The 57,428-nt window shown below is 46.9% G+C and carries 64 protein-coding genes (1 of these 64 running past the window's edge); 6 read left to right on the forward strand and 58 right to left on the reverse strand.

The features are described from left to right. A partial coding sequence (locus DXD65_RS21345; RefSeq protein WP_233556158.1) for a hypothetical protein occupies positions 1–267 on the forward strand: 267 nt, incomplete at its 5' end. Positions 268–372: 105 nt separating this feature from the next. Here the strand turns inward: DXD65_RS21345 and DXD65_RS17145 are convergent. From DXD65_RS17145 to DXD65_RS17170, 5 genes are all read right to left on the reverse strand, one after another. Further along, entirely contained in the window at positions 373–981 is a 609-nt protein-coding gene (locus DXD65_RS17145) for an HU family DNA-binding protein (protein WP_005825608.1), read from the reverse strand. A 244-nt stretch (positions 982–1,225) separates the two neighbouring features. Then, the gene (locus tag DXD65_RS17155; protein ID WP_008661817.1) at positions 1,226–1,945 is read right to left on the reverse strand and encodes an SGNH/GDSL hydrolase family protein; all 720 of its coding nucleotides are present in this window, start codon (positions 1,943–1,945) and stop codon (positions 1,226–1,228) included. A gap of 186 nt (positions 1,946–2,131) precedes the next feature. After that, positions 2,132–3,532, reverse strand: a complete 1,401-nt coding sequence (locus DXD65_RS17160) for a TolC family protein (RefSeq protein WP_008661819.1) — start codon at positions 3,530–3,532, stop codon at positions 2,132–2,134. Positions 3,533–3,563: 31 nt separating this feature from the next. Continuing rightward, positions 3,564–6,755, reverse strand: coding sequence for an efflux RND transporter permease subunit (locus DXD65_RS17165; RefSeq protein WP_005825618.1), 3,192 nt, complete (start codon positions 6,753–6,755; stop codon positions 3,564–3,566). 20 nt (positions 6,756–6,775) lie between these two features. Beyond that, a complete protein-coding gene (locus tag DXD65_RS17170; RefSeq protein ID WP_117887830.1) occupies positions 6,776–7,891 on the reverse strand; it encodes an efflux RND transporter periplasmic adaptor subunit in 1,116 nt (371 codons plus the stop codon). Positions 7,892–8,081: 190 nt separating this feature from the next. Here DXD65_RS17170 and DXD65_RS17180 point away from each other — a divergent pair, with 190 nt between their 5' ends. Both DXD65_RS17180 and DXD65_RS17185 read left to right on the forward strand, forming a co-directional pair. Next, positions 8,082–8,918 (forward strand): helix-turn-helix domain-containing protein, encoded by an 837-nt coding sequence (locus tag DXD65_RS17180; RefSeq protein ID WP_009037288.1) that lies wholly within the window; start codon positions 8,082–8,084, stop codon positions 8,916–8,918. Positions 8,919–9,008: 90 nt separating this feature from the next. Continuing rightward, entirely contained in the window at positions 9,009–10,676 is a 1,668-nt protein-coding gene (locus DXD65_RS17185; RefSeq protein WP_005833489.1) for a beta-N-acetylhexosaminidase, read from the forward strand. Here DXD65_RS17185 and DXD65_RS17190 read toward each other — a convergent pair whose 3' ends face one another. The 14 genes from DXD65_RS17190 to DXD65_RS17255 all read right to left on the reverse strand — a co-directional run bounded on the left by DXD65_RS17190 (position 10,677) and on the right by DXD65_RS17255 (position 28,767). Further along, complete coding sequence (locus DXD65_RS17190; RefSeq protein WP_057098260.1) at positions 10,677–12,185, reverse strand: MBOAT family O-acyltransferase; 1,509 nt, start codon at positions 12,183–12,185, stop codon at positions 10,677–10,679. It abuts the gene before it with no gap. After that, positions 12,172–13,128 carry an SGNH/GDSL hydrolase family protein gene (locus tag DXD65_RS17195; protein ID WP_057256345.1) on the reverse strand — a complete coding sequence of 319 codons (957 nt, stop codon included), beginning with the start codon at positions 13,126–13,128 and terminating at the stop codon, positions 12,172–12,174. The genes DXD65_RS17190 and DXD65_RS17195 overlap by 14 nt, the downstream gene beginning before the upstream one ends. Beyond that, a complete protein-coding gene (locus DXD65_RS17200) occupies positions 13,091–14,470 on the reverse strand; it encodes an SGNH/GDSL hydrolase family protein (RefSeq protein ID WP_057256344.1) in 1,380 nt (459 codons plus the stop codon). Before DXD65_RS17200 ends, DXD65_RS17195 begins: the two co-directional genes overlap by 38 nt. 123 nt (positions 14,471–14,593) lie before the next feature. Next, a complete protein-coding gene (locus DXD65_RS17205; protein WP_005825638.1) occupies positions 14,594–14,887 on the reverse strand; it encodes a PG0541 family transporter-associated protein in 294 nt (97 codons plus the stop codon). Between the two features lie 51 nt (positions 14,888–14,938). Then, entirely contained in the window at positions 14,939–18,109 is a 3,171-nt protein-coding gene (locus tag DXD65_RS17210; protein ID WP_057256343.1) for an efflux RND transporter permease subunit, read from the reverse strand. A gap of 94 nt (positions 18,110–18,203) precedes the next feature. Beyond that, complete coding sequence (locus DXD65_RS17215; protein ID WP_016271985.1) at positions 18,204–19,220, reverse strand: efflux RND transporter periplasmic adaptor subunit; 1,017 nt, start codon at positions 19,218–19,220, stop codon at positions 18,204–18,206. A gap of 37 nt (positions 19,221–19,257) precedes the next feature. After that, a complete protein-coding gene (locus DXD65_RS17220) occupies positions 19,258–20,616 on the reverse strand; it encodes a TolC family protein (RefSeq protein WP_005825645.1) in 1,359 nt (452 codons plus the stop codon). A 27-nt stretch (positions 20,617–20,643) separates the two neighbouring features. Beyond that, the gene (locus DXD65_RS17225) at positions 20,644–21,306 is read right to left on the reverse strand and encodes a TetR/AcrR family transcriptional regulator (protein WP_005825647.1); all 663 of its coding nucleotides are present in this window, start codon (positions 21,304–21,306) and stop codon (positions 20,644–20,646) included. 155 nt (positions 21,307–21,461) lie between these two features. Next, positions 21,462–22,958 carry a histidine ammonia-lyase gene (gene hutH / locus DXD65_RS17230; RefSeq protein WP_057256342.1) on the reverse strand — a complete coding sequence of 499 codons (1,497 nt, stop codon included), beginning with the start codon at positions 22,956–22,958 and terminating at the stop codon, positions 21,462–21,464. Next, on the reverse strand, positions 22,955–23,584 hold the full coding sequence (locus DXD65_RS17235) for a cyclodeaminase/cyclohydrolase family protein (protein WP_098032616.1): 630 nt from the start codon (positions 23,582–23,584) through the stop codon (positions 22,955–22,957). Before DXD65_RS17235 ends, hutH begins: the two co-directional genes overlap by 4 nt. Positions 23,585–23,632: 48 nt before the next feature. Beyond that, positions 23,633–24,886, reverse strand: coding sequence for an imidazolonepropionase (gene hutI / locus DXD65_RS17240; RefSeq protein ID WP_117887831.1), 1,254 nt, complete (start codon positions 24,884–24,886; stop codon positions 23,633–23,635). Between the two features lie 63 nt (positions 24,887–24,949). Further along, positions 24,950–25,840 carry a glutamate formimidoyltransferase gene (ftcD, locus tag DXD65_RS17245; RefSeq protein WP_005833514.1) on the reverse strand — a complete coding sequence of 297 codons (891 nt, stop codon included), beginning with the start codon at positions 25,838–25,840 and terminating at the stop codon, positions 24,950–24,952. A gap of 147 nt (positions 25,841–25,987) precedes the next feature. Next, positions 25,988–27,970, reverse strand: coding sequence for a urocanate hydratase (locus DXD65_RS17250; protein ID WP_117887832.1), 1,983 nt, complete (start codon positions 27,968–27,970; stop codon positions 25,988–25,990). 137 nt (positions 27,971–28,107) lie between these two features. Continuing rightward, the gene (locus tag DXD65_RS17255) at positions 28,108–28,767 is read right to left on the reverse strand and encodes a lipocalin family protein (RefSeq protein WP_117887833.1); all 660 of its coding nucleotides are present in this window, start codon (positions 28,765–28,767) and stop codon (positions 28,108–28,110) included. 434 nt (positions 28,768–29,201) lie between these two features. Between DXD65_RS17255 and DXD65_RS17265 the strand changes: the two genes are divergently transcribed. Both DXD65_RS17265 and DXD65_RS17270 read left to right on the forward strand, forming a co-directional pair. After that, the gene (locus DXD65_RS17265; RefSeq protein WP_005825664.1) at positions 29,202–29,480 is read left to right on the forward strand and encodes a LysO family transporter; all 279 of its coding nucleotides are present in this window, start codon (positions 29,202–29,204) and stop codon (positions 29,478–29,480) included. Next, positions 29,477–30,097, forward strand: a complete 621-nt coding sequence (locus DXD65_RS17270; RefSeq protein WP_005825665.1) for a lysine exporter LysO family protein — start codon at positions 29,477–29,479, stop codon at positions 30,095–30,097. Before DXD65_RS17265 ends, DXD65_RS17270 begins: the two co-directional genes overlap by 4 nt. Before the next feature lie 229 nt (positions 30,098–30,326). Here DXD65_RS17270 and DXD65_RS17275 read toward each other — a convergent pair whose 3' ends face one another. Beyond that, entirely contained in the window at positions 30,327–30,779 is a 453-nt protein-coding gene (locus DXD65_RS17275) for a DUF6078 family protein (protein ID WP_117878931.1), read from the reverse strand. Between the two features lie 11 nt (positions 30,780–30,790). Then, positions 30,791–31,435, reverse strand: a complete 645-nt coding sequence (locus DXD65_RS17280; RefSeq protein ID WP_313736639.1) for a DUF6563 family protein — start codon at positions 31,433–31,435, stop codon at positions 30,791–30,793. 126 nt (positions 31,436–31,561) lie between these two features. Between DXD65_RS17280 and DXD65_RS17285 the strand changes: the two genes are divergently transcribed. After that, the gene (locus DXD65_RS17285) at positions 31,562–33,460 is read left to right on the forward strand and encodes a MutS family DNA mismatch repair protein (protein ID WP_117878994.1); all 1,899 of its coding nucleotides are present in this window, start codon (positions 31,562–31,564) and stop codon (positions 33,458–33,460) included. 40 nt (positions 33,461–33,500) lie between these two features. On the opposite strand, the gene DXD65_RS17290 is transcribed toward DXD65_RS17285, so the two are convergent. The 37 genes from DXD65_RS17290 to rpoC all read right to left on the reverse strand — a co-directional run. Next, entirely contained in the window at positions 33,501–34,040 is a 540-nt protein-coding gene (locus DXD65_RS17290; protein WP_005833536.1) for a hypothetical protein, read from the reverse strand. 109 nt (positions 34,041–34,149) lie between these two features. Beyond that, positions 34,150–34,563 carry a hypothetical protein gene (locus DXD65_RS17295; protein ID WP_005825677.1) on the reverse strand — a complete coding sequence of 138 codons (414 nt, stop codon included), beginning with the start codon at positions 34,561–34,563 and terminating at the stop codon, positions 34,150–34,152. Positions 34,564–34,704: 141 nt separating this feature from the next. Next, positions 34,705–35,208 (reverse strand): 50S ribosomal protein L17, encoded by a 504-nt coding sequence (gene rplQ / locus DXD65_RS17300; protein WP_117887834.1) that lies wholly within the window; start codon positions 35,206–35,208, stop codon positions 34,705–34,707. Between the two features lie 3 nt (positions 35,209–35,211). Continuing rightward, complete coding sequence (locus DXD65_RS17305) at positions 35,212–36,204, reverse strand: DNA-directed RNA polymerase subunit alpha (protein WP_005825683.1); 993 nt, start codon at positions 36,202–36,204, stop codon at positions 35,212–35,214. An 11-nt stretch (positions 36,205–36,215) separates the two neighbouring features. Further along, complete coding sequence (gene rpsD / locus DXD65_RS17310) at positions 36,216–36,821, reverse strand: 30S ribosomal protein S4 (protein WP_005825685.1); 606 nt, start codon at positions 36,819–36,821, stop codon at positions 36,216–36,218. Between the two features lie 117 nt (positions 36,822–36,938). Next, positions 36,939–37,328 carry a 30S ribosomal protein S11 gene (gene rpsK / locus DXD65_RS17315; protein ID WP_002558049.1) on the reverse strand — a complete coding sequence of 130 codons (390 nt, stop codon included), beginning with the start codon at positions 37,326–37,328 and terminating at the stop codon, positions 36,939–36,941. Between the two features lie 11 nt (positions 37,329–37,339). Continuing rightward, complete coding sequence (gene rpsM / locus DXD65_RS17320; protein WP_004291218.1) at positions 37,340–37,720, reverse strand: 30S ribosomal protein S13; 381 nt, start codon at positions 37,718–37,720, stop codon at positions 37,340–37,342. Positions 37,721–37,754: 34 nt separating this feature from the next. Continuing rightward, positions 37,755–37,871, reverse strand: coding sequence for a type B 50S ribosomal protein L36 (gene ykgO / locus DXD65_RS17325; protein ID WP_002558051.1), 117 nt, complete (start codon positions 37,869–37,871; stop codon positions 37,755–37,757). 9 nt (positions 37,872–37,880) lie between these two features. Next, entirely contained in the window at positions 37,881–38,099 is a 219-nt protein-coding gene (infA, locus tag DXD65_RS17330) for a translation initiation factor IF-1 (protein ID WP_002558052.1), read from the reverse strand. Positions 38,100–38,108: 9 nt separating this feature from the next. After that, positions 38,109–38,909 carry a type I methionyl aminopeptidase gene (map, locus tag DXD65_RS17335; RefSeq protein ID WP_005825687.1) on the reverse strand — a complete coding sequence of 267 codons (801 nt, stop codon included), beginning with the start codon at positions 38,907–38,909 and terminating at the stop codon, positions 38,109–38,111. Between the two features lie 13 nt (positions 38,910–38,922). Beyond that, a complete protein-coding gene (gene secY, locus DXD65_RS17340) occupies positions 38,923–40,266 on the reverse strand; it encodes a preprotein translocase subunit SecY (protein WP_005825690.1) in 1,344 nt (447 codons plus the stop codon). 4 nt (positions 40,267–40,270) lie between these two features. Further along, the gene (rplO, locus tag DXD65_RS17345) at positions 40,271–40,717 is read right to left on the reverse strand and encodes a 50S ribosomal protein L15 (RefSeq protein ID WP_005825692.1); all 447 of its coding nucleotides are present in this window, start codon (positions 40,715–40,717) and stop codon (positions 40,271–40,273) included. Positions 40,718–40,747: 30 nt separating this feature from the next. Beyond that, a complete protein-coding gene (rpmD, locus tag DXD65_RS17350; protein WP_004291222.1) occupies positions 40,748–40,924 on the reverse strand; it encodes a 50S ribosomal protein L30 in 177 nt (58 codons plus the stop codon). A gap of 11 nt (positions 40,925–40,935) precedes the next feature. Continuing rightward, a complete protein-coding gene (gene rpsE, locus DXD65_RS17355) occupies positions 40,936–41,454 on the reverse strand; it encodes a 30S ribosomal protein S5 (protein WP_005825693.1) in 519 nt (172 codons plus the stop codon). A gap of 5 nt (positions 41,455–41,459) precedes the next feature. Next, entirely contained in the window at positions 41,460–41,804 is a 345-nt protein-coding gene (gene rplR, locus DXD65_RS17360) for a 50S ribosomal protein L18 (RefSeq protein WP_005656518.1), read from the reverse strand. Between the two features lie 20 nt (positions 41,805–41,824). Beyond that, on the reverse strand, positions 41,825–42,394 hold the full coding sequence (rplF, locus tag DXD65_RS17365; RefSeq protein WP_005825696.1) for a 50S ribosomal protein L6: 570 nt from the start codon (positions 42,392–42,394) through the stop codon (positions 41,825–41,827). 15 nt (positions 42,395–42,409) lie between these two features. After that, the gene (gene rpsH, locus DXD65_RS17370; RefSeq protein WP_004291226.1) at positions 42,410–42,805 is read right to left on the reverse strand and encodes a 30S ribosomal protein S8; all 396 of its coding nucleotides are present in this window, start codon (positions 42,803–42,805) and stop codon (positions 42,410–42,412) included. A gap of 55 nt (positions 42,806–42,860) precedes the next feature. Further along, a complete protein-coding gene (rpsN, locus tag DXD65_RS17375) occupies positions 42,861–43,160 on the reverse strand; it encodes a 30S ribosomal protein S14 (protein WP_005825697.1) in 300 nt (99 codons plus the stop codon). Positions 43,161–43,164: 4 nt separating this feature from the next. After that, positions 43,165–43,722 (reverse strand): 50S ribosomal protein L5, encoded by a 558-nt coding sequence (gene rplE, locus DXD65_RS17380; protein ID WP_005825698.1) that lies wholly within the window; start codon positions 43,720–43,722, stop codon positions 43,165–43,167. After that, positions 43,722–44,042 (reverse strand): 50S ribosomal protein L24, encoded by a 321-nt coding sequence (gene rplX / locus DXD65_RS17385; RefSeq protein ID WP_005825699.1) that lies wholly within the window; start codon positions 44,040–44,042, stop codon positions 43,722–43,724. The genes rplE and rplX overlap by 1 nt, the downstream gene beginning before the upstream one ends. 20 nt (positions 44,043–44,062) lie before the next feature. Beyond that, on the reverse strand, positions 44,063–44,428 hold the full coding sequence (gene rplN, locus DXD65_RS17390) for a 50S ribosomal protein L14 (RefSeq protein WP_005825700.1): 366 nt from the start codon (positions 44,426–44,428) through the stop codon (positions 44,063–44,065). Between the two features lie 2 nt (positions 44,429–44,430). Continuing rightward, a complete protein-coding gene (gene rpsQ, locus DXD65_RS17395) occupies positions 44,431–44,700 on the reverse strand; it encodes a 30S ribosomal protein S17 (RefSeq protein ID WP_005825701.1) in 270 nt (89 codons plus the stop codon). Then, positions 44,697–44,894, reverse strand: a complete 198-nt coding sequence (rpmC, locus tag DXD65_RS17400) for a 50S ribosomal protein L29 (protein WP_005825702.1) — start codon at positions 44,892–44,894, stop codon at positions 44,697–44,699. The genes rpsQ and rpmC overlap by 4 nt, the downstream gene beginning before the upstream one ends. Before the next feature lie 5 nt (positions 44,895–44,899). After that, a complete protein-coding gene (gene rplP / locus DXD65_RS17405; protein ID WP_004291234.1) occupies positions 44,900–45,334 on the reverse strand; it encodes a 50S ribosomal protein L16 in 435 nt (144 codons plus the stop codon). Positions 45,335–45,355: 21 nt separating this feature from the next. Continuing rightward, complete coding sequence (gene rpsC, locus DXD65_RS17410; RefSeq protein WP_004291235.1) at positions 45,356–46,087, reverse strand: 30S ribosomal protein S3; 732 nt, start codon at positions 46,085–46,087, stop codon at positions 45,356–45,358. 5 nt (positions 46,088–46,092) lie between these two features. After that, complete coding sequence (gene rplV, locus DXD65_RS17415) at positions 46,093–46,503, reverse strand: 50S ribosomal protein L22 (RefSeq protein WP_004291236.1); 411 nt, start codon at positions 46,501–46,503, stop codon at positions 46,093–46,095. A gap of 36 nt (positions 46,504–46,539) precedes the next feature. Continuing rightward, positions 46,540–46,809: a 30S ribosomal protein S19 gene (gene rpsS, locus DXD65_RS17420; protein WP_002558070.1), complete on the reverse strand. Its 270-nt coding sequence runs from the start codon at positions 46,807–46,809 to the stop codon at positions 46,540–46,542. A gap of 20 nt (positions 46,810–46,829) precedes the next feature. Next, positions 46,830–47,654 carry a 50S ribosomal protein L2 gene (gene rplB / locus DXD65_RS17425; protein ID WP_005825705.1) on the reverse strand — a complete coding sequence of 275 codons (825 nt, stop codon included), beginning with the start codon at positions 47,652–47,654 and terminating at the stop codon, positions 46,830–46,832. A gap of 5 nt (positions 47,655–47,659) precedes the next feature. Then, the gene (gene rplW, locus DXD65_RS17430; protein WP_005825706.1) at positions 47,660–47,953 is read right to left on the reverse strand and encodes a 50S ribosomal protein L23; all 294 of its coding nucleotides are present in this window, start codon (positions 47,951–47,953) and stop codon (positions 47,660–47,662) included. Positions 47,954–47,969: 16 nt separating this feature from the next. Continuing rightward, the gene (gene rplD, locus DXD65_RS17435) at positions 47,970–48,596 is read right to left on the reverse strand and encodes a 50S ribosomal protein L4 (RefSeq protein WP_005825707.1); all 627 of its coding nucleotides are present in this window, start codon (positions 48,594–48,596) and stop codon (positions 47,970–47,972) included. After that, entirely contained in the window at positions 48,596–49,213 is a 618-nt protein-coding gene (rplC, locus tag DXD65_RS17440; protein WP_005825708.1) for a 50S ribosomal protein L3, read from the reverse strand. Before rplC ends, rplD begins: the two co-directional genes overlap by 1 nt. Before the next feature lie 19 nt (positions 49,214–49,232). Beyond that, complete coding sequence (gene rpsJ, locus DXD65_RS17445; protein WP_004291244.1) at positions 49,233–49,538, reverse strand: 30S ribosomal protein S10; 306 nt, start codon at positions 49,536–49,538, stop codon at positions 49,233–49,235. Between the two features lie 88 nt (positions 49,539–49,626). Beyond that, a complete protein-coding gene (fusA, locus tag DXD65_RS17450) occupies positions 49,627–51,744 on the reverse strand; it encodes an elongation factor G (protein ID WP_016271993.1) in 2,118 nt (705 codons plus the stop codon). 58 nt (positions 51,745–51,802) lie between these two features. After that, entirely contained in the window at positions 51,803–52,279 is a 477-nt protein-coding gene (rpsG, locus tag DXD65_RS17455; protein WP_005825710.1) for a 30S ribosomal protein S7, read from the reverse strand. Positions 52,280–52,434: 155 nt separating this feature from the next. Continuing rightward, entirely contained in the window at positions 52,435–52,836 is a 402-nt protein-coding gene (gene rpsL / locus DXD65_RS17460) for a 30S ribosomal protein S12 (RefSeq protein WP_005825712.1), read from the reverse strand. 117 nt (positions 52,837–52,953) lie between these two features. Next, entirely contained in the window at positions 52,954–53,265 is a 312-nt protein-coding gene (locus tag DXD65_RS17465; RefSeq protein ID WP_005825714.1) for a DUF3467 domain-containing protein, read from the reverse strand. A 268-nt stretch (positions 53,266–53,533) separates the two neighbouring features. Continuing rightward, on the reverse strand, positions 53,534–57,428 hold the 3' portion of the coding sequence (rpoC, locus tag DXD65_RS17470) for a DNA-directed RNA polymerase subunit beta' (protein WP_008661873.1). Its footprint extends 401 nt past the window's final position; the window shows 3,895 of its 4,296 coding nt (coding positions 402–4,296); the start codon falls outside the window, past its right edge; it ends in the stop codon at positions 53,534–53,536.

Genomic DNA, 57,428 nt, shown 5'->3' on the forward strand with positions numbered 1-57,428 from the left:
GCGGGTGCAAAGGTAAGGACTTTAAAGCATAACTTCCAAATGTTTCGGAAGTTTTTTTTCATTTTTCTTTTCCAAGGCCGAAGTTCCGAAAGAAACCTATGGCAAAGAAGAGAAAAATGGAAGCTTACCGCTCCGTTTTACTGTCAGAATGTCAAAACATCGCCGCCTTCGTTCCCGAAAGCGGATGCAAAAGTAGGGCTTTTACGGACATCTGCAAAATATATACAAGCTTTTTTTGAGGGTTTACGTGAACTTTTTCATAACTAGCTGATTGATAGATATGTTTTAAAGCATATTTTTTAAAGGGAAAGAAAGGCAGGAAGGAAGGGGACACATTATATATATACGCGCGCGCATCGGAATATACTAAGTTCACCCCTTGACATAGACCACTGAACGGCCGGCACCACGCTTGCGAATCACGCCGGAATCGATAAATGTCTGCAAATCCCTCGAAGCCCGGCGGGCGGTGACATGGACAAGGCGGGAATATTCTGCACGAGTAATACAGACATTAGCTTCCAGAAAGTCCATCATGCTTTTTTCACGGGCAACCATGTCGCCCATTGCTTTCGGTTTATCCGGGAAAAAGCGTTTATCCGCACGTTCCAACTCCATCTTACCTGCCACATAACGTTTGAATTCGATGCCGGGACGGAATTTCACCGTGGACATCTTGACCGACTCCGCACGTACTTCTTTCTTATTCATCACCGGATGGGTACACTTCAGCGTGGTGCTGAAGAAGCCAAGTCCCTCTATCTCCACCGTATAGCCCTTTGCCAGCCAGTCTCCAAGCGTAGTGGTGATGGCTTGCACAATACCCACAACCATGGCGTGGGGCATATGTTCTTCACGAAAAACCCGTTCCATGAACTCTTTACCAGAAATGGTTCCCTTGGAACAGACACGGGCATGCAGCGACTTCGGTTCCTCGCCTTCGGGGACAGGCGTTTCATAAAGGTCATAATAAGCACTCATAAAATAATTTAAATTAATGGTTTATAGAGAATTGAGGGAAACTTGCAGCAAACTTGGGGAAGAAATGTTCTCGAAATCGGCAGAAGCTGGCAGTAAAGGTACTAATTATTTTTCTTGCCACAAGGATTTTACTTTCTTTCCACTGCCGTATTCTTTTCTTTCCACAGCTGTGGAAAGAAAAGAATACGGCAGTGGAAAGATTAGCATTTAGGATAGAAAAGGATAACTCCCAATGAGTCTGTCCTTAGTTCTTGGCAGGCAAAGAAACAGAAGCCTCCAATATCGGGGAGACAGACTCCCAAACCTGAGCATCGATACTCTGCATTCCTTGCACAGAAGGATGCCCCCATTGTTTATCAATGTCGTGCAAACGAATATTCTCGATGCCATAGTGCCGGCAAATTTCATCCATGGAATCAGTTACCTCTTCGGATAATTCAGAATTGGTAATATTATAAATCCTGGCCGCAGGATAGAGCTGCTTGAGAGATGCAAGCAGATAGCAAAAGGCAGGACGGAAGCTATACAAATCGGCTTTCGTCCAGCCATCATATTGGTATACGCCAATGGGAGCACCTGCCCAACTGTCATTGGTACCGCCAAAAACAAGGATTATGTCGGGGGTGCCGAGGTTGTGAATACGGGTGATAAAAGAACGGTCGGAGTAATCGGCTTTCTCGTAACCGGTATGACAGACGGTGGAGCCGGAATAGGAATTGTTGCGTTCCAACTGAAAGCCGTGCTCATGGATGAAACGGTACCACCAGGTTTCCTCCACCTTTGTCACATCATTCTCTTTCTTTTCGCCGGGAACTCCATACCAGCAGAGATTGGCGGCAGGAGAGACATGACCGTAAAAAGTGGAATAGGAATCGCCAAGAATAGAAACTTTCTTTTGAGCAAACACCCCTGATATAAGGGTCAGGGAAAAAACAACCAGAAAAAACAAGGATTTGCAGTTCATAATAGATAGATTTTTATGTCGTATGCCGCAAAGTTATAAAGTTTGTCCCGGTTTGACGGCAAGAAACCGTAGTTTTTTTGCCATAGCCCGCTTATATGAAAGCCCCTCTACCATCGGATTCCCACAAAAAAAGGAAATGCCGGATTGATAGAGGGGCGAGAGAATGAAGATGAGAAAGAGTATATTTTACTCCCGCCCTCCACCGAGGGCTTGATAGAGGTTGATGATACCTTGTATTTCATCAAAGCGGTCGGCTACCTGTGTCAGTTGGGCAGAGAGTAGCCCCTGCTGGGCAGTGAGCACTTCCAAATAGGTGGAAGTGCCGTGTTGCATCAGTAACCGGGTGCTGCGGACGGTAGTTTCCAGTGAAGTTATCTGCCTTGCGCGGAGCTCCGTCTTTCCACGGGCTACCTGCACTTGGGTCAGAGCATTGTTCACTTCGCTACCGGCATTGAGCAAAGCTTGCTGAAAAGCGAGCCTGGCTTCTTCCTGCTGTGCTTTGGCTATCTTGAGCTGTGCCACGTTCAGCCCTTTGTTGAACAAGGGTTGTGTCAGCGAACCGATGGCGGAGAAGAGTAGTTTTCCTGGATTGACAATCATGCTTCCTGCCGAGTTGGTCCAGCCAGCTGTACCGCTCAAGGTGATGGAGGGGTAGAAAGCAGAACGGGCGGCATTGGTGCTGTAGAAAGCGGATGCCAGCGAGAGTTCGGCACTTTTCACATCGGGACGGCGGGAAAGCAATTGCAGAGGTACGCCCACCGCAAGTTCCTGCGGGAACTCCTGCCCCGCCAACCGGCCACGCTCAATGGTGCCCGGAACATCGCCCAACAGAATGGAGAGACTGTTCTCCACTTCCTTTACCTGCTGCCGGAGGTCGAGCAGCGAAGCTTCCACCTGACGACAGTTGGCTTTGGATTGCGAGACACTCGCCTCGTTCGTCATGCCTGCAGCCATCATGGCTCGCATGGTGCGTACACTTTCGCGCCAACTGGCGGCTGTTTCTTCGGAAATGCGGTATTGCTCGTCGAGCATCAGCAAGGTGTAGTACAGATTGGCCACATTAGCTATCAGCGAAGTGCTGACGGCTTGTTCGTACTCCAAGCTTTGAAGGTAGAGCGCTTTGGAACGGCGTTTGGCATTGGTCAACTTACCAAAAATATCGACTTCCCAACTTGCCGAGGCAATGCCGGAATAGGTCCACGAGCCTTTGGAATTGTCGAAACTGCTGACGCCACCCTGCGGAGTGAGCATAAACGAAGGCAGGTACGAAAGTTTGGCCGACATCAGCGTGGCTTCTGCCTCCTTGATACGTTGTTGGGCGGAAAGCAGGTCAGTGTTGCCTTGCAAGGCTTGTTCGATGAGCGACTGTAATTGCGGGTCCGTAAAAAGCTCGCGCCAGGAAAGGGAAGCGATGGAGGTAGTGTCCGATGCCGCAAACAGACTCAGGCTATCCAGACTTTGCCCGTCCAAATCGTGTCCATAAAGTCCATCGGTCGTGATGTCCTCCGGGCGCTGGTATTTGGTATAGATGCCGCAACTGGTCAGTACCAAGCCGGCGACAGCTAATAATATGAATTGTTTCTTCATTATTTTTTTATGTTAGTTACGCGATAATGTACTAATGTGATTCTTCTATCTCCTTCCGGCTTACTTTCATCTCTTCCTCAATCTGCCAGTCGCTCGTCGGGACGGATTGGGCAGGACGAAGCCGCTCCTGCAACCACTGGAAACTGATGAACAAGACAGGAACAATGAACAGCAGCGCCAATGTGCCGATGAACATACCACCGACAACACCCGTACCCAATGAACGGTTACCGTTGGCTCCGACACCCGTGGCAACCACCAAGGGGAAAAGGCCGAAAATCATCGTCAGTACCGTCATCAGGATGGGACGGAAACGCGCCTTTGCCGCACTGACGGCAGAAGCAATCAGCCCCATTCCCGCTTTACGGCGCTCGGCGGCATACTCCGTCAACAGAATAGCGGTCTTTGCCAACAGACCTATCAGCATGATAAGTCCCGTCTGTAAATAGATATTATTCTCCAACCCGGCTATCCTGGCAAAAAGGAACGACCCCATCAGGCCCGCAGGAACGGCCAGGATAACGGCAAACGGAATCAGAAAGCTCTCGTAAAGCGCACTCAGAATCAAGTAAATCATCAAGATACAGATACCGAAGATGATGACTGTAGTACCACTCTGCTGGCTTTCCTCGCGGGTGATGCCACCAAAGTCATAGCCATATCCCTTCGGCAAGGCTATCTCCGCCGTTTCTTGTACGGCACGGATGGCGTCACCGGTACTGTATCCCTCAGCAGGCATGGCATTCACGGCAATGGAGTTGAACATGTTGAAGCGGCTCAAGGACTCGGCACCGTAGGAACGGGTCAGCGTAACGAACTGGCTCAACGGAGCCATCTCACCGTTGGACATGCGCACAAAGGCATTGTTCAGTGAAGCCTCATCCAAACGGAACTTCGGGTCGGCCTGAATCATTACCTTGTAAACTTTGGAGAAACGGTTGAAGTTGGAGACATATTGCCCGCCATAATAGCCCGACAGTGTGGACAACACCTGGTCGGGAGTAATCCCGGCACGTTTGCACTTGGAAGCATCCACCTCGACGGTCCACTGCGGATAGCGTACATCGAACGTGGAGTATGCCATCGAAATTTCCGGACGCTGGTTCAGTGCCGCCAGATACTGCTGGGTGGTCTGGAAGAAGGTGTTCATATCCCCTCCCTGCTTGTCCTGCACATTCAAGTCCAGCGCATTACCCATACCATAGCCCGGAATCATACCCGGAGCAATGGCAAAGACTGTAGCATCCTTAATATCCGCCGTGCGAGCGTATATCTGGTTGACGACTGCCTGCACCTGGTCTTCCTTTGCCGTACGCTCGTCCCAAGGTTTCAGCTTCACGATAATCATACCGAAAGAATTTCCCTGCCCGGACAGCAGACCATAACCGGCAACTTTCTGCAAGTGCAATTTCTGAGGAAGGTCTTCCAGACGCTTCTCCACGCGGTCTATAATGTCATTTGTCGTCTTGAGCGAGCTACCCGGAGCGGTGCTAACGTTGACAAACAACGTTCCTTGGTCCTCGTCGGGCACCAGTCCGGTCTTGGTGGTATTCATCAGGAATACCAGCAGCACTACCGAAAGTGCCAGCAACGACCAACCCAGCCAGCGGCGCTTGATGAACAGCAGCACTATCTTCTTATACTTCTCGACCACCGCCTCGAAAGCCGTGTTGAATGCCTTGCGGAAGCGCGAAGCAAAATTATTCTTCTCCGTTCCGTCCTCATTGATATAAGGCTTCAGCAGCAAGGCACAAAGTGCGGGACTGAGTGTCAACGCATTAATCGCCGAAATGCCAACGGCCACCGCCATCGTCAGCCCAAACTGGGTATAGAACGTACCGGAAGTCCCTCCCATGAACGATACCGGAATAAACACCGCCATAAACACCAGTGAAGAAGTGATAACCGCGTTGCTGATGCCCTTCATCGCATCGATACTTGCCATGTAGGAGGACTTATAGCCCACATCAAACCGTGCCTGCACCGCCTCCACCACGACAATGGCGTCATCCACCACCGTACCAATCACCAATACCAGCGCAAACAGCGTAATCAGATTGATACTGAATCCGGCAACGGACATGAAAGCAAACGTACCAATCAGTGAAACAACGATACCTACCAGCGGAATCAGCGTAGAGCGGATGTCTTGCAAAAAGACATAAACCACCAGGATAACCAGGATAATAGCCTCAATCAGCGTTTTCACCACTTCGTGGATAGAGGCGAAGAGGAAATCGTTGCTGGACATCATCTGGGTAAGCTCCACGCCTTTCGGCAAGTCCTTGCGTGCTTCTTCAAGGAGCCGGTCAATCTGCCGGTTCACTTCCGTGGCATTGGAGCCCGCGGTCTGGAACACCATGCAGGAGATACCGGGATGTCCATCCATGGTACCTTTGTAGGCATAACTGTCCTTACCCAGCTCTATATCGGCGATGTCCTTCAGTTTCAGCACCTCGCCGTCTTCGGTAGAACGGATGACGATGTCGCCGAACTCCTCAGGAGTAATGAGGCGTCCCGTATATTTCATGGTATATTGATACGTCTCATCCGAGTTCTCACCAAACGACCCGGTGGCCGATTCGATATTCTGCTCTGCCAGCACAGCCGTCACATCCGAAGGTATCAGCTTGTACTGCGCCATGACATCCGGTTTCATCCAGATACGCATGCTGTAGTCACCACCCATAATCATCATATCGCCCACACCGGAGATACGGAGAATCTGCGGCTTCAGATTGATACTGATATAGTTGGCAAGAAAGTTCTCGTCATAGCTGTCATCAGGGCTATATAAAGAGAACATCTGTAAGATACTGGTCTGCCGCTTGCTGGTGGTGACACCCACCTGGGTTACTTCGGCAGGAAGCTGCCCCGTAGCTTTGGACACACGGTTCTGCACATTGACCGCCGCCATGTCCGGGTCTGTACCCTGCTTGAAGTAAACAGTAATGGAAACCGACCCTGCATTGCTGGCGGTAGAAGTCATGTAAGTCATGTCCTCCACACCGTTGATGGCCTCTTCCAACGGAGCGATAACACTTTTCTGAAGGGTTTCCGCACTGGCACCATAGTAAGTGGTGCTCACCATGATGGTGGGCGGCGCAATGTCGGGATATTGCTCAACGGGCAAGGTGAACAATCCGATGATGCCCAGAATGACAATCGTAATGGAGATGACTGCCGAAAAAACGGGGCGTTCTATAAAAGTTCTGAGGTTCATATTCTATCGGTTAAAAATTATCATTCATTCGTTTTGGGTTGGACGGAGGTACCTTCACGCAGCAAACCCACGCCTTCGGCCACAATTGTGTCCCCCACTTTCAAGCCACTCTCTACGATATATTCCTGACCTCCATTCACACGGGTCACTTGCACGGGAACTGATTGCGCCTTGCCGTCAACTACCTTATATACATAGACCTTGTCCTGTACTTCGTAAGTGGCACTCTGGGGAACAACGATGCAGTTCTCTTTCCGTACCGGGATGATGACGTTGCCCGAACCGCTACTGGTCAGCAATCCCTCTTTATTGGGGAACACGGCACGCAGGCTGACTGTACCCGTAGAGGTATCAATTACACCACTGATAGTTTCTATCTTACCTTCTTGCGGATAGACAGAACGGTCATTGAGCTGTAATTCGATAGAGTCCATCTCTGCCAGCGCCTTATCCTTGGAGCCGTAGCGGCGGGTGAGGTCAAGCAACTGATTCTCTGTCATGGAGAAATAGACATACATATTAGAATTATCGGATACGGTCGTCAGTGGTTTGGGCAAACTGGCGCTGACCAACGTCCCCACCCTATAAGGGAGCGTACCTACCATTCCATCTGCCGGACTCTTCACTTCTGTATAAGAGAGGTTATTGGCGGCATTCACCTGCTGCGCCTCGGCTTGGGCCAACTGGGCTTTCGCTGTCAGCAGGCTGTTGTAGGAAGTCTTTAAGTCAAACTCGGAAATCACCTTCTGGGCATAAAGCTCCTTCTTGCTGTCATATGTCAGTTGCGAAGTGGCCACGCCGGCACGGGCAGCTTCCACATTGGCTTCTGCTGTGCGCAAGGCTGCCAGATAGGGCACCTGGTCGATAATAAACAAGACTTGCCCCCGACGCACGGTCTGTCCTTCCTCCACACAAAGTTTGGTGAGTGTACCGGACACCTGCGGATAGATGTCAATGTCCTGCCGTCCGCGGATGGCTGCGGAATAAATTGTCTGCAGTTCTTTGTCGGTAGTCGAAATAGTCATCACCTGATATTCCGACTGGGGTTGCACGACAGGCGCGCTGCCGCAGGCTGCCAGTGTTGCACTACAGATGACGGTCATCATCTGTTTCATCATACTCTTTTTTGTTATCATACTTTTTATCTTAAAAAAATAATACGTCGGCTTTCTCTTTCATTTTTTAAGCCGGCAGCAAAGGTATGCCGTTTTTGAACAACCATTTGTTTCATTGAAGGTACACGACTGTTCATTTTCGGAACATGCCATTTAACAATCCAAAAAGAACTCGTACCTTTGTAACCGCAAATCATAAGCAATCTAACATATGAACCCATTACTGACTACCAAACAAGAAACGTTCAGAGCCGGAACAGACAAGCTGGAATTCTTCCGGGAACGTCTTCTGAAAATGAACAATGGAGCACTGATGTTCTGCACCCGTGGAGAAGCAAATATCACAATAGATTTAAGAAAATATCATATTGTACCCAATACGCACATTACGCTGCTTCCAAGTTCCATTATTTCACTGACAAGTGCGAGTAAAGATTTCCTGGTGGACTTCTTTGCCTATTCCGAGACAATGTTCAAGACGGCATGCTTCCGTTTAGAGCCGCCCTTCATACATTTTATAAAGGAGAATGCATGCTATACGCATACCGAAGACGAACCGGTTCGTGCTATCACAGGACTCATCACGGCAAGCAATGCCATCTACCGCGATTCTGAAAATCTGTATCGCGAAGCCATTGCACAAAACCTGCTGCAAATTTTCTTTCTCGACACCTACGACAAGGTTCAACGTTACTTTACGGAAGAGCAAATCAATGGCAGTAACCGGAAAGAAGAATTGTTCAAAAAGTTCATAAATCTGGTACATACGTACTGTACTACCCAGCGGGATGTCGCTTTTTATGCTGACCAACTCTGCATTTCGACCCGCTACCTATCTGCCATCACCAAACAAGTGGCAGAAGATTCTGCCAAAGAAATCATTGACGAAAACCTGATATTGGAACTGAAAATGGCACTGCAATCCACCGGCATGTCACTGAAAGAGATTGCCGACAAATATCATTTTCCCGACCAGTCTTTCTTCGGACGATATTTCAAGAAACACACGGGAATGTCACCCAAGGAGTACAGAGCAAAGAAGAACTGAGGTATGAGCATGCATTTATCCCCTTCTCCTCTGCCTCTTTAGTATTTTTTTAGTATATTTGTCAGACACTAATTTAATCAGTTCAATACCATGAGAAAACTTACACACATGCTCCTTGCAGGCACTCTCATCCTGGCCTGCTCTTCATGCGGAGTAGAAACAACAGCCAACTATCAAGTCATTCCCCTGCCCCAGGAGGTTGCCTTGAGTCAGGAATCCCCCTTCAACCTGAATGACGGTACCATCATCGCCTACCCCGAACACAATGAACTTTTGAAACGCAATGCCGAGTTTTTGGCCGAATACATCAGCCAGTCCACCGGCCACACCCTCCAGACAGAAGCCCTTGCCCCGGGGAGCGAAGCGCCCAAAGGCGCCATCACATTGGGACTGGATCCGGCCATCGGCAACCGGGAAGGCTATGTGCTGACCGTCAAAGCCGACCGGGTGACCCTAAACGGACAGACCGAGAACGGGGTGTTCTACGGTATACAAACCCTGCGTAAATCAATCCCCGCCGAAACCAAAGCCACCTCTATCCTATTGCCTGCCGGCAGCATCCAGGATGAACCCCGCTTCAGCTACCGGGGCATGCACCTCGATGTGGGCCGCCACTTCTTTCCCATTGAGTTCGTAAAAAAATACATAGACTTGCTGGCACTTCACAATATGAATACCTTCCACTGGCACCTCACCGAAGACCAAGGCTGGAGAATAGAAATAAAGAAGTATCCCAAGCTGACGGAAATTGGCGCCTGGCGCGACCGTACCGTTATCGGCCGGAACACCGAAGAGTATGACAACACCCGGTATGGCGGTTTCTATACGCAGGAGCAAGCCAAAGAAATCGTAAAATATGCCGGGGAGCGCTATATCACGGTCATCCCCGAAGTAGACCTGCCCGGACACATGCTTGCCGCACTGGCCGCCTATCCCGAAATGGGATGTACCGGTGGACCGTATGAAGTGTGCCCACGTTGGGGCGTATTCGAGGATGTGCTGTGCATCGGCAACGAAAAGTCCATGCAGTTCCTCGAAGATGTCATGGCCGAAATCATTGACATATTCCCTTCCAAATACATCCACATCGGCGGTGACGAAGCTCCCCGCACCCGTTGGGAAAAGTGTCCCAAATGCCAGGCACGTATCAGAACCGAAAAATTGAAAGCCGACAAGAACCATACTGCCGAAGACCGTCTGCAGAGCTATTGTATGACACGTATCGAAAAGCTCCTCAATAGTAAAGGACGCCAGATTATCGGCTGGGATGAGATTCTGGAAGGCGACGTCGCCCCCAACGCAACTGTTATGTCATGGCGTGGCTCGGCAGGAGGAATCAAGGCGGCCCAACTGGGACACGACGTGATAATGACACCCAATGACTATTGCTACTTTGATTATTACCAAAGTGAGGATACCCGGCACGAACCATTTGCCATCGGAGGCTTTGTCCCATTGGAGAAAGTATACAGTCTGAATCCTACCGCCTCACTGACCGAAGAACAAGCTAAGCACATACTCGGCACACAAGCCAACCTTTGGACAGAATACATCCCGACCAGCGAACAGGTAGAGTATATGGTTCTCCCCCGTATGGCCGCCCTTGCCGAAGTACAATGGACACAACTGGAAAAGAAAGATTATACAAACTTCACTACCCGACTGGCCGGACTCATCGGCCTCTACCGGAGAGACGGGCTCAACTACCGGGAACCCTTCCGACAGCAGGCAGACTCCACAGCGACCGAGAAGAAGTAATCAGAACTGGAAATAGATAAACGGCTGTATCTCCGAACTTTTCATCTGAATGACCAGATAGATTACAGCAAGCATCAGTACCGCCTTTCCCAACAAGGGGAGGCGGATTACTGTTTTTGTGCAAGCACGTTCCCAACTGTCGGGCACAAAATGCAGCAGATAGCCCAATGCCATCAGTGCAAACACTTCCCAATAACCCTCTACCAGCTGCGGGAAGAGTTGCGGACGGAAAGTAGTGAATATCTGCTTCAGCATATCCATTGATGTGGAGAACTCCGCATTACGGAAGAATATCCAGCAGAAACAAACAAAATGGAAAGTGACAAGCACTCCGAAGAAGCGGTGGATGCCATGGCTCTCCGTCCCCTTCTTACGCCCGGTAAGCGTCATCCAGAACTTATGGGCTGCAAGCGCAACGCCATGCATCATTCCCCAAAGTACAAAATTCCACGAAGCGCCATGCCACAAGCCGCCCAGGAACATGGTAATGATGAGATTGGCATATTGGCGGATTTTCCCCTTCCGGTTGCCTCCCAAAGAAATATAAAGGTAATCGCGCAACCAGCTGGAAAGCGAAATATGCCACCGCCTCCAAAATTCCGTAATGGAAGCGGACTTATAAGGGGAATCGAAATTGATATTGAAATGGAAGCCCAGCAACAAGGCAATGCCGATAGCCATATCACTGTAACCGGAGAAGTCGCAATAAATCTGCAAGGCATAGCCATAAACACCCATCAGATTCTCCACCCCCGAATAAAGAGTAGGATTATCAAAAATACGCTCTACAAAGTTAACGCTGATATAGTCCGATATAACCGCTTTCTTGAAGAGCCCACTCACGATGAGGAAGATTCCACGTCCGAACATCTCATTGGAGACAAACAGCGGGCGGCGGATTTGCGGAATGAAATCACGGGCACGTACAATAGGACCCGCCACCAACTGGGGAAAGAAAGAAACATAAAAAGCATAATCCAACAAACTGGTCAGAGGCGTTATCTGGCGACGGTACACATCTATCGTATAGCTCAACGACTGAAAAGTGAAAAAAGAGATGCCCACCGGAAGGAAAATATCCATTGTCGTGAACGTGCCTCCCGTCAGCGAGGCAAAAGTTTCGCCCAGAAAATTGGTGTACTTGAAGTAACACAACAATCCCAAATTGATGAACAGACTCAACACAACCCATGCCTTACGTAGCCAGGGAATAGCCTCGCGTGCCATCAAGCGTGCAATGAAAAAGTCACAGACCGTCACCAGTCCAAGCAGGAAGAAATAAGTGCCACTACTTTTATAATAGAAGTAATAGGAAAACAAGGTGACAAACAGCAAACGCGCCGTCGTCCGGCGTTGCAACAACAGATAAACCAATATAAAAGCGACAAACAGCCAGAGGAAAATACCACTGCTGAATATCATCGGGGCTTGCGGGTCATAAGTGAAGACATCGCGCAAACGGTCCAAGTCTATATTCAATCCGGATAAAAATTCGTCAATATTCCACATAATCGTTATAAGCTTTTAACAAGGCCTGGTAGAACAGCTCGCCTTGCAGGCGGTAACCGTCCGGCAAATAGTGTACATGGTCCGGACGCATCAATCCGGCTTCCTGCCAGTTGAGGCAGGCACGGTGGGTACCGCCAAGTATTTCGTACATGTCCCATACCGCCAATCCGTTTTCATCGGCATAGCGGCGGATGGTCTGCACGGCAACGGCAGTACGCGGATTAATCTTATAGGTCCGACGACGGCGACGCTGCCGGAAACTCTCGTAAGAGCCCGGAGGAGTGGTCATCAACATCGGTACATTCGGCAGTTTCTCGCGAAGCATGCGTACAAGGTCGTCCATCTGGCGATAGTGCAGCATTGTATTGTAACGGCGGTTATGGCTTTCGTTCGTCCCGAAGGAAAGAATAAGCAGGTCGGGATGCAGAGCCGCAATATCAGCAATACGGTCCAGACGGGTGAAAGTAGTACAAAATGCACCGTTGATACCTACATCGGTATAAGAGACTGCCCCGAAAGTGTCCTGCATCAACGCACCGGTGGTACGGGGGAAGATATGGCCGCGTATATGGCTGTCGCCCACATGTACGATGCGAAGCGTATCAGCGGAAGCGCCCAGCCGAGACAGACGCAACTTCTCCCAGAAAGGATTAAGAATACCCAGACTGTCGGTAAGTACATTCTCCTTCATTTGCCGGAATGCGGCGGGAAAAGTTATCAAAGGGACAGACACCGTATCCGTACGTTGGGAATAGAGGCAGAGAGTATCACAATCCGCTCCACCGGCATGACACGAAAGGCTGCCTGGCAGTATGTCCTGTGCATGGAGCGGCCGTATCGCCGCAATCAGCACCAGCACCGCGCAGCAAATCGTACATCGTAAATCGTACAATCGTGAATCCTCCTTATGGCTCCTCTTCATAGTAGGCCCTCCTTCTGTCATACTGTTCCTTGCCATAAATCAAAGACTCATAAAGTAACCCCGCAAGATGCTTTCCACCACGGAAGTTGATGTGCGTATAATCATAATTGGCCAATGACGGCTTGGCATGCACCATGTCTGCCATACTGCCTTCCCCACCCATGGCCTCGAACATGTTCCAAAAAGCGACAGCCTCATCCGCCGCCAGATTCTGCTGATAACGAACCAGGTTCCTGATGCCGGGCATGGTACGCAATTCGCCTTCTTCGGTCTTATAGTCACGGTCGCCCACGCTGACTATGAGGATGGCAGCTTGCGGAAAGGCTTCCTTGAGATGCTGCACCGTTGTCTGCATGCCCGCAATGTACTTGTCGTAATTCCGCCCACGCTCCGTAGCCACATTCAGTCCGTACTGCAGGATTATCAAATCGTAAGGGCGCTGTTCGTTGAACTCACGCATCATCCACACGGGAACAGAACGGAGGGAGAGGCCGGAGCTGCCACGCAATGAGAAGTTGTCGAGCACGATGCCCGAAGTGCCGTCCATGGCAAGACCATAGAACAAGGTGGAATCTGCACTCTCCACCGTCCAACGGACGGAACCGATATTTCCCTCTACCGTCATTTCCTGCAAATCGCCAACCGGCTCAAAAGTCTCGGTAGTCGCTTCGCCGCGATTGACGCGGACAGAAAGGGTGGTCGTGCCGCGGTTATAGAAAAAGATACTGGCACGCCGGCAAGTATCCAGACGGGAAGCATAGTTCTTCTGCCCCCGCAGTTCCACATAAGCACCGGTATTCGGAATAAAGTAATGTCCGGAGACTCCCTGCTTGCTACGGTCGAAGAACACGGAGTCCATGACAGAATGGCTCTGCCATCCGCTGAAGGAGTGACGCACCGTAGGGCGGAAACCGCTGGTCATGGAGGTGATGGTGACAAAACCTACTCCGCAACCGCCATATCTTTTCTGGAGCATCTCACGCAAATCGGCTGTCAGAATATCCGCTTCGATAAAGGAGTCGCCGAAGTAGGCGATACGAACCGGACGGGGTGCTTTGGCAAGCTCGTCGAGCGCCTGATAGAACCGCGTCATGCCACGCATGGTAGAATCGCTGTAATCTTCAATGCACGTCATGCCCGCACGGCAGGTGTCCACAAAGGCGGGCTTCACCTTCGGGGGCGGAGGCAGCAGGCTGTCCGGCTCACTCACCGGCTTGGAAGGACGACGCACGTCCCCCAAGATATCCACACGCCTCAGCACACGGCCACCCATCGTAATACTTGGCAACAGATGCATCAGCAACAATGCACCCCATACGATAAACGCCAACAGACCCGTATATTTCAATGAATTCTTTTCCATACCTAATGTGCCCGCAAAGATATAGATATAGGTTGAAAAAATCTCTCCGGACAAAAAAGAATTATCCCCAAAGAAACAAGATTTTTTCTCCGGGGATAACGGTTATAGACAGAGCAGACCCGATTAAATGGTCTGTTCGATATTCCAAACAAAAGCACGGAGTCCGAGTTGCTCGGTCTCCTTGTCCATCCGGTGGAGCGCTTCGAGCAACGGAGCCACCTTAGCCTCATCTATGATAGTGATGATGGCGGAACACATACTGGGCCAGGCATGGCTGCCATAGTGCGGTTCCCCCGTCTTACTGCCACGCCCCTGTACTTGCTGCCAATAGCTGAAGCCGCGGCAGTTGTGGCGGTCAAGCAATGCCATGATACGTTCAAAGAACGCTTGGTCGAATGTTATAAATACTGATTTCACGCTATATAATGTTTAGTGATTAATGTTTAATGATTAACGGATAATGATTAATCATTGTTTACGTGGTTTCGTCATCTTCTCCTTATGCAACTGGTAATAATCATTCAGCTCACGGTCTTTCTTAATCTTCTTACGCGTGCGGCGGATACCAACACCTGCAAACGAGCAATAGAGTACGGGGACAAGAATCAATGTCAGAATGGTAGATACCGTCAGACCGCCAATTACGGCAACACCCAACGGACGCCACATCTCGGCACCTTCACCCTGCCCTACAGCCATCGGCACCATACCGAGGATAGTGGTCAGCGTAGTCATCAATACCGGACGCAAACGGCTGCGGCCTGCCGTGACTACAGAGTGAAGCACCGCTTGACCACGTTCGCGGCAAAGCGTGATGTAGTCGATGAGTACGATACCGTTCTTCACCACAATACCAATCAACATGATTCCACCCAAAAGCGACATCACATTCAAATTGGTTCCCGTAAAGAATAATGCCATCAACACACCGCTGAATGCAAATGGAATGGAAAACATGATGATGAACGGATAGCTCAAAGACTCAAACTGAGCTGCCATCACAATGAATACGAGAATAACAATCAATACAGCCAGCGTTCCCAAGTCGGAGAATGAATCCTGTTGGTCCTCATACGAACCCGAAATCTGGATAGAAGCACCACTTGGTAAGTCCATCTTATCAATTATAGCATTACCATCGGCCACCACATCGCCCAAAGGTGCTCCCGAAATAACCGCAGATACAGTAACAATACGCTCACGGTCTTTACGTTCGATGGTAGGAGGAGCAGAACGCTCGACTACTTTGCCGAGGTCTTTCACGCGGATACCCTCACCGGAAGGCGTATAAATAAGGATGTTCTCCAAATCTTCAATCTTTGTACGGAATTCGGGAGCGTAACGCACACGGATGTCGTACTCGTCACCATCTTCGCGATAATAAGATGCCAAAGCACCATTTACACGATTACGCAGATAGTTGGAGGCAGTAGAAAGATTCAAGCCATGCAATGCCAGCTTCTCACGGTCAAAGTCCACCTGATATTCGGGCTGATAATCCTGACGGCTGATGTTCACTTCACTCACACCTTTCACCTGCAACAATTTCTCTTTCAGTTCGGCTGACACTTTGTCCGTAGCGGTGAAGTCGTAACCATAAACCTCAAAGTCGGCACTTGCCTGGGCGCTCATGCCGCCTGTGCTACCGCCCAGAATAACCTGCGCCTTGTCCAATTCGGGATACCCCTTCAAGTCCTCACGCATTTCGTCGCAAACGGTTTCCAGTGTCACGTCACGGTCTCCCGGACTCACCAGACTGATATTGAAACTAATGATATGACTACCGTTGTCCTGCATGGAAGCAAACGTATTGTCAGAGTCCGCCTGCCCCACAGTGTAGTTGCAAACTTTCATCATATCTCCGTAGCGCGTCATCCACTTGTTTGTCAGTTCCGAAGCCAATGCTTCCGCACGCTCCACACGGGCCCCGATGGGCAACTGAAGGTTGATACCGATGCGGCTATTGTCTGCTGCCGGGAAGAACTCGGTACCGATGTACTTGGCACAGAACAGACTTGCCACAAAGAATGCGGCACAGCCTGCCATAACCGTCAGACGATGGCGCACAGCCCAGTTCAACCGGTTCTGATACCACACGTCAAGACCGTCCAGCGCACGCTGAATCGGCGTATAGAGCGTAAGGAACATCTTACTCTGCTTTTTCTGCAAACGCAGAAGCTGCGCACACATCATCGGGGTGAATGACAAGGCTGAAACTGTGGAAACCGTCATAATCACACACATCATCCATCCCAACTGACGGAATAACACACCGGACATACCACTTACCATCGTCAATGGGAAGAATACCGCAATCATAGTCAGCGTAGATGCAATTACGGAGATGGCCACCTCGTTCGTGGCATGTATCGCTGCCTGCTTCGGTTCGGAACCCCGTTCAATATGGGTCGTTACATTCTCGAGTACCACAATGGCGTCGTCCACCACGTTACCAATAGCAATAGAGAGACAAGAGAGCGAGATGATATTCAGTGAACCGCCGTCGATGATACCCAGATAGATGAACGAGGCAACCAGTGACATCGGTATGGTGATACAGATGATGACCGTGGCACGCCAACGCCCCAAAAAAACGAACACCACCAAGATAACGAACAGCATAGCGTACATAATGGTTTCCTCCAAGCTGTCTATCGTATTCAAGATGTTATCGGAAGTATTGACAATGATCCCCAGCTTCACATCGCTCGGCAGTGACTTCTGCAACTGTGGCAACATATCAATTACCTTCTGCGAAATGGCTACAGAATTGGCACCCGATTGTTTCTGCACCACAATCATAGCGCCCTGCACACCGTTGCTATACGTCTTCTGTGCACGTTCCTCCACAGAGTCCACAACTTTTGCCACATCGCGCAGATAGACGGAAGCACCGTTGTGCGTACCTACCACGATGTTCTCCATCTCTTTGGGATCCTTGAACTCACCTTCCACACGCAGCGAATAGGTATTGCTACCTACATCAAACGTACCGCCCGGCGTATTCCGGTTTTCGGCACTGATAATAGAGCTGATAGTTTCTACAGAAAGGTTGTAGGCATCCAGTTTATTGGGGTCGCAATATACATTGACCTCACGCTTGGGGGCACCCGAAATGGACACCGTACCGACACCGGGCACACGCGCCAAGGGATTCGCCACGTTGTCATCCAATATTTTGTAAAGAGCCGGCTGGCTCTCCTCCGCCTGCACGGAGAGCAGCAGGATAGGAATCATGTCCGTACTGAACTTGAAGATGATGGGAGTTTCGACCTCATCGGGCAGCATGGAGCTCACCATGTCCAGTTTATCACGCACGTCGTTCGTCAGCACGTCTATGTCATACCCATACTCAAACTCCAGCGTAATCACGGAAATATTCTCCGACGAACGGGAAGTGATATGCTTCAAGTTGCTGACCGAATTCAGCACGTTTTCCAACGGACGGGTCACGTTATTCTCGATGTCCGAGGCACTGGCACCCTGATAGGTCGTCATCACCATAATGGTGTTGGTCTCGATGTCCGGATAAAGGTCTACCGGCAATTTCGACAGAGAGAACAGACCAAATATAGCCACTGCCAGGAAGCAGAGCGAGGTCATAATCGGTTTCTTAACCGCTCCTTCGTATAAACTCATAAGATTAATTCTTTAATTTGCCAATGTGCTAATATGCTAATTGGCTGCGCAATGTAGCTACATCGGCACATTAGCATATTATCACATTACCATATTATTTTTCTACTTCGACTTCCACACCATCGGCTAATTTAGACTGTCCGGCAATAACAACTTGAGAGTTGTTGTCTACACCGGAAATCAACTCATACTCCGTATCCATACGACGGCCAAGCTCCACCTTATTATAAGACACCTTGCCGTCCTTGTAGACATAGACATAGCGGTCGCCCGAACCGGCACGCTTCACAATGGCCAGGTCGGGAACAACCACGTGGTCCTGTGTCCCGAAGTTCAGCGTGGCGCGGGCAAACATTCCCGGACGTACGCGCTGGTCACGGTTGACAAGCTGTATCTCTACCGGGAAAGTACGGGTAGCCGGGTCGATGGTAGGATAAACAAGGCTGATTTTGCCTTCGAACTCCTCGTCACCATAGACATCCACTTTCACGGATACGGGAGCGCCCTTCTTCACTTTGGTAAAGTAGCCTTCGGATACGTTGATGTATAGTTTTACCGGAGTGATTTGCTCCACTACCAGTACCGGTTCTCCACCGCTATACATATCTCCGTTATCGTAATTGCGTGCCGTCACCACCCCGTTAATGGGACTGAGCAACGAGGTGTTCTCCAAGAGATTCTTATAGGAAGTCTCACGGATGTCGAGATTCATCTTGGCGGCATCCCACTCCGATTTGGAGGCACCGCCTACCTTATACAACTCGTCAATACGCTTGAACTCTATCTGCTGGTTGTCCAGCTGATATTTTATCTGCTTCAGATTGGCAGCATCCATGCTGACCAGCTTCTGGCCTTTCGACACGCGGTCGCCCACCTCCACAAAGATGCGGTCTATACGCACCGGAGAAGAGGGAGCAATATTGTTTTTTACTTCGGCTTCCACCGTAGCGGTGTATTCCTGAATCTGTTCCACGGGACGGGACGACACCTCGGCCAGTTTCACCCTCGGCTTTTCGTCCACCTTCTCAGCAGCAGCTTTATCACTACCTCCGCTACATGCCCCCAGCATGGCAACAACCAGCAGGGCCATCCATTGAAAACCTTTTTTCATATCGTTGTTCTTATTTCTATTCTTCATTCTTAGTTCTTCATTCTTCGTTCTCTGCAATATAATCCTTTCCCAGCACTTGGTCAAGGTCAGCCTTCGCTACCAGATAATCATAGATGGACTGATTGTAAGTCAGTTCAGCCTCCGTAAGCTGCACTTGCGATGTGTTCAGCTCCAACACCGTACCTTTGCCTACCTCATAGCGTTTACCGGCAATCTGCACAGCTTTCTGTGCCTGCATCACATTCTCGCGGTTGCTGACAACCTGCTCAGAACTGGCAGCCATGTTGTTCTGATAGCTGGTAATCTGCATGTTCAGCTTTCGCTCTGTGTCCAGACGGTTCTGCTCCAACTGACGTATCTGAATACGGTTGGACTTGAGCTTGGTGAAATTGCTTGCCTTATACAAAGGAATACTCAGCGTAAACATCAGTGCGGAACTTCCGCTCCAATTATAATCGAGGATGTTCCAATCCTCGTTGTAGAGTGACTGGTACTGGTAAGAATAGTTCATACCCAAAGTAGGCATGAAGTTGGCACGGAGTGACTTGATGTTCTGATTGAGCATCTTCCGGTTCAAGTCCAACTGCTTCATCGTCGTATTATTGTTCAGATTGGCAGCGGGCTGATTCAGTTCATTGGCAAACAGCTCCGTCTCATAGTTGCCGAGATTGTCGGCAATCTCTATATCCACATCGGCCGTTACCCCCATCAGTACCTTCAACTGCAACTTGGACAACGTCACGGCATTACCCGCCGAAATCACATTCGGCTTAATGCTGCGCATCTGCACCTCGGCACTGATTTTATCGAACTCACTGACGGCACCCTGCTGATACTTGGCATTGACAATGTTGTAGTTGTCTTCCGCCAGCTTATAGCTCTTCTGCAACACATCGTAGGAGTCTTGCGTCAGCATCAGCTGATAGTAACCCTTAGTTACCTGGTTCACCAAGTCCAGCTTAGAAGCCCGTGACTTTTCCACAGCCAGTTCAATGTCTGTCTTCGTCATCGACATGGCCTTATATACGCTAGGGGCGAATATGGGCAAACTGATATTCAGCACCCCGCTTACCGTATTCGAATTGTCCATACCCATCTTGAACGACTGTCCACCAAGATTCATCTGTGCCGCACTGATGGTATGATTCCACGTACCGTCAATGCTTGCCTGCGGAAGCAAGTTCTGCCAGGTCTCCTTGTGAGTCACTTTCTTCAAAGCAATTTCTTCCTCCGCCACCTTTATGGTAGGATTGTCGCTTAAAGCAATCTCCAAGGCACGGTCAAGGGTCAGGGTCAGGGTATCCTTTGCCTCTTGTGCGCGCACATAGCCGCCGGCATACAGCACAGCAACTGCCAACAGTAGTGCTCTGCCTACCCAAAATCTCTGCATCTTCATAAATCAAAAATAGATTATTTATTAAAACTACTCCTTCGTTTCATCCGGCTTTACCTGATTCTTGCGATATTCGCAGATAAAGTCCTCCAGGACACGGGCACCCTTCTCCGTAGAGATACCGCGCAAGAAAGTGAACATGATAGATTCGTACACTTCAAGGAAAGAATACTCATTGCAGATGTCCGAATTCATCAGCAAATCGAGCTGGTCGCGCACGAGCAGATTGATAATGGCGAAATTCACATCATCACGAAAAATGCCTTGCTTCACGCCCTCTTTGAAGAAGTTCACTGTATCTTCCGAGCTCCGGTTCCGATTGTTCTTCATCAACTGATAAGCCTTGGGATATTTCTTGATATCCTCAAAAAACTTCTTGTTCGTGGCATGAAAACGCTCTATGCTCCACTGATAACATCTCAACAAAACTTCCAATACGTTACTGGAAGTCTCTATTACTCCTTTCACAAAAATATCACCATCCTTCTGGGACTTCAGGATACATTCTTCCAACAAGGTTTCCTTGTCCGGAAAAACTTCGTAGAGAGTGCGCTTAGAGATACCCAAAGATGCGGCAATCTCATCCATCGTGATACTTTTTATTCCATTTGTTGTAAATAATTCTACGGCGGCCAGAATGATACGTTCCCTCAGTTCCACCCGTGATGTTGAATGCTTCGTGTGTTCGCCCATTTTTCTTCCCTTTCTAAACTAAAACTATTTTTATTCATTATCGGAATAAAACGGGACAAATATAGAAAGAAAACTCAATTCGCCAATTAAGTTTCCTTTCTTATTGTTAACAGATTAATAATTATTATGTTTCTGGCAGATTTATTGGGAAGTTCCTAATAATCAAACTTTGTCCGGTTGAGGAAAGCGACTGTCTTATGGATTTCCTTATACATCACGATGTCTTCCTTCACAAAAGGGACTTCCTTGCGATATTCGTGCAGGAAACGCTCCAGAACGGGAGAAGTCTTTGCCGGACGGCGGAAGTCGATGCCTTGAGCGGCATTCATCAGTTCGATGGCAAGGATATGCTCCAGATTGTCCATAATGCGATAAAGCTTAGTAGCTGCATTGGCACCCATGCTGACATGGTCTTCCTGCCCGTTGGAGGAAACGATGGAGTCGCTGCTGGCGGCATAGCAGTACATCTTGTTCTGGCTCACCATAGATGCGGCGGCATATTGCGGAATCATGAAACCGGAGTTCAGACCGGGATTGGCAACAAGGAATTCCGGAAGTCCGCGCAACCCCATGATAAGCTGGGCGATGCGCCGCTCGGATATATTGCCCAGTTCTGCCAGGGCGATGCCGAGAAAGTCGTAGGAGATGGCAAGCGGCTGGCCGTGGAAGTTACCGCCTGAAATGATACGGTCCTCATCGGGGAAGATAGTAGGATTGTCAGTCACGGAATTGATTTCCGTCAGCAGAACGGAAGACACGTAACGGATGGCGTCTTTCGTTGCCCCATGCACCTGAGGGATGCAACGGAACGAATAAGGGTCTTGCACATGCTGCTTGGGACTGGCTACCAGCTCGCTGCCTTCCAATAGCTTGCGGAAGTTGGCACCCGTTTCTATCTGTCCCTTGTGTGGACGAATCTGCTGGATACAGTCCATGAAGGGATCGATACGTCCGTCGAAAGCTTCCAGGGAAAGGGCGGCAATCAAGTCGGCTTTCTTGGAGAGACGAAAGGCTTTGAGAATGGCAAAGACACCGTTGGCACTCATAAACTGGGTACCGTTGAGTAATGCCAATCCCTCTTTACTCATCAGCTTCACCGGTTCCCAACCGAACTCATCGAGCACACTGATAGCCTCGCGCTTCTTTCCTTTATAATAGACATCGCCCACACCGATAAGCGGCAAGAAGAGGTTGGCCAGAGGAGCCAGGTCGCCGGAGGCGCCCAGTGAGCCACGGTCATAAACGATAGGCATCACGTCGTTATTGAAGAAATCTAGGATGCGCTGCACGGTGATGACCTGCACACCGCTATGCCCCAAAGAGAGGGCATGCGCCTTGAGCAACATCATCAGTTTGATGATGACCGGGCGTATCTCCTCGCCCACACTGCAAGCATGGCTCTTGATGAGATTTTCCTGCAAGGTGCCCAGCTCGTCCGACGAAATGCTCTTACTGCACAACGAACCGAAACCGGTAGTAATGCCATACAAGGGTTCTTCCGACTCCGCAATCTTCTTGTCCAGATAATCGCGGCACTTCTGTATCCGCAGCTTGGCTTCCGGAGCCAGCTCCAGTTTCAGGTTTTCATTGATGATACGTTCGATGAGGTCGAAGGTCAACTCACCGGAACCTACATAATAGACATTGTTCATACTTTCAGCTCTTGATTGATTTCGTCCAACAATTCCTTTTCTTTCGCACAAGCCAGGCGTTCCAATTCGTCGGCTTCACTTTGGAGCTTGGACACAAACTCCTTGTCCTTCAGCGAACCCAGGTTGATGCGTACATTCATCAGTGCGCCCAGCACAGCCGAACGGGCAGACATCATGGCCACACAAGCATCCGTAACGGCATTGCGGTTGCCCAGGCGGGCTACATCCATGATGACCGTCATCAGCTCATACGCATTGCGTGCCACCTGCATGGGAACAAGGGCGGCAAACTTGGTAGCCTCCTGGATGGCAGCGCTGCGCGCCGCCTTTTCCTCATCCGTAGCTTTCGGCATCTTGAAGCAGGCAAACACCTTGTCGTAGGCTTCAGAGTCGCGGTCTATATCTGCTACAAAAGCCTCCTTTTGCTGCAAGGCAACTCCGGAGATATGGCGCATCAGCTCTTCGTGAAGTTCATAACCTTTCTTACCGATGGTGAGGTTAGCAACCATAGCGGCAAGAGCAGAAGCAATAGCACCGTTCAAAGCGGCAATACTACCGCCACCGGGGACGGGATCGCTACCCGCCACTTTATTCAAAAATTCCTTTACTGTCAAATCAACTAACATGATATTAAATATTAAAGATTAAGGATTAAGAGGGGATATCAGCACTTCTTAAAGTACAGGATAAAGCACTCCCCCCTTTATGGTGGTATTGACACAATTCATACCTACATAATAAGGTAGAAAGTGATAATTATCCGTATTGAGCACTACGAAGTCTCCTTTCTTGCCCACCTCGATGCTGCCGATGCTATCCGCGCGGTTCAAGGCGGCGGCACCGTTCAAGGTCAGGGCAGTGATGGCCTCTTCAATACTCATTTTCATATAAATGCACGCCAAGGCAAATGTCAGGGGGATGGAGCCGGAGAAACAACTGCCCGGATTGAGGTCGGTGGCAAGGGCCACGGCACAACCGGCATCAATCATTTCGCGTCCACGAGCATAGGGTTCTTTCAAAGTAAAGGCTGTCAGCGGAAGAAGGGTCGCCACAACTCTCTTGTCGGCCATGGCGTGGATGTCCGCATCCGAAGCATGCAGCAGATGGTCGGCAGAGACGGCAGAAAGTTCAGCAGCCAGTCCGGCACCCCCTAATGGTACAATCTCGTCGGCATGGAGTTTCAAGGCAAGTCCCATTTCCTTGGCTGCCAGCAAAAGGCGACGGGACTGCTCGATGGAGAAAACGCCCTGCTCACAGAAGACATCGCAGAACTCTGCCAAATTATTATGAACCACTACGGGCATCACTTCGCGGATAATGTAGTCCACGTACTCGTCCGTCTGTCCGTTGTATTCTGCAGGCACAGCATGTGCACCGAGAAAAGTGGAGACAACGTCTACACGCTTGTGCTCGTCATTATTAAGGCTACGCATCACCCGAAGCTGCAGGAGCTCGGTTTCCTTGTCCAGACCGTAGCCGCTCTTTCCCTCTACGGTAGTCACTCCCATAGCACTCATCTGCTTCAGAAAGCCCTCCGCCTTGCTGCGCAGCTGGATGAAATTACATGCACGGGTAACTTTCACCGTACTCACGATGCCTCCTCCACGTTCCATGATGGACATGTAACTCTCTCCCTTCAAACGCCAGGAGAACTCCTCGGCACGCTCGCCACCAAACACAAAATGTGTGTGTGAGTCCACAAAGCCGGGTAGCAGACACTTGCCGCGGGCATTGTAATGCCAGTAGTGCTGATAATAGCCGTCACGCTCCTCTCCACGGTTAGGTCCGACGTAGGTGATGATGCCATCGGTCACTTCCACCGTAGCATTGTCGATGATGCTCAGTTGCTCCATCTCCTTGCCGCAACGGGCAGAAAAGCCGAGGGGGGTCACTACACGGGTATTGAATATAATAAGGTTTTCTGTCATAAAGCCTCTCTCCTAACCCCTCCCCCGTAGGGAGGGGAATTAAGTTAGTACTATTTAATTCGGTTACATTCGTGCTTCTAAGACTTGCTCCATGGAGAAGTTCTCCAATCCCAGATAGTAGGACGCTGTATCTATCAAGGCCTCCATCGGCACCAGACCGATAATCTCACTGCCCACAATACTGACGCCGTAGCGGCGGGCTTCCACACGCACCAGTTCGAAAGCACGGTAGAGGGCGGTGCGGGTATAGTCCGTCATGTTGATGGATACCTGCGTGATGCCGCGGTCCTTCAACTCCACTCCCATTGCCTTGCAATAACGCAGTCCTCCGCCGATGAAACGGATTTTCTTAGCGATGTCATGGGCTATCTCCAGACTGGGGGTATTGAGGTTGATGTTATAGGCCACCAAAGGCATGCGGGCACCGATAGCCACTGTGCCTGCGGTGGGATGACGTTCGGCCAGTCCGAAGTCGGGATGCCATTCCGGTTGCTTTATCTTCTCGGCCATACCTTCGAACTCCCCTTTACGGACAGCAGCCAAATTCTCCCGATGAGGGGCAGAAGCAGACTTTTCATATAAGAAGACGGGAAGATTGTAACGTTTTGCAACCTCCTTGCCCACTTCTTTCGAGAGGGCAACGGCTTCTTCCATCGTCACATTCCGGATGGGGATAAAAGGTACTACATCTACAGCACCCATACGAGGATGCTGTCCCTGATGGTGATTGAGGTCTATCAGCTCTACTGCCACGCCGATAGCTTCGAGCACAGCATCACGAAGCGGTTCCGGCTCGCCCACTACGGTCACCACAAGGCGGTTGTGGTCTTCATCGTTACTGTAATCCAACAGTTTCACACCTTGTTTGCCCCGAAAAGGAGCTACTATCTTATCTATCTTCTGCAAATCGCGCCCTTCGCTGAAATTGGGGACGCATTCCATAATCTTATTCATAATGCTCTTTAAAAAAAAATATATATACTCTGATTTTTCAGACGCAGATGACGCGGATTCTTTTTATCGGAATACAGAGACGTCGGGATTCTTTTGAAAGAAAAAATCCGCGTTATCCGCGTCTAAAAAATGAAATCATCACTTTACTTACTCCTTCACCACTTTCTGCACCAACTTCTCATCAGCCACATACGGCATCGTGATATGATAGCCGTCTGCATGCGTACGGTTAAACTCCTCGCTCGTCTCCATGGCATGCGGATTGCGTGCCCACGAACGGCGGGCCACACCACCCATCACATCCCACAACATAGCGGAACGCAGGATTTCGTCTACCCGCTCACTACCGTCGCACACCATGCCGAAACCGCCGTTGATGGCTTTTCCGATACCTACGCCACCTCCATTGTGCAAGGCCACCAAGCTCATGCCACGCGCACAGTTTCCAGCAAAACACTGCACCGCCATATCTGCCATGACATTACTGCCGTCCTTGATATTGGATGTTTCACGGAATGGAGAGTCTGTACCGCTGACATCGTGATGGTCGCGTCCCAACATAATGGGGCCGACCTCTCCCTTACGCACCATTTCATTGAAGCGCAAAGCTATATTCATACGTCCCACGGCATCCTGATAAAGAATACGAGCCTGCGTGCCTACCACCAAGTTGTTTTTCTCCGCATCACGAATCCAATTATAGTTATCCAAATCTTGCCCGCGACGTGTAGGGTCGATACATTCCATCGCCGCACGGTCGGTCTTCACCAAGTCTTCATGTTTTCCACTGAGGCACACCCAGCGGAACGGACCATAACCATAATCAAACAGTTCCGGTCCCATTATGTCTTCCACATAGCTGGGAAAGATGAAGCCGTTCTTATCATCTCCGTCCCGAGCAATTTCGCTCACGCCGGCATCGTAGACGGCTTTCATGAAGGAGTTCCCATAATCGAAGAAGTACGCGCCGTGTTCCACCAGCCTTTTTATAGCCTTGAAATGACGCTCCAAGGAAGCATCCACCAGACACCGGAACTTCGACGGATTCTCGTGCAGCATATGGGTACGCTGCTCAAACGTCAGTCCGGCAGGACAGTAACCGCCCTCATAGATGGCATGGCAGGAAGTCTGGTCGGAAAGTAAATCTATGTGCAACTGCTTCTGCACCGCATATTCCAGCAAATCGACGACATTGCCGTGATAGGCCACAGAAACCGGGCGACACTCGTCCATAGCTTGTCGAGCCAGCGAAAAGGCTTCTTCCAGAGAATCTGTAACGTGTCCCACCCAGCCCTGGGTATGGCGGGTTTCGATGCGGGAAGCATCCACCTCGGCAATGATTGCCGCCGCCCCTGCCATCTCGGCAGCTTTGGGCTGCGCACCGCTCATGCCTCCCAGACCGGAAGAAACAAACAAGCGTCCGCGCAAATCGCCGTCCTGCGGAATGCCCAGTTTCAGACGGCCTGCATTCAGCAACGTGTTGAACGTGCCGTGCACGATGCCCTGCGGACCGATGTACATCCAGCCGCCGGCAGTCATCTGCCCGTAGTTGGCAACGCCCATCTGCATAGCGGTGTGCCAGTCCTTCTGATTATCATAGAGCCCCACCATCAGCGCATTGGTAATGATGACACGGGGCGCCTCGGGCTTGGACTTGAAAAGCCCCAACGGATGTCCGCTTTCGATGACCAGTGTCTGTTCGCGCGTCAACACTTCGAGGTACTGCTTGATGAGCCGGTATTGCATCCAGTTCTGGCAGACCTGTCCCGTCTCACCATAGGTAACTAATTCATACGGATAAAGGGCGATGTCGAAACAAAGATTATTGTCAATCATCACCTGGAATGCCTTGCCTTCAATGCAGTTCCCCTTGTATTCGTCGATGGGTTTCGCTTTGAGGTCGCCCTGCGGGCGGTAGCGGTAGCCATAGATACGTCCACGTGTACGCAGTTCTTCCATGAACTCCGGAGCGAGGGTTTCGTGCAGCTCTTTGGGGATGTAGCGCAAAGCGTTCTTCAATGCCGTAGCCGTCTGCGCAGGGGTAAGGGTGTAGCCACGGTCGGGTGCCCGCCGGATACCCTCGACAAAGGAAGGATAGGAAGGCAATGTTTTACTTAAGGTTATCTCCATGTCCTATAAAGATTAAGGATTTACAAAGTGTCAGCCCACAAGGGTTATATTTGCCGCAATATAGAAATAAATCCCGACATTCGCAATGGAATGCCGGGATTATTTATCTTTTAGTCAGAAACCAACAAAGAGGAATTCTATTTTAAAGCCATTTTATTGATTTTCATTATCTGATAGACACCTTCATAATCGGCGGCAAATCCGTCATCGGCTTTGCCCATATCGATTACTTCCAACTCTACGTATACCGGTTTTCCGTTTTTAACTCCTTTCGTCATATCATCATATTTTTGCATGAGTTCTCCGGTCTCATCCACAATCCAATAATCGGCAGAATCTCCTTCGGCCTTGAAGGAACGCACCTCATGGCCGACGACCAGCTCGCCTTTTACCGACAAAAGTTTCTTGGCAGGGGTAAGCACCGCGGCAGGTATTGTTTCTTGATTCAGTGCTTCATTGTTCCTGGCATATTTCAAGAGCAACTCTCTTCTTTTGAGAATCAGGCTGTCCTGCGTCAGTTTTTCTATTGTCAGCGTATCCGTGAAGGAAATATCCTGGTGATTGCCGATGCTGGTACCTGAAAGCAACAACCGGTTTCCTACTTTTTTCCATGCCTCATATTTCAAGGTGGCCATGTTAATGGAAGAAGCGCTTCCGTCCCCATCAAGAACGAAACCTTGCTGCATGCCGGGCATTCCCGGAACCGGCTCCACCCAGGAGCCTTCAATGGAGGCGTTGTTGCAAGCAGTTAAAGCAACCATGCCAAGAACAGCAGTTAAATCTCTCAATCTTTTCATATCTCTTCTCTTTTTAAAACTATATTTCTAAACAAAGGAGCTCTTGTATTTCCTCTATTCTCTTGCAAAAATAATGTTTTTACGGGGGGGGCCACGCACTGAAGAGTCTTTTTTTCGCAAAACAATTTATGAATATTTATTTGGAAATTATTCAAACTAGCATTACCTTTGCACCGAAATTCAAAAACGATATGAACCAGTACTTAACTACAACATACAATACGCGCAATGCTGCATGGGGCAACAAGACCTTATGCGGCCATTTCATAGTGCACGTACATTGGTTCAGCGGATTCATTTAACTACCCTGCAATTTACATTTTACTATTTTGCACTTCCCTTACCGAGAAAAGGAAGGGGAAATGCCGTGTATGGAGTTTCCGTTCGAAGAAACCGGACTAACCTATGTATTCACCCAAAAAAGAAGAAAACTTATGTTTACAATTATATCCATCATGTTTATAGGAATCGGTATCGGATACCTGATGCGTAACGTACAAATGTTGCAAAAAGTGGAGAAAAGCGCCTCGCTCACCATCTTACTGCTACTCTTTGTACTCGGTGTATCCATCGGTTCCAACCGTCTGATTGTTGACAACCTGGGAAGATTCGGGTGGCAGGCCGCCGTACTGGCCTCACTGAGCATTACGGGCAGCATGTTGGCCTCACTGATGGTGTTTCACCTATTTTTCAAGAAAGGAGAGAAGAGATGAAGGGAAGTTTGACGGTTGTTGCATTTTTCTGTGCCGGCTGCCTGATGGGAGTAGCCAATGATTTTCAGTTCGACCTGCACGACTTATCCATGTATGTGCTCTATGCATTGATGTTCCAGGTGGGCATCGGCATCGGGAGCAACAAGAAACTGAAGGAGCTGGTCAAGAGCCTGCGGCCCAAAATGCTTTTGGTGCCGATGGCCACCATTGTGGGAACGCTGTTGTTCTCCGCCTTCGCCAGTCTGCTGTTGAGCCAATGGAGTGTGTTCGACTGCATGGCGGTGGGTAGCGGATTTGCTTATTATTCGCTTTCCTCCATTCTGATTACGCAATTCAAGGAACCTTCCATAGGCCTGCAACTCGCCACGGAGCTGGGCACCATCGCCCTGCTTGCCAATATCTTCCGTGAAATGATGGCTTTGCTGGGTGCACCGCTCATCCGGAAATATTTCGGCAAGCTGGCACCTATATCGGCGGCAGGTGTCAATTCGATGGATGTACTTCTACCCTCCATCACCCAATATTCCGGAAAGGACGTGATTCCTATCGCTATATTCCACGGAATATTAATTGATATGAGTGTACCGGTATTCGTATCCTTCTTCTGCAATCTGTAAACAGCAGGCCGAAAAGAGGGAGATAAGGCCTCATTGTATTCATACTGTAACAACGTGAACAACAGCGACTTCTCACTGCAAAGTGAGTGCATGCATTTTGCAGTGCCACTGCATACCGTTTGCAGCATCACTGCATACCTATTTGCAGTGATACTGCAACTGCTTTGCAGCGCGACTGCAACGGGTTTGCAGTGATGCTGCAAAAGGTGTGCAGTGACTTTGCAGCCGGTCACCAAGCTACCGCATACTCGTAGTGGTCGAACTTAGGCTTAGTGCCTATGCCTACCGCATTGAATACCCGGGCTATCCGCTGCTGTTCTTCGGGAGAGATAGGGCGCTCGCCCTTGCGGCAATGATAGTAATAGCGTTCGCAAGAGAAGCATCCCATCACGCGATGGCGCACGGTGAAAAGCAGCTTGGCGGGCACTTCGTCGAAAAGGCGTGTCATACCGCGGGCATAGTGCAGCTGCTCGCTGGAGCGGTAACGGGCACAAGTGGAGGACCCGGACAAGCTGCCGACATAAAAAGGATTCACCGCACGAACGGACTGTGGTTGGGGGGCTTCACTCTCGGACAACAGTTGTGCCGCTATCGCCCGCAGGCAGGAAGAGGCTTTGGGGCACTTTCCGTTACCCGCAAAGCAGTATTCGTACCCATCGGGCACGTCTTGCAATAATATCATCTTATTAATGATTAATGGTTAGTGATTAATGGACGGAGTGCACGCAGATACTTGCCGATGACCTTTGCCGACTCGCTTGTTTCTTTCTCGAATTCGGCGTGCAGTGTCGGGTATCCGGCAAGCAATTGCATCATTCGCTCACGTCCCACGAACTCGGACTTTCCGGTTTCGGGATTCAGTTCGTAATAGACGCGGGCATGCACCAGTCCCGAAGCATTGATGGCGTCTCCCACTTCACCGCCCAATCGTGTGGCATCATCGGGAGTCATGGTACTGGTGGCTGCTTGTCCCACAGGCTGTGCACAGAAGTAAACCTTTCCACCGAGCCACATGGCAGGTGCATACCACTGCCCGAAGCGATAACGCTTATAGCGCATCTTACGGCAATTGACATAAAGCGAGGTATCTACCCGTACAGCATAACAACGGGACTTCAAATAACGGCAAAGACCGGGATTGTCGTCTACCGTAATACGATAATCGGCACCGCCCATGAGGTAAATCTGGTTCTTTGTACGCTTCTCAATCTTCAGTGTGGTAACCGTATCGCCACGGTTCTCCACCAACTCTTTCAGATTGGAATACATTACCTGTTGCGCCCCCACCGGCAAAACCGCCAGCAACATCAGAACGCCTAACAACCAACTCTTCTTCATATCCCAACCTCCTCTTTTCTGAAACTTTGTTTTAGTGAGCGAAAGGTACATTTTTTATCGGAAGTAGACAAAAAATCGCGGAAAAAACAATTGGAAATGTATATCTTTGCCTTAAACTTAACATGTATGGAGCAAATAAATACGATAGATAAAATCAGCGCCGTCTACCGCAACACGGCAGAAGAGGCAAGACAAGAACTGAATAAAGTACAACAGAAGATTTACCGCATCGGCAGCCTGCGCCTGCTGCTGTTTGTGGCAGGAGTAGTAGGAATTATCTATTTCTGGAGCGAGAGCTGGGGTATACTGGCCTGCATTGCCCTCATCACCCTACTGCCGTTCCTATTTTTAATGAAATACCACAACCGGCTGTTCCATCGCAAGGACTATCTGGAAAAGAAGATGGAAATCAACGAGCAGGAACTCGCCGCTCTGGATTACGATACGTCTTCTTTCGATGACGGCGAAGCATACATCGACCCCACCCATCTCTACACCTATGATTTGGATGTTTTCGGTCCGCATTCCCTTTTCCAGTACATCAACCGTACCTGCACACAGCCCGGGAAACACCGCCTCGCCCACTGGCTGGGGAAACATCTCGAGAGAAAGGAAGAAATCATCCGCCGACAAGAAGCCGTCAGTGAACTGGCTCCGGAACTGAAATTCCGTCAGCGCTTCCGTATCCTCGGCCTGCTGTACAAAGGAAAAGCCGCCGATGAAACAGAACTGTGCCAATGGGCGGAAAGTCCGAGCATCTTCCGGAGCCGGAAATTACTGCGCCTCCTGCCGGTACTGGTGACGGGAGCCAACCTCATCTGCCTCGCACTCGTCATGGCAGGAATTCTGTCCGCAAGTATCTACGGCATCATCTGGACCTGCTTCGTCATCGCCGGCTTCGGCTTCACTGGCAAAGTCACCAAGATGCAGGCCATCTATGGCAAAAAACTGCAAATTCTCTCCACCTACGCCGCCCTGCTCCACCTCATGGAAAAGCAGCCTGCACAAGCCACCCTGCTCAAAGAGATAAAACAACAGATTGGCGGAGAAAAACGGAAAGCCTCCCACTCCATCAGCAGGCTGAACAAGCTCATGGATGAACTCGACCAACGCAACAATGTCTTTATGTACGTCATTCTGAACGGCCTCTTCTTCTGGGAACTGCGTCAAATCATGCGCATTGAAGCCTGGAAAGAGCAATATGCCGCTGAACTGCCCGGGTGGCTCGATGCCATCGGACAAATGGATGCGCTCAACTCACTGGCAACATTTGCCTATAATCACCCGGACTATATTTACCCAAAGATAGTTCAAGCGGAAAGAAAGGGGAAAGGAAACCTGAATAAAGAAGAAGAAAGCAATTCTGAAACGGAAGCACCCATCAATGCCCCTTCCTCCTTCCGTCTCTGTGCCGAAGCCCTGGGCCATCCGCTGATGAACCGTGACCGCTGTGTCCGCAATGACATCGACATGGTGAAACGACCGTTTTTCATCATCGTCACCGGCGCCAACATGGCAGGGAAAAGCACCTATCTGCGTACGGTGGGCATCAATTACCTCCTTGCCTGCATCGGCGCCCCCGTCTGTGCCCGCCAAATGGAAATATGCCCGGCCCGGCTCATCACTAGCCTGCGTACCTCGGATTCACTGAACGACAACGAGTCCTACTTCTTTGCCGAACTCAAACGTCTGAAACTCATCATAGACAAGCTGCAGGCTGGTGAGGAGCTTTTCATCATCCTCGACGAAATTCTGAAAGGTACCAACTCCATGGACAAGCAGAAAGGCTCCTTTGCCCTTATCAAGCAATTCATGACTTTGCAGGCCAATGGCATCATTGCCACCCACGACCTGCTGCTGGGAACACTCATCGACCTCTTCCCCGATGACATCCGCAACTATCGCTTCGAAGCAGACATTACAGACAATGAACTGACCTTCTCCTACCGCTTACGCCCAGGTATCGCCCAGAATATGAACGCCTGCTTCCTGATGAAAAAAATGGGGATTGCCGTTGCCGACTAATCCCCACCACAGTTAAAGTCAAGTCTAACTCTTTGACTGATTATGCTGTTTTACATTTCTCCAGGAAAGTAGACACTGCAACCGCATCGCTACCCGTATAGTAGCGTACGGAAGTTACCGGAGTATACGTGTAAGGCACAAACTGATACAACTGTACAGCCGCAAATTTATTGTCCTGCGAAATCATGACATCCATGCGCACATTTCCACTGCCGCTACTTTTTATTTCAGTCTCGCCATTCAGCTGTTCATTCTCAATCATATCTGTAAGTTTGCCCAAATATTTCAAATCGAAGAAAACACTGCGTTCCTTGGTCACACTGCCCGTCGGCAAATAGACCACTTCCTTCGATTTCCAAAACAGACGGAACACGCCAAGCAAGACGAATGCCGTACCCAGCACCATCAAAGCCATGCTGAGAGTGGAAGATTTATCACTCATCTCAAAAATGGATGCAAAAATAAAAACACCGACCAGCAGCATAGCTACTGAAAAGATAAGTCCTGAAACACTGGTACGCTTTACAATATCGGGATGTGAAGACGCAAAAAGAGTTGCGTCAATAGTTTGAGTTGCCATAATTATAATATGTTTTAATGAATTTATTAGAAATAGAAAATACAGTATTCCCCTGCAAAAACACATAGTCTGACCATACACAAGGGAAAAAGGAAGATTCAATAAAACACTAAATGAGAATACGCCTTAGTGTGAAAATGTAATATTCGCACACCGGCTGGCAACGATAATAGGCAGTGGCATCATAGAGTTTCTCACGATGCAGAGACAAAACAGCCGCTCGCTGGGCCAGTTTGTCAATCCAGTCCTTTAAAGAAAATATATATTCCGTGGTAGAAATGCGCTGTATACGGGAGTACGTCAGCGAATGTAATTGTCCACCCATGCCCGCCAGCTCTGCATCCGGCAGATAAGGCAATTGAGGCATCGCAATATAGGCATCAGTCTGCTCATGTACGGCAATAGTATTCTCACTCACAACATTCCCACCACTCGCCGCTTTATTGGCAAATGTATCGCTTACAGTCTGCCATAAAGCCAATGCAAGCACCATGAATCCTATGAATCTTAAGAATTTAGCCATATCTATGTGCAAATATAACAGTTTCTTTCAGGAATTTGTTTAATGCACACATCTTTTAATGTTTCTTGGATGATTTATAGGAAATAAAAAGCCGCTCCAAACAAATTGGAACGGCTTCTATATATAAAAAGAATAGTTGAATTATTCAGCTTTAGCTTCCTCAGCAGCAGGAGCTTCTGCAACTGGTGCAGCAGTTTCTGCAGCAGGAGTAGCTTCAGTAGCAGCAGATTTCTTTGAACGGCGGGTACGAGTAGCCTTCTTGGCAACCTTTTCCTTAGCCATGTTTTCGTTGTAGTCAACGAGTTCAATGAAGCACATTTCAGCATTGTCACCCAAACGGTTACCAGTCTTGATAATACGAGTGTAACCACCCGGACGATCAGCAATCTTCACAGAGATTTCTTTAAACAATTCAGTTACAGCATACTTGTCTTGCAAATTGCTAAATACAACACGACGGGAATTAGTCGTATCGTCTTTAGCCTTTGTAATCAAAGGCTCAACAAACTTCTTCAAAGCTTTAGCCTTTGCAACGGTCGTAGTGATTCTTTTGTGCTTAATCAAAGAACACGCCATATTAGCCAACATAGCGTTTCTATGAGAGGCAGTACGACCCAAATGGTTGAATTTCTTATTATGTCTCATTTTTTATTCTTTATCTAATTTATATTTAGAAATATCAGTTCCAAACGACAGATTCAGACTTTCCAGCAAATCATCAAGCTCGGTAAGCGATTTCTTTCCGAAGTTTCTGAATTTCAGCAAATCCGTCTTGTTGAATTGTACCAAGTCACCAAGAGTCTCTACATCTGCAGCCTTCAGACAGTTGAGGGCACGTACAGAGAGATCCATATCAACGAGCTTGGTCTTCAGCAACTGACGCATGTGCAATACTTCTTCATCAAACTCTTCATTGCCGTCAACATCATTTGTTTCCAGCGTGATCTTCTCGTCAGAGAAAAGCATGAAGTGATAAATCAGAATCTTTGCAGCTTCTTTCAGGGCTTCTTTCGGATGAATGGAACCGTCGGTAGTAATCTCAAGTACCAGTTTCTCGTAGTCGGTCTTCTGCTCTACACGGAAGTTCTCTACCTGATACTTCACATTACGTATCGGAGTATAAATAGAATCGATAGGAATTACGTTCACATCGGTGCAATATTCGCGGTTTTCGTCAGCAGGAACATAACCACGACCTTTGTTGATCGTAATATCTATCTGCATAGTCGACTTTGAATCTAAATGACAAATAACTAATTCAGGATTTAACACTTCAAATCCAGTCAAATACTTACCTATGTCACCTGCTTTAAATTCACTTGAATTCTCGACTGTAATACTTACTTTCTCACTCTCGAATTCTTCAACTACTTGCTTGAATCTCACTTGTTTCAGATTCAAGATAATGTTAGTAACATCCTCTTTTGCCCCCGGAACACTGGAAAATTCATGCTCAACACCGTCTATCTTGATAGTAGTGATAGCAAAACCTTCCAATGAAGAAAGCAGGATGCGGCGCAGTGCATTACCCACGGTAATACCGAAACCGGGCTCCAACGGACGAAATTCGAATTTTCCGAATCTAGAGTCCGCTTCCAACATTAATACTTTATCAGGTTTTTGAAATGCTAATATCGCCATGAAATTAATTATTATTTAGAATACAATTCTACGATCAAATGCTCTTTAATGTTTTCAGGAATGTCTGCTCTTTCAGGTACATGCAGCAATTTGCCTACCTTAGAGTTATCATCCCATTCCAACCAAGGATATTTGCTATGGTTAAAGCCAGCCAGTGAATTAGCGATAACTTCCAATGATTTGGATCTTTCACGAACACCGATCACCTGACCCGGTTTCACTGCATAAGAAGGAATATTCACAACCTCACCGTCTACAGTAATGTGCTTGTGGCTCACCAACTGACGAGCAGCTGCGCGAGTAGGAGCAATACCCAAACGGAATACGATATTGTCAAGGCGACCTTCCAACAATTGGAGAAGGATTTCACCAGTAATACCTTTAGCAGTCTCAGCCTTCTCAAACAAGTTGCGGAATTGTTTTTCCAAAACGCCATAAGTATATTTGGCTTTCTGTTTCTCACGAAGTTGAACACCGTATTCAGAAGTCTTTCTCTTTCTGGAATTACCGTGCTGTCCGGGAGGATAGTTCTTCTTTGACAATACTTTATCTGCTCCAAAGATACCTTCACCGAATTTACGGGCTATTCTTGATTTTGGTCCAGTATATCTAGCCATTTCTTTTAAATATTTAATTGTTTATTCATGAACTTGGGTTTGTTGCAGCCGCGATTGCAGAGAGAAAGTTTACAATCCAATAACAAAATCAAGTCTCACTTCTATTAAAGGTAAATTTTAAACTCTACGTCTTTTCGGAGGACGACAACCGTTGTGCGGAAGCGGAGTTACGTCAATGATTTCAGTAACCTCGATACCTGCACCGTGGATAGTTCTAATAGCAGACTCACGTCCGTTACCCGGGCCCTTCACATATGCTTTTACCTTTCTCAAGCCAAGATCGTATGCTATCTTAGCACAATCTTGAGCAGCCATCTGTGCTGCGTAGGGAGTGTTCTTCTTTGAACCTCTAAAACCCATCTTTCCGGCAGAAGACCAAGAAATGATCTGACCTTCGCTGTTTGCCAGAGAAACAATAATGTTGTTAAAAGATGAATGAACATGCAACTGTCCATTAGCATCAACCTTCACATTTCTCTTTTTTGCTGCAACTGTTTTTTTTGCCATATCAACAATTATTATTTAGTAGCTTTTTTCTTATTAGCAACGGTTTTCTTTCTACCCTTACGAGTACGGGCATTGTTCTTTGTGCTCTGACCTCTTACTGGAAGACCAATACGATGACGAACACCACGATAGCAACCGATATCCATTAAACGCTTAATGTTCAATTGAACTTCAGAACGAAGATCACCTTCAACCTTATACTCTGCACCAATGATCTCACGAATCTTGGCAGCCTGATCATCCGTCCAGTCTTTTACTTTCAGGTCTCTGTCAACACCTGCTTTATCCAAAATTTTTGCTGAACTACTACGACCTATACCATATACATAGGTCAACGCAACTTCACCTCTCTTGTTTTGAGGCAAATCGACACCAACTATTCTTATAGCCATATACTAAATTATTTTTTTTGCAAAAATAATAATATTATCCTTGACGTTGTTTATACTTAGGATTTTTCTTGTTAATAACATACAAACGGCCATTACGTCTAACGATCTTACACTCTGGCGTACGTTTCTTTAAGGATGCTCTTACTTTCATATCTTAATTTTATTTATATCTAAATACAATTCTTCCTTTCGATAAATCGTAAGGAGACATTTCGACTCTTACTTTATCCCCTGGCAGGATTTTGATGTAATGCATCCGCATCTTACCGGAAATATGTGCAGTAATCTCATGTCCGTTTTCTAATTCAACACGAAACATTGCATTAGACAATGCTTCAACTATAACTCCATCTTGTTCTATTGCAGATTGCTTTGCCATATTAATTTCTTAAATTGCTTTATCTCCTAATACTTCTTCAATGAACTCGAATGATGACAATATATCAGCTTCACCAGTGCCGACTGCTATCGTATGTTCAAAATGAGCTGCACACTTGCGGTCTTTTGTCCTCACCGTCCAGCCATCACGCTCCATGAGTATTTGTCGGTTACCTAAAGTTATCATCGGTTCAATGGCAATGCACAAGCCTTTCTTCAGCATTGTCCCATAACCACGCTTTCCGTAATTGGGAACCTGAGGATCTTCATGCATTTCCTTGCCTATTCCGTGACCCACAAACTCACGCACCACACCATAAGAATTAGATTCGCAGTGCTGCTGTATCGCATAACCGATATCACCCAACCGCTTGCCGTGAACGGCATTCTGTATCCCTATGTACAATGCTTCTTTAGTAACCTTCAGTAATTTGCGGACTTCTTCGTCAACTTCACCTACACAAAACGTATAGGCTGAGTCGCCACAAAAGCCATTCATGTAAGTACCACAATCAACAGACACGATATCACCATCTTTCAGTACCACATCATCTCCCGGAATACCATGTACCACCTGGTCATTTACAGATGTGCAAATAGAAGCTGGAAACGGATCGCCATATTGATTAGGAAAACCTTTAAAGGTTGGAACAGCACCATTGTCTCTGATGAACTCTTCCGCCACCCTATCCAGCTCTTTTGTTGTCACTCCGGGCTTTATAACCTTAGCTATCTCAGCCAACGTCTTTCCAACAAGCAAATTACTCTTGCGGAGCAGCTCTATTTCATCTTCTGTTTTAAGAAATATCATTCTTCAAAAAAGATTAATATGCAGCTACATTACCACTGCGGCCTTTAATACGTCCGGATTTCAGCAAACCGTCATAGTGTCTCATCAACAAATGACTTTCTACCTGCTGGAGAGTATCAAGCACCACACCCACAAGGATTAACAAAGATGTACCGCCAAAGAATTGAGCAAACTCAGCTTTCACACCGAATATACCGGCAAACGCAGGCATAATGGCAACCAAGGCCAAGAAGAAAGAACCAGGCAAAGTAATACGCGACATAATCACGTCAATATACTCAGCAGTTTGCTTTCCTGGCTTGATACCCGGAATAAAACCATTGTTTCTCTTCATATCTTCAGCCATCTGAGTCGGGTTAATAGTAATTGCAGTATAGAAATACGTAAACAATATAATCAACACTGCAAAAATCAAATTATACCAAAAGCTTGTATGATCAGTCAATGCACGTACGAAACCACTTGCATCATTTACATTTGAGAACCCAACAAGAGTGATAGGAATAAACATGATAGCCTGAGCAAAAATGATAGGCATCACGTTAGCAGCATTCACCTTCAAAGGAATATACTGTCTAGCACCGCCATATTGCTTGTTACCCACGATCTTCTTCGCATATTGTACAGGAATCTTTCTAGTTCCCTGCACCAAAAGAATAGCGAATGCAATAACAACCAGCAGAACAACAAGCTCAATCAAGAACATTACCAGACCACCAGTCTTGTCCGTCATACGGGAAATCAATTCCTGGAATAAGGACTGTGGCAGACGGGCGATGATACCAATCATGATAATCAGCGAAATACCATTACCGATACCCTTATCCGTAATTCTCTCACCAAGCCACAAAATAAACATACTTCCAGCCGCTAAAATAATGGTAGAAGTAAACATAAACAGAGTCCAATCTAATGAAGCATTTAAAGAAGGACCAGCCTGCATCTTAAGATTGAGCAAATAAGAAGGAGCCTGAACCAAAAGAATAAGAATCGTCAGATAACGAGTATATTGATTCATTTTTCTTCTACCACTCTCACCTTCGCGCTGCAATTTCTGGAAATACGGAACCGCAATACCCAGCAACTGAATCACAATGGAGGCAGAGATGTACGGCATGATACCCAATGCAAAAATAGAGGCATTGGAAAATGCTCCTCCGGAAAACATATTTAACAAGGCTAAAAGACCTTCGCTTGTCTGTTGATGCAATTGTGTCAGCATTGACGGATTGATACCCGGCAAAACGACATACGAACCAAAACGGTAGATTGCCACAAACAATATGGTAATGAGGATCCGTTGTCTCAGATCCTCAATTTTCCATATATTCTTTAATGTTTCAATAGCTTTTCTCATTGAATTAGAGTTTTACTACTTGTCCACCAGCAGCTTCGATGGCAGCAACAGCAGTCTTAGAAAATGCATGTGCTTGTACATCCAACTTAGCAGTCAAAGTTCCGTTACCTAATACTTTTACCAACTGGCTTGCAGAAATGAAACCAGCAGCAATGAAGTCACTGATACCTACAGTCTGCAAGTTCTTTGCTTCAGCCAATTTCTGAATTGTATCCAAGTTGATAGCCTTATACTCTACACGATTGATATTTTTAAAGCCAAACTTAGGTACACGACGTTGAAGAGGCATCTGACCACCTTCAAAACCGATTTTCTTAGAGTATCCAGATCTTGATTTAGCTCCTTTATGACCTCTAGTAGAAGTACCTCCCAAGCCAGAACCCGGACCACGTCCAATTCTCTTTCTTGTTTTAGTAGATCCCTCTGCAGGTTTTAAATTACTTAAGTTCATATTGTAATTCGTTTTATATTCAACAAATAATTACTTAACAATGGTAACCAAGTGTTTAACCTTATCCACCATTCCAAGAATTGAAGGAGTGCATTCGTGTTCAACCACACGATTCAACTTATGAAGTCCCAGTGCATCGAGAGTTCTCTTCTGATCAGCAGGAGCACCAATTCTACTTTTAACTTGTTTAATCTTTATAGTCGACATATTCTTCCTCCTTATCCTCTAAATACTTTTTCCATACTAACTCCTCTGTTCTGGGCAACCATACGAGCATCGCGCATTTCACTCAATGCCAAGATAGTAGCCTTTACCAAGTTGTGCGGGTTGGAAGAACCTTTTGACTTAGCCAAAACGTCTGTTACACCAACACTTTCCAATACGGCACGCATTGCACCGCCAGCAACAACACCAGTACCGTGAGAAGCCGGTTTAATAAATACTTCAGCGCCACCGAACTTTGCAGACTGTTCGTGAGGAACTGTACCTTTCAGTACAGGCACTCTTGTCAGGTTTTTCTTTGCAGATTCAACACCTTTGGCAATAGCAGCGGTTACTTCACCAGCTTTACCAAGGCCCCAACCGATGATGCCTTCTTCGTTTCCTACTACCACAATAGCAGAGAAACTAAAAGTTCTACCACCTTTGGTTACTTTGGTTACACGATTAATAGCAACCAATCTGTCTTTCAGCTCTATATCGTTTGTAATCTTAACTCTATTATTAAGTCCTGCCATAATGATTAAAATTTAAGTCCACCGTTACGGGCAGCATCAGCCACCTCTTTTACTCTCCCATGATACAAGTAACCATTACGGTCGAAAACAACAGTAGTAATACCTGCTTCCTGAGCTTTTTTCGCAATCAGTTCACCTACTTTAGCAGCTTGTTCCTTCTTAGGCATTTTTTCAGTCATACCCAACGAAGAAGCGGCAGCCAATGTCTTACCGGACAAGTCATCGATAATCTGAACATAGATTTGCTTGTTACTTCTAAATACACTCATACGCGGGCATTCAGTAGTACCTGAAATTTTATTGCGTACTCTATATTTGATCTTAATTCGTCTTTCTATTTTTGTTGTCATAATAATATCAATTTAAATGATTATTTAGCACCAGCTGATTTACCAGACTTTCTACGAATTTCTTCGCCAACAAACTTAATACCCTTACCCTTATACGGTTCAGGCTTACGGAAAGAACGTATTTTAGAGCAAACTTGACCAAGTAACTGCTTGTCGCAAGATTCCAATATAATCAAAGGATTCTTGTTTCTTTCAGACTTAGTCTCAACTTTAACTTCAGGAGGCAACTGTATAAAGATACTGTGAGTATAACCTAAAGCCAGTTCAATGATATTTCCCTGGTTAGAGGCACGGTAACCTACACCGACAAGTTCCAATTCTTTCTTATATCCTTCTGATACACCAACAACCATGTTGTGCACCAATGAACGGTATAATCCATGGAATGCATGCTTTTGCTTGGGGTTATCCAGCATTGCATTTTCATTCTCAGCCAAAACAACATGACCGTCTTCGATGGTAACATTGATAGCAGGATTTACATATTGGCTCATTTCGCCTTTGGGTCCCTTAACGGTAACCACGTCATCTTTCAGAGTAACTGTTACTCCAGCGGGAATACTAATGGGTAATTTTCCTATTCTTGACATTGCTAATTCCTCCTATTAATATACATAACACAAAACTTCACCACCAATCTTCAGTTCAGCGGCTTCTTTGTTGGTCATTACACCCTTGGAAGTAGATATTATAGCAATACCCAAACCATTAATAACACGCGGCATGTCTTTATAACCGGTATATTGACGCAAACCCGGAGAAGAGATTCTCTCCAGCTTCTTGATTGCGTTAACCTTGTTTACCGGATCATACTTCAAGGCAACTTTGATTGTACCTTGAGGACCATCTTCTACAAACTTATAATTAAGAATGTAGCCCTTTTCAAAAAGAATCTTAGTGATTTCTTTTTTCAAATTAGAAGCCGGAACTTCCACAACTCTGTGCTTCGCTTGAATAGCGTTCCGCAACCTCGTCAAATAATCTGCTATTGGATCAGTCATATAAAAAATAAATTAAATTAATCAGGCCTACCCTGACAATATTTAAAAACAATAATTACCAGCTTGCTTTCTTTACACCGGGAATAAGACCGTTAGAAGCCATCTCACGGAACTGGATTCTGGAGATGCCAAACTGACGGATATATCCTTTGGGACGACCTGTCAGCTTGCAACGGTTGTGCATGCGAATCGGGTTAGAATTTTTAGGCAAATCCTGCAATTTCTGTGCAGCTTCAAAAGCTTCAGCAGGATCACCGGTTCTAACGATTTGCTTCAACGCAGCTCTTTTCTCGGCATATCTGGCTACTAATTTAGCACGCTTTACTTCGCGTGCTTTCATTGATTCCTTTGCCATATTATCAATCTTTTTTAGCGTTTTTAAACGGTAAACCGAATTCTTTCAACAAGGCATACCCTTCTTCATCTGTTTGCGCAGAGGTTACAAAGGTAATATTCATTCCGAGAATTCTAGTAATACTATCGATATTAATTTCAGGGAAAATGATTTGTTCCTGAATACCAAGGGTATAGTTACCCTTACCATCGAACTTACTTTCAATACCCTTGAAGTCGCGGATACGAGGCAGAGCTACACGAACCAACTTTTCAAGGAATTCGTACATTCTCTCACGACGCAGAGTTACCATAACGCCAATCGGCATTTTCTTACGCAACTTAAAGTTTGCAATATCCTTACGAGAAATGGTTGCCACGGCTTTCTGGCCAGTGATAGTAGTCATTTCATTAATTGCCACTTCAATAATCTTCTTGTCGGCAACAGCCATACCCAGACCCTGATTGATAACAATCTTCTTAAGTACGGGTATCTGCATAGAAGAAGAATACTGGAACTGTGATTTCAATGCAGGCGCAATACGCTCTGCATATTCTTTCTTAAGGCTAGCAGTATTACTCATTACTTAATCTCCTCTCCTGATTTTTTAGAATAACGCACTAAAGTGCCTTCAGCACTTACTTTTCTACCAACACGCGTTGCTTTGCCAGTCTTTGGATCAACGGGGTTCAAGTTTGACAAGTGGATAGAAGCTTCTTGCTTCACAATACCACCTTGCGGGTTCTTAGCATTCGGTTTTGTGCTCTTAGACACCATGTTGATACCCTCAACGATTGCGCGGTTTTTATCAACAAGAACCTTCAATACACGACCAGTCTTACCCTTGTCTTCACCGGAGTTTACATAAACTGTATCGCCTTTTTTAATATGTAATTTACTCATTACTCAAATCTTTTACAATATTAAAGTACTTCAGGAGCGAGTGACACAACTTTCATGTTAGTAGCACGAAGTTCACGAGCTACCGGACCGAAAATACGACTACCTCTAATTTCACCTGCATTGTTCAACAACACGCAAGCATTATCATCAAAACGTATGTAAGAGCCATCAGCACGACGGATTTCTTTCTTAGTACGTACGATCAAAGCTTTAGACACTGCACCTTTTTTAATATCACTTGAAGGGATAACGCTCTTAACAGAAACGACAATCACGTCCCCTACTGAAGCATAGCGACGACCTGTACCACCCAAAACGCGGATACAGAGAGCCTCTTTTGCCCCACTATTATCACATACTGTAAGTCTGGATTCTACTTGTATCATAATTACTTAGCTCTTTCAATTATTTCTACCAATCTCCATCTCTTAGTCTTGCTCAAAGGACGAGTTTCCATGATGTGTACAGTATCGCCGATATTGCACTCATTCTTTTCATCATGAGCATGGTACTTCTTCGTCTTGCTAACGAACTTACCATATATGGGGTGTTTCTCCTTAAACTTAGCTGCTACTGTAATGGTCTTATCCATCTTGTTGCTCAGCACAACCCCAGTTCTTTCTTTTCTTAAATTTCTTGCTTCCATCAAGCTCATCATTTATTGTTAAGTTCTCTTTGGCGTAATTCAGTCTTCATACGCGCAATAGTCCTGCGTAATTGTTTGATCTGAGCAGGATTATCCAAAGGAGAAATAGAATGATTTAAAATCACTTGGTTGTAATTAGCTACTTCTGCTTCAACTCTTTCTACCAAGTCACTGGTAGGCATCTCTTTAATTTCTGCTGTTTTCATACTTCTTACGCATTTTGATTTTGAATATCATAATCACGTCTAACCACAAACTTAGTTGTGATAGGAAGCTTCTGTGCAGCCAAGCGCAAAGCTTCTTTAGCGATTTCATAAGATACTCCTTCGGCTTCGATAATAATTCTACCCGGTGTAACAGGCGCTACGAATCCTTCCGGCGCACCCTTACCCTTACCCATACGCACATCAGCAGGCTTTCTGGTGATAGGTTTGTCGGGGAAAATACGAATCCAAATCTGTCCTTGACGTTGCATATATCTTGTCACTGCAATACGCGCAGCTTCAATCTGACGGCCTGTAATCCATTTCGTTTCCAAGGCCTTAATACCAAAAGATCCGAAAGCCAACTGGTTTCCTCTTTGGGCATTACCCTTTTGACGGCCTTTTTGTTGTCTTCTGAATTTTGTTTTTTTCGGTTGTAACATAATTCCTAAAAATCAAATTCGTTAGCGATTATTTTTCTTTCTTTTGAAGTTCTTTCCGCCATTGTTTCCGCTATTGCTTCCACGACCACTTTCCTTGCTTTGCGTAAAGTTCGGAGCCAACTCCTTCTTACCATAAACTTCACCTCTACAAATCCAAACTTTAATGCCGAGAAGACCAACCTTAGTCAATGCTTCTGCATGACAATAGTCGATATCTGCTCTGAAAGTGTGCAACGGAGTTCTTCCTTCCTTATACATTTCAGAACGGGCCATTTCTGCACCATTCAAACGTCCTGAAATCTGAATCTTGATACCTTCCGCACCCATACGCATTGTATTGGCAATAGCCATCTTGATGGCACGACGGTAGGCTATTTTGCCTTCAACCTGACGGGCAATGTTGTTAGCCACGATAACAGCATCCAACTCTGGTCTCTTAACTTCGAAGATATTAATCTGAATATCCTTATCAGTAACCTTCTTCAACTCCTCTTTCAACTTGTCAACTTCTTGGCCACCTTTGCCGATAATGATACCCGGACGTGCAGTACAAACGGTAATAGTCACGAGTTTCAGTGTACGTTCAATTACAATTCTTGACACACTAGCCTTTGCCAGACGAGCGTTCAAATATTTACGAATCTTGCTATCTTCCAGCAGAGAATCGCCGTAATTCTTTCCACCATACCAATTGGAATCCCATCCTCTGATAATTCCTAAACGGTTGCTTATTGGATTAACTTTTTGTCCCATTTACCTTAATTTTGATCTTCGTTATTACTTTTAGAACCAACGAACAACGTTACGTGGTTTGAACGTTTACGAATTCTGTAACCTCTACCCTGCGGAGCCGGTCTCATTCTTTTGAGTGTAGCACCACCATCAACAAAAATCTTGGTTACGAACAGCTCGCCACTTTCAGCTTTACGTTCGTTTTTCTGCTCCCAGTTAGCAATTGCAGAGCGCAGCAACTTTTCCACTCTTGCGGCAGCCTCTTTTGAAGAGAACTTCAAAACGCCGAGTGCTCTGTTCACCTCCATCCCGCGAATCATATCAGCCACGAGACGCATTTTACGGGGGGAAGTAGGAACATTTTGCAATTTCGCAAAATACATGGTCTTAAGGGCTTCTTTTCTTTTTTCAGCCGATATTTTTTTTCTTGCTCCCATTATATTATTACTTTATTATTTCAGATAAATCCTGTTTTATTTTTTCTTGTTACCAGCGTGTCCTCTGAAAGTACGAGTTGGAGCAAATTCGCCCAACTTGTGTCCTACCATATTTTCGGTAACATAAACAGGAATAAATTTATTTCCGTTGTGAACTGCAACAGTATGGCCTACGAAATCAGGCGAAATCATTGAAGCTCTGGCCCAGGTCTTAACTACCACTTTCTTGCCCGATTCATTCATGGCAAGCACTTTCTTCTCAAGCTTAACGTTAATATACGGACCTTTTTTTAATGAACGACTCATAATTTACTCAATTAATCAGATTACTTCTTTCTTCTCTCAATAATATACTTAGACGATTGTTTCTTCGGAGCTCTTGTCTTAAGACCCTTAGCGTACAATCCCTTACGAGATCTCGGGTGTCCTCCTGAAGCACGTCCTTCACCACCACCCATCGGGTGATCAACCGGGTTCATAACAACACCACGGTTACGCGGACGACGTCCTAACCAACGAGAACGTCCAGCTTTACCTGAACTTTCCAATCCATGATCTGAGTTACCTACACTACCAATAGTAGCCTTACAAGTACTGAGGATCTGACGAACCTCACCTGAAGGCAACTTGATAACGCAGTACTTACCTTCTCTAGAAGTCAACTGAGCGAAGTTACCAGCCGAGCGAACCAAGGCAGCGCCTTGTCCCGGACGTAATTCGATGTTGTGAATTACAGTACCGACCGGAATATTCTGAAGCGGAAGTGCGTTTCCGATTTCCGGAGCGGCAGTCTCACCTGACATCAAAGTCGTACCAACTTGCAATCCATTGGGAGCAATAATATATCTTTTTTCTCCATCTGCATAAAACAACAAAGCGATACGAGCCGAACGATTCGGATCGTATTCAATTGTTTTAACCACTGCAGGCACACCGTCTTTATTTCTCTTGAAATCTACGATACGAATAATCTTCTTACTACCGCCACCGATGTAGCGCATAGTCATCTTACCTTCGTTGTTACGACCACCTGAAGATTTCTTACCAAATACAAGAGACTTTTCTGGTACCCGTGCAGTAATCTCTTCGTAAGTACCAATAATTTTATGTCTTTGCCCCGGTGTTGTGGGCTTAAATTTACGTACTGCCATTTTTATTAAATATTGCTATAAAAATCAATAGTATCTCCTTCTTTCAACGTAACGATAGCCTTCTTGAACGCATTCGTACGTCCGTTGATGATACCGGCACGAGTATAGCGGCTCTTGTTTTTGCCGGCATACTTCATTGTATTCACATCAACTACTGTAACGTTGTAAAGGGCTTCAACTTCCTTCTTAATTTCCAGTTTATTAGCTTCAGGACGCACGATAAAGCCGAAACGATTATTCGTCTTATCAGTAATTGCAGTCATCTTCTCTGTCACTAACGGTTTAATAATAATTCCCATTATTTAAGCCTCCTTTTTACATTAAGATATTGTCGATAGCAGAAAGTGCACTTTCAGCAAACACAACGACCCCAGCGTCCAATACTCTGTAAGTATTTAACCCTGAGATAGTCTGCACATTAGCACCCTTCACATTACGAGCCGACAAATATACGTTTTTATTTGCTTCTGGTAAAATCACAAGCAGCTTTTTGTCAGAAACTTTAAGATTTTTTGTCATTGCAACAAAATCTTTAGTCTTCGGAGCTTCAAAAGAGAAGTCTTCTACTACTACAACTGCGTTGTTCTGAGCCTTGTATGACAAAGCTGACTTACGAGCCAGAGCCTTTACTTTTTTGTTTAATTTGAAGTAGTAATCTCTCGGTTTCGGACCGAATACGCGTCCACCACCAACAAGTACCGGTGAGTTCATGTCACCACGACGTGCACCACCACCACCTTTCTGGCGACCGATTTTACGAGTAGAACCACTGATTTCGCTTCTTTCCTTTGACTTGTGTGTACCCTGACGCTGGTTAGCCATAAACTGTTTAACATCCAAGTAGATAGCGTGGTCGTTGGGCTCAATTCCGAAGATAGACTCGTTTAACGTAATCTTTCTCCCAGTGTCTTCACCTTTAATGTTATATACGTTAACTTCCATTATTTCTCAATTATTACGATTGAACCTTTGCAACCAGGAACAGATCCCTTAATCAAAAGAAGATTGTGCTCCGCGATTACCTTTAATACCTGCAGGTTTTGAACAGTTACTCTGTCGCCACCAAGCTGTCCGCCCATGCGCATTCCTTTGAATACTTTTGCAGGGTAAGAACAAGCACCGATAGAACCCGGCTTACGAGCGCGGTTGTGCTGACCGTGAGTAGTCTGGCCTACACCACCAAAACCATGGCGTTTTACTACACCCTGGAAACCTTTACCCTTAGAAGTACCTACAACGTCAACAAAAGTTGCGTCATTGAACAGTTCTACGGTAACAGTGTCACCCAGATTCAACTCTGTTTCAAATTCTTTGAACTCAGCCAAGTGTTTCTTGGGAGTTACTCCAGCTTTCTTAAAGTGGCCCATCAAAGGCTTTGTAGTGTGCTTCTCCTTCTTGTCCTGGAAGCCCAGCTGAACAGCTTCATAACCGTCCTTTTCTACAGTTTTCACTTGAGTAACAACACAAGGACCTGCTTCGATAACAGTGCATGGTACATTCTTACCCTCGGCACTGAAAACGGATGTCATTCCGATTTTTTTTCCTAATAATCCTGGCATTTCACTTAATTTTTAATACTTACACTTTGATTTCTACTTCCACACCACTCGGCAACTCCAACTTCATCAGAGCATCTACTGTCTTAGCTGTTGAGCTATAGATGTCAATCAGTCTCTTGTAAGAAGAGAGTTCGAATTGTTCACGCGACTTCTTGTTAACGAAAGTCGAACGGTTCACGGTAAAGATACGCTTGTGCGTAGGAAGAGGAATCGGACCGCTAACGATGGCGCCCGTTGTCTTCACCGTTCTTACAATCTTCTCAGCTGACTTGTCAACCAAGTTGTGGTCGTAAGATTTCAGTTTGATTCTAATTTTTTGACTCATTACTGTCTTTAATTATTAAATAGTTATATAAGATGAAGTTCCGCAGGCTAAGAGTCATTCGCTAGCCTACGGGACTTCAAGTTTTTTTTTAGATTAAGTCAGCACGACCTTTTACTTCCTCCAATACTGCCTTGGCAATAGAGTTGGAAACCTGGGCGTGGTGAGAGTATACCATTGAAGAGGTTGCACGACCAGAAGTGATGGTACGCAATGCTGTTACGTAACCGAACATTTCTGCCAGCGGAACCATTGCCTTCACGATACGTGCACCGGAACGGCTGGATTCCATACCTTCCACCTGGCCACGACGCTTGTTCAAGTCACCGATAACGTCACCCATGTTCTCTTCCGGAGTAACAACTTCCAGCTTCATGATAGGCTCCATCAATACCGGGCCTGCCTTAGCACAAGCATTCTTATATGCCTGGATAGCACAGATTTCGAAAGACAACTGGTCAGAGTCAACCGGGTGGAAAGAACCGTCAATCAAGGTTACTTTCAGTGAATCCAACGGATAACCTGCCAACACACCATTCTTCATGGCAGTAGTGAAGCCCTTCTGTACAGACGGGATAAATTCCTTAGGAATGTTACCACCCTTCACTTCGTCGACGAATTGCAATCCGCCTTCCTTGAAGTCTTCATCAACCGGGCCGATGTTCACGATAATATCAGCGAACTTACCACGACCACCGGACTGCTTCTTGTAAACTTCACGCAAGTTGACTGTCTTAGTGATAGCTTCCTTATAGTTAACTTGAGGCTTACCTTGGTTACATTCAACCTTGAACTCACGTTTCAGACGGTCGATGATAATATCCAAGTGAAGCTCACCCATACCAGAGATAACTGTCTGACCAGTCTGTTCGTCAGTCTTAACTGTAAACGTCGGATCTTCTTCAGCCAGCTTAGCCAAGCCATTTGACAGTTTATCCATATCCTTCTGAGTCTTAGGTTCAACTGCGATACCAATTACCGGTTCCGGGAAGTCCATAGACTCCAATACAATCGGTGCAGTTTCGTCACACAATGTATCACCAGTATGTATATCCTTGAAACCTACGCCAGCACCAATATCACCAGCACCGATAACTTCTACCGGATTCTGCTTGTTTGAGTGCATCTGGAACAGACGGGATACGCGTTCTTTCTTACCAGAACGAGAGTTATAGATATAAGAACCAGCCTCAATCTTACCGGAATAAACGCGGAAGAAAGTCAAACGACCTACATACGGGTCTGTTGCAATCTTAAATGCCAAAGCAGAAGTCTTTTCGTCTTCGCTCGGTTTACGATCTTCTTCAGCACCAGTTTCGGGGTTTGTACCGATAACGTTCTCTGTATCCAGCGGAGAAGGCAAGAATGCACACACGTAATCGAGCAATGTCTGTACACCTTTGTTCTTGAATGAAGAACCGCAAAGCATCGGAACGACAGCCATTTGCACTGTTGCGTTACGGAGAGCTCTCAAAACCTCTTCTTCTGTAATGGTAGAAGGATCATCGAAATATTTCTCCATCAAAGCATCGTCAAACTCAGCCACTTTTTCGAGCATCTTATCTCTCCATTCGTTAGCTTCATCTACCAGATTTGCAGGAATTTCTTCTACTGTATAGTCAGCACCCATTGTTTCATCATGCCAATAGATAGCTTTCATTTTGATAAGGTCTACCAAACCTTTGAAAGATTCCTCAGCACCGATAGGAACGACGATAGGACACGGATTAGCGCCCAAAACGTCCTTCATCTGGCGGACTACCTCAAAGAAGTCAGCACCCGAACGGTCCATCTTATTAACGTAAGCGATACGCGGTACGTTATATTTATCAGCCTGGCGCCAAACTGTCTCAGATTGCGGTTCAACACCACCTACTGCACAATAAGCAGCAACGGCACCATCAAGAATACGCAAAGAGCGTTCTACCTCAGCGGTAAAGTCAACGTGCCCCGGAGTGTCAATCAAGTTAATTTTATAAGTATCACCGGCATATTTCCAACGAGTGGTAGTAGCAGCAGAAGTGATAGTGATACCACGTTCTTGTTCTTGCTCCATCCAGTCCATTGTAGCGGCACCATCGTGTACCTCACCGATTTTGTGGGTCAAACCCGTGTAAAACAAAATACGTTCAGAAGTCGTTGTCTTTCCGGCATCGATGTGGGCCATGATACCGATATTACGTGTCAAATGTAAATCATGCTTTGCCATTTTCTAATTCCCTTACTTTAAGTTTTTTAATCTTCTAATTGGTTAGTCTCTTATAGTATTAGAATCTGAAATGAGCAAATGCACGGTTAGCTTCTGCCATTCTATGCATATCTTCTTTACGTTTGTAAGCACCGCCCTGTTCATTGAAAGCATCCATGATTTCGGCAGCCAGCTTATCAGCCATTGATTTACCGCCACGCTTACGTGCAAAGATAATCAAGTTCTTCATGGAAATTGATTCCTTACGGTCAGCACGGATTTCTGTAGGAACCTGGAAAGTAGCACCACCCACACGGCGAGACTTAACTTCCACCTGAGGAGTCACATTATCCAGAGCTTTTTTCCAAATTTCAAGAGCGGATTTCTCTTCGTTCTGCATTTTGTTCTTCACTGTTTCCAACGCAGCATAGAAGATTTCATAAGAAGTATTCTTCTTTCCATCGTACATCAAGTGATTCACGAACTTGGAAACTTTTACATCATTGAACACGGGATCCGGAAGGATAACGCGTTTTTTTGGTTTTGCTTTTCTCATTTGTCTGAAAGAATAATGTTTTTCGTTCTTGGTTGTTTACTTCTGTCTTCTTCAACTCTCCCTCCGGAGAATTTACTCAACCTTTAGCATTTCCAACAAACTAAAACGTAAGTTATTACTTTAAATTTTCCTATTTTGGGAATCAGGCCACCAGATTATTTCTTCTTAGCAGGAGCTGCTTGACCCGGTTTCGGACGTTTTGCGCCGTATTTGGAACGTCTTTGTGTACGACCTGCAACACCTGCAGTATCCAAAGTACCACGTACGATGTGATAACGCACACCCGGAAGGTCTTTTACACGACCACCACGTACCAACACGATAGAGTGTTCCTGCAAGTTGTGACCTTCTCCCGGAATATAAGAGTTCACCTCTTTACCATTGGTCAAACGTACACGAGCTACTTTACGCATAGCTGAATTCGGCTTCTTCGGAGTGGTTGTATACACTCTCACGCAAACGCCACGTCTTTGAGGACAAGAGTCCAAGGCTGGAGACTTTGATTTCTCCACCAGCACTTCGCGTCCTTTTCTTACTAATTGCTGAATTGTAGGCATTTTAATTGTTTTTAGTTATATATTATTGTTTATATTAATTCAAAACTATACACTTTTGGGCTGCAAAGATACTAATAAGTTTTGAATAATCAATGCACTACAAGTTTTTTTTTGATTTTACGCTTCACCCTTGATGTTGGGAAGAGGCGGAAATGTTTGTTCGTCCGGCATGCGAATCAGTCCGAAAGCGCGTTCATATTTCCCAATATTCTCTTCGAGTGCACGCAGCAAACGCTTGGCATGTTCGGGTGCCAAAACTATGCGCGATTGCACGCCAGCCTTTGGCATTCCAGGCATCACGCGGATAAAGTCGAGAATAAATTCCGAACTGGAATGAGTTATAATAGCCAAATTGGCATATGTACCTTGCGCCACTTCTTCCTTCAATTCTATCTGGAGTTGACCGTTGTTGTTTTCTTGATTTTCCATGTTGCACAATTGTTTTTAAAATGTTCTTAAAAGATAGACCAAAAGTACTCTTTTTTTTCGGATGATATACATTTAAGTTCAAAAAGACACATAATAATCCGTTCTGAAAAAGGAGCAAGCCACTGCAACCGTTTTGCAGTAGCACTGTAACAAACATACAGAAGCATTGCAGTACAGAAGGAAGAGGCAAAGACAAAACAGAGAGGGAATACTCCTTCTTATAGGATATTCCCTCTCTATTTAATAGAATTATATTGACGTTGTAAGGCTATCCCTCTACTTTCTCGTCTACAGCATAATCAAGTACCGTCTTCTTGTTGGCAAGCATACGGTCGTACTCTTCTTTGGAGCCAACGATAATCTTCTCGAACTCGCGTTGTCCGGTACCGGCAGGAATCAGGTGACCGCAAATTACGTTCTCCTTCATACCTTCCAGACGGTCCACCTTTCCGTTGATGGCAGCCTCGTTCAGTACCTTCGTCGTTTCCTGGAAGGAAGCAGCCGACATGAAGCTTGAAGTCTGCAATGCAGCACGGGTGATACCTTGAAGAATCTGAGTAGAAGTCGCAGGTACAGCGTCGCGCACTTCCACGGGTTTCAAGTCGCGGCGTTTCAACATGGAGTTCTCGTCACGCAGCTTGCGAGCCGTCACAATCTGGCCAGCCTGCAGACTCTGGGAATCTCCAGCATCCACTACCACCTTCTTTCCCCAGATACGGTCGTTCTCTTCCATGAATTCCATCTTGTCAACAACTTGCTGTTCCAGGAAGCGGGTATCACCTGGCTCGTCGATTTCCACCTTGCGCATCATCTGACGAACGATGATTTCAAAGTGCTTATCATTAATCTTCACACCCTGCAGACGGTAAACGTCCTGAACCTCGTTCACAATATATTCCTGCACGGCCGTAGGACCTTTGATAGCCAGGATGTCCGCAGGTGTGATAGCACCGTCAGACAACGGAGTACCGGCGCGTACATAGTCGTTCTCCTGAACCAGAATCTGCTTGGACAACGGTACGAGGTACTTCTTCACTTCACCGGTCTTGGAAGTAACGATGATTTCGCGATTACCGCGTTTCACCTTACCCATGGTAACCTCACCGTCGATTTCTGAAACCACAGCGGGATTAGACGGGTTACGTGCCTCGAACAACTCAGTGACACGGGGAAGACCACCCGTGATATCACCCGCTTTACCTACGGCACGCGGAATCTTCACGATAACTTCACCGGCCTTTACCTTCTGACCGTCTTCAACCACTACGTGGCCACCTACTGGCAAGTTGTATGTACGGATCAGTTCGCCGTCTTCTGTCATGATGTGTGCGGTAGGCACCTTCGTCTTATCCTTAGACTCAATGATGATGATTTCGCGCAAACCGGTAGATTCATCAGACTCTACCTTATAAGTCACGTTTTCAATAACGCCTTCAAATTCAATCTTACCGGTAGCTTCGGTAATGATAACCGCGTTGAACGGGTCCCAACGGGCAATCATCTTGCCTTTCTCTACCATTTCACCATCGGCTGCATAGAGCGTAGAACCGTAGGGTACATTATGAGTGGAAAGCACAATACCCGTGTTGACATCCACAAAACGCACTTCGGCCAAACGGCCTACCACTACCTTTGCCGGTTCGCCTGCTTCGTCGATAACGTCTACCGTACGGAGTTCTTCGAATTCCAGACGGGCAGGATTCTTGGCCACGATGCTTGCGTTGGCAGCAATATTGGCTGCCGTACCACCGGCATGGAATGTACGCAGTGTCAACTGTGTACCCGGCTCACCGATAGACTGTGCAGCGATTACGCCGACTGCCTCGCCCTTCTGAACCATACGGCTGGAAGCCAGGTTACGTCCGTAACACTTGGCACAAACACCTTTCTTGGATTCGCAGGTCAATACAGAACGGATTTCAACGCTCTCGATTGGAGAGTCTTCAATGCGTTGTGCAATGTCCTCGGTAATTTCCTCACCGCCGGCCACAATCAGTTCGCCAGTTGTAGGATGAACAATATCATGTACGGATACACGACCCAGGATACGTTCATACAGAGTGGCAATGGTTTCATCATTGTTCTTCAGTGCCGTACAAACCAATCCGCGGAGCGTGCCGCAGTCTTCTTCATTAATAATCACATCATGCGATACGTCAACCAGACGACGGGTCAGGTATCCGGCATCGGCCGTCTTCAAAGCGGTATCGGCAAGACCCTTACGGGCACCGTGGGTAGAGATAAAGTACTCCAACACGGACAGACCTTCCTTAAAGTTAGAAAGAATCGGGTTTTCGATAATCTGACCGCCTTCGGCACCTGCTTTCTGGGGCTTCGCCATCAAACCACGCATACCGGAGAGCTGACGAATCTGTTCCTTAGAACCACGGGCACCGGAATCCAGCATCATGTATACAGAGTTGAAACCCTGGTCGTCGCTTGAAATGGTTTTCATCAGGATGTTGGACAACTCAGAGTTCACGTGCGTCCAGATATCGATTACCTGGTTGTAACGCTCGTTGTTCGTGATGAAACCCATGTTATAGTTATTGATTACCTGCTCTACTTCATCATAACCTTTCTGTACTAATGCTTCCTTCTCTTCCGGGATAATGATATCGCCCAAGTTGAACGACAAACCACCCTTGAAGGCCATGTAATAACCGAGGTTCTTGATTCCGTCGAGGAAGTCGGCTGCCTTGGCAACACCACACACCTTGATTACGTGACTGATGATGTCTCGGAGTGACTTCTTGGAGATAATCGTATTGATATATCCTGCTTCTGCCGGAACAATTTCGTTGACAATGACACGGCCCACGGAGGTATCGTGCATCATCTTGTCCACAATGTTACCATTCTCGTCAACGTCTTTCACTATTACGCTTACCGGAGCATGGATGTCGCACTTACCTTCATTGTAGGCAATCAGCGCTTCCTCAGGACCGTAGAATGTCAGGCCTTCACCCTTGGCACCCTTGCGCAGCTTCGTAATATAGTACAGACCAAGTACCATATCCTGAGCAGGCACAGTGATAGGAGCACCGTTGGCAGGGTTCAATATATTGTGTGACTGGAGCATTAGCATCTGTGCTTCCAGAATCGCTTCGTTGCTCAACGGCAAGTGCACGGCCATCTGGTCACCGTCGAAGTCGGCATTGAACGCCGTACATGCCAACGGGTGCAGCTGGATTGCCTTACCTTCAATCATTTTAGGCTGGAATGCCTGGATACCCAGACGGTGAAGTGTCGGGGCACGGTTCAACAGCACCGGATGCCCCTTCATCACGTGTTCCAAAATGTCCCAGATAACGGGTTCCTTGCGGTCTACAATCTTCTTGGCGCTCTTTACCGTCTTCACGATACCACGCTCAATGAGCTTACGAATGATGAACGGCTTGTAAAGCTCGGCTGCCATCAGTTTAGGGATACCGCATTCGCCCATCTTCAGCTCCGGACCTACAACGATTACAGAACGTGCGGAATAGTCGACACGCTTACCCAACAAGTTCTGACGGAAACGTCCTTGCTTACCCTTCAAACTGTCGGAAAGTGACTTCAACGGACGGTTAGCGTCGGTCTTCACTGCACTCGATTTACGGGAGTTATCAAACAGAGAGTCGACAGCTTCCTGCAACATACGTTTTTCATTACGCAAAATCACTTCAGGAGCTTTGATTTCAATCAATCTCTTCAGACGGTTGTTACGGATGATGACACGACGGTAAAGGTCATTCAAGTCAGAAGTTGCGAAACGGCCGCCATCCAATGGGACCAACGGACGAAGTTCGGGTGGAATAACCGGTACAATGCGTACAATCATCCACTCGGGCTTGTTGCGTCCGCGTGATGCACGGAACGACTCAACTACCTGAAGACGTTTCAGAGCTTCGGTCTTGCGTTGCTGTGAAGCATCGCTTCCGGCACGGTTACGCAGTTCGTAAGACAAAGAGTCAAGGTCGAGGCGTGACAGCAAATCGTAGATAGCTTCCGCGCCCATCTTGGCAATGAACTTATTGGGATCTGAATCTTCGAGGAACTGGTTGTCTTTCGGCAACTTTTCCAGCAAGTCCAGGTATTCTCCTTCTTCAAGCAAGTCATACTGTGCCACTTCATCGGACAGTACACCCGGCTGAATGACAACATAACGCTCGTAATAGATA

It is taken from the genome of Bacteroides sp. 4_1_36, from assembly GCF_003466325.1.
GTDB lineage: Bacteria > Bacteroidota > Bacteroidia > Bacteroidales > Bacteroidaceae > Bacteroides > Bacteroides uniformis.

Coding starts and splice junctions, on each gene's coding strand:
- DXD65_RS17265 (WP_005825664.1), top strand. CDS start 29,202: ATGTTTACAATTATATCCATCATGTTTATAGGAATCGGTATCGGATAC.
- rplV (WP_004291236.1), bottom strand. CDS start 46,503: ATGGGAGCAAGAAAAAAAATATCGGCTGAAAAAAGAAAAGAAGCCCTT.
- DXD65_RS17290 (WP_005833536.1), bottom strand. CDS start 34,040: ATGGCAACTCAAACTATTGACGCAACTCTTTTTGCGTCTTCACATCCC.
- DXD65_RS17270 (WP_005825665.1), top strand. CDS start 29,477: ATGAAGGGAAGTTTGACGGTTGTTGCATTTTTCTGTGCCGGCTGCCTG.
- rplB (WP_005825705.1), bottom strand. CDS start 47,654: ATGGCAGTACGTAAATTTAAGCCCACAACACCGGGGCAAAGACATAAA.
- rplF (WP_005825696.1), bottom strand. CDS start 42,394: ATGTCAAGAATAGGAAAATTACCCATTAGTATTCCCGCTGGAGTAACA.
- DXD65_RS17225 (WP_005825647.1), bottom strand. CDS start 21,306: ATGGGCGAACACACGAAGCATTCAACATCACGGGTGGAACTGAGGGAA.
- DXD65_RS17235 (WP_098032616.1), bottom strand. CDS start 23,584: ATGTTAGTTGATTTGACAGTAAAGGAATTTTTGAATAAAGTGGCGGGT.
- rpsG (WP_005825710.1), bottom strand. CDS start 52,279: ATGAGAAAAGCAAAACCAAAAAAACGCGTTATCCTTCCGGATCCCGTG.
- DXD65_RS17280 (WP_313736639.1), bottom strand. CDS start 31,435: ATGAAGAAGAGTTGGTTGTTAGGCGTTCTGATGTTGCTGGCGGTTTTG.
- DXD65_RS17170 (WP_117887830.1), bottom strand. CDS start 7,891: ATGATAACAAAAAAGAGTATGATGAAACAGATGATGACCGTCATCTGT.
- map (WP_005825687.1), bottom strand. CDS start 38,909: ATGATATTTCTTAAAACAGAAGATGAAATAGAGCTGCTCCGCAAGAGT.
- DXD65_RS17250 (WP_117887832.1), bottom strand. CDS start 27,970: ATGGAGATAACCTTAAGTAAAACATTGCCTTCCTATCCTTCCTTTGTC.
- DXD65_RS17190 (WP_057098260.1), bottom strand. CDS start 12,185: ATGTGGAATATTGACGAATTTTTATCCGGATTGAATATAGACTTGGAC.
- rpsD (WP_005825685.1), bottom strand. CDS start 36,821: ATGGCTAGATATACTGGACCAAAATCAAGAATAGCCCGTAAATTCGGT.
- rpsQ (WP_005825701.1), bottom strand. CDS start 44,700: ATGATGAGCTTGATGGAAGCAAGAAATTTAAGAAAAGAAAGAACTGGG.
- ykgO (WP_002558051.1), bottom strand. CDS start 37,871: ATGAAAGTAAGAGCATCCTTAAAGAAACGTACGCCAGAGTGTAAGATC.
- DXD65_RS17180 (WP_009037288.1), top strand. CDS start 8,082: ATGAACCCATTACTGACTACCAAACAAGAAACGTTCAGAGCCGGAACA.
- rpsK (WP_002558049.1), bottom strand. CDS start 37,328: ATGGCAAAAAAAACAGTTGCAGCAAAAAAGAGAAATGTGAAGGTTGAT.
- secY (WP_005825690.1), bottom strand. CDS start 40,266: ATGAGAAAAGCTATTGAAACATTAAAGAATATATGGAAAATTGAGGAT.
- hutI (WP_117887831.1), bottom strand. CDS start 24,886: ATGACAGAAAACCTTATTATATTCAATACCCGTGTAGTGACCCCCCTC.
- rpmC (WP_005825702.1), bottom strand. CDS start 44,894: ATGAAAACAGCAGAAATTAAAGAGATGCCTACCAGTGACTTGGTAGAA.
- hutH (WP_057256342.1), bottom strand. CDS start 22,958: ATGAACAATGTCTATTATGTAGGTTCCGGTGAGTTGACCTTCGACCTC.
- rplN (WP_005825700.1), bottom strand. CDS start 44,428: ATGATACAAGTAGAATCCAGACTTACAGTATGTGATAATAGTGGGGCA.
- DXD65_RS17195 (WP_057256345.1), bottom strand. CDS start 13,128: ATGACAGAAGGAGGGCCTACTATGAAGAGGAGCCATAAGGAGGATTCA.
- DXD65_RS17305 (WP_005825683.1), bottom strand. CDS start 36,204: ATGGCGATATTAGCATTTCAAAAACCTGATAAAGTATTAATGTTGGAA.
- rpsL (WP_005825712.1), bottom strand. CDS start 52,836: ATGCCTACAATTCAGCAATTAGTAAGAAAAGGACGCGAAGTGCTGGTG.
- DXD65_RS17275 (WP_117878931.1), bottom strand. CDS start 30,779: ATGATATTATTGCAAGACGTGCCCGATGGGTACGAATACTGCTTTGCG.
- fusA (WP_016271993.1), bottom strand. CDS start 51,744: ATGGCAAAGCATGATTTACATTTGACACGTAATATCGGTATCATGGCC.
- rplR (WP_005656518.1), bottom strand. CDS start 41,804: ATGACAACAAAAATAGAAAGACGAATTAAGATCAAATATAGAGTACGC.
- ftcD (WP_005833514.1), bottom strand. CDS start 25,840: ATGAATAAGATTATGGAATGCGTCCCCAATTTCAGCGAAGGGCGCGAT.
- rplW (WP_005825706.1), bottom strand. CDS start 47,953: ATGGGAATTATTATTAAACCGTTAGTGACAGAGAAGATGACTGCAATT.
- rplD (WP_005825707.1), bottom strand. CDS start 48,596: ATGGAAGTTAACGTATATAACATTAAAGGTGAAGACACTGGGAGAAAG.
- DXD65_RS17285 (WP_117878994.1), top strand. CDS start 31,562: ATGGAGCAAATAAATACGATAGATAAAATCAGCGCCGTCTACCGCAAC.
- DXD65_RS17165 (WP_005825618.1), bottom strand. CDS start 6,755: ATGAACCTCAGAACTTTTATAGAACGCCCCGTTTTTTCGGCAGTCATC.
- DXD65_RS17215 (WP_016271985.1), bottom strand. CDS start 19,220: ATGAAAAAAGGTTTTCAATGGATGGCCCTGCTGGTTGTTGCCATGCTG.
- DXD65_RS17255 (WP_117887833.1), bottom strand. CDS start 28,767: ATGAAAAGATTGAGAGATTTAACTGCTGTTCTTGGCATGGTTGCTTTA.
- rpsM (WP_004291218.1), bottom strand. CDS start 37,720: ATGGCTATAAGAATAGTTGGTGTCGATTTGCCTCAAAACAAGAGAGGT.
- rpmD (WP_004291222.1), bottom strand. CDS start 40,924: ATGTCGACTATAAAGATTAAACAAGTTAAAAGTAGAATTGGTGCTCCT.
- infA (WP_002558052.1), bottom strand. CDS start 38,099: ATGGCAAAGCAATCTGCAATAGAACAAGATGGAGTTATAGTTGAAGCA.
- DXD65_RS17185 (WP_005833489.1), top strand. CDS start 9,009: ATGAGAAAACTTACACACATGCTCCTTGCAGGCACTCTCATCCTGGCC.
- rpsH (WP_004291226.1), bottom strand. CDS start 42,805: ATGACTGATCCAATAGCAGATTATTTGACGAGGTTGCGGAACGCTATT.
- rplP (WP_004291234.1), bottom strand. CDS start 45,334: ATGTTACAACCGAAAAAAACAAAATTCAGAAGACAACAAAAAGGCCGT.
- rpsN (WP_005825697.1), bottom strand. CDS start 43,160: ATGGCAAAGGAATCAATGAAAGCACGCGAAGTAAAGCGTGCTAAATTA.
- rplC (WP_005825708.1), bottom strand. CDS start 49,213: ATGCCAGGATTATTAGGAAAAAAAATCGGAATGACATCCGTTTTCAGT.
- DXD65_RS17155 (WP_008661817.1), bottom strand. CDS start 1,945: ATGAACTGCAAATCCTTGTTTTTTCTGGTTGTTTTTTCCCTGACCCTT.
- rpsE (WP_005825693.1), bottom strand. CDS start 41,454: ATGGCAGGACTTAATAATAGAGTTAAGATTACAAACGATATAGAGCTG.
- rpsS (WP_002558070.1), bottom strand. CDS start 46,809: ATGAGTCGTTCATTAAAAAAAGGTCCGTATATTAACGTTAAGCTTGAG.
- rplO (WP_005825692.1), bottom strand. CDS start 40,717: ATGAACTTAAGTAATTTAAAACCTGCAGAGGGATCTACTAAAACAAGA.
- DXD65_RS17145 (WP_005825608.1), bottom strand. CDS start 981: ATGAGTGCTTATTATGACCTTTATGAAACGCCTGTCCCCGAAGGCGAG.
- rpsJ (WP_004291244.1), bottom strand. CDS start 49,538: ATGAGTCAAAAAATTAGAATCAAACTGAAATCTTACGACCACAACTTG.
- rpsC (WP_004291235.1), bottom strand. CDS start 46,087: ATGGGACAAAAAGTTAATCCAATAAGCAACCGTTTAGGAATTATCAGA.
- rplX (WP_005825699.1), bottom strand. CDS start 44,042: ATGAGTAAATTACATATTAAAAAAGGCGATACAGTTTATGTAAACTCC.
- DXD65_RS17200 (WP_057256344.1), bottom strand. CDS start 14,470: ATGGAAAAGAATTCATTGAAATATACGGGTCTGTTGGCGTTTATCGTA.
- rplQ (WP_117887834.1), bottom strand. CDS start 35,208: ATGAGACATAATAAGAAATTCAACCATTTGGGTCGTACTGCCTCTCAT.
- DXD65_RS17465 (WP_005825714.1), bottom strand. CDS start 53,265: ATGGAAAATCAAGAAAACAACAACGGTCAACTCCAGATAGAATTGAAG.
- DXD65_RS17160 (WP_008661819.1), bottom strand. CDS start 3,532: ATGAAGAAACAATTCATATTATTAGCTGTCGCCGGCTTGGTACTGACC.
- rplE (WP_005825698.1), bottom strand. CDS start 43,722: ATGAGTAATACTGCTAGCCTTAAGAAAGAATATGCAGAGCGTATTGCG.
- DXD65_RS17220 (WP_005825645.1), bottom strand. CDS start 20,616: ATGAAGATGCAGAGATTTTGGGTAGGCAGAGCACTACTGTTGGCAGTT.
- DXD65_RS17210 (WP_057256343.1), bottom strand. CDS start 18,109: ATGAGTTTATACGAAGGAGCGGTTAAGAAACCGATTATGACCTCGCTC.
- DXD65_RS17295 (WP_005825677.1), bottom strand. CDS start 34,563: ATGGCTAAATTCTTAAGATTCATAGGATTCATGGTGCTTGCATTGGCT.